Source organism: Shewanella sp. 125m-1, assembly GCF_052977065.1.
Genome location: NZ_JBRILT010000020.1, coordinates 1 through 57,671, shown reverse-complemented (window position 1 = coordinate 57,671; position 57,671 = coordinate 1). Strand labels below are relative to the sequence as shown.

The 57,671-nt window shown below is 44.4% G+C and carries 51 protein-coding genes, 1 other RNA gene and 1 pseudogene (1 of these 53 running past the window's edge); 26 read left to right on the top strand and 27 right to left on the bottom strand.

The window, feature by feature from the left end; genetic code table 11:
• The 5 genes from ACVBIK_RS10930 to ACVBIK_RS10910 all read left to right on the top strand — a co-directional run.
• Positions 1-1,424, top strand: the 3' portion of a protein-coding gene (locus tag ACVBIK_RS10930) for a type IV pilus secretin PilQ (RefSeq protein WP_447164051.1). 589 nt of this gene lie to the left of the window's left edge; only the last 1,424 of its 2,013 coding nucleotides appear in the window; its start codon lies beyond the left edge, outside the window; it ends in the stop codon at positions 1,422-1,424.
• Between the two features lie 214 nt (positions 1,425-1,638).
• Positions 1,639-2,154, top strand: a complete 516-nt coding sequence (gene aroK, locus ACVBIK_RS10925) for a shikimate kinase AroK (RefSeq protein WP_012279139.1) — start codon at positions 1,639-1,641, stop codon at positions 2,152-2,154.
• Between the two features lie 3 nt (positions 2,155-2,157).
• A complete protein-coding gene (aroB, locus tag ACVBIK_RS10920; protein WP_447161842.1) occupies positions 2,158-3,237 on the top strand; it encodes a 3-dehydroquinate synthase in 1,080 nt (359 codons plus the stop codon).
• A gap of 160 nt (positions 3,238-3,397) precedes the next feature.
• The gene (locus tag ACVBIK_RS10915) at positions 3,398-4,807 is read left to right on the top strand and encodes an AAA family ATPase (RefSeq protein WP_447161841.1); all 1,410 of its coding nucleotides are present in this window, start codon (positions 3,398-3,400) and stop codon (positions 4,805-4,807) included.
• 54 nt (positions 4,808-4,861) lie between these two features.
• Positions 4,862-5,701, top strand: coding sequence for a Dam family site-specific DNA-(adenine-N6)-methyltransferase (locus ACVBIK_RS10910; RefSeq protein ID WP_447161840.1), 840 nt, complete (start codon positions 4,862-4,864; stop codon positions 5,699-5,701).
• 25 nt (positions 5,702-5,726) lie between these two features.
• Here ACVBIK_RS10910 and ACVBIK_RS10905 read toward each other — a convergent pair whose 3' ends face one another.
• Positions 5,727-5,912 (bottom strand): DUF2970 domain-containing protein, encoded by a 186-nt coding sequence (locus tag ACVBIK_RS10905; RefSeq protein WP_447161839.1) that lies wholly within the window; start codon positions 5,910-5,912, stop codon positions 5,727-5,729.
• A gap of 8 nt (positions 5,913-5,920) precedes the next feature.
• Positions 5,921-6,259, bottom strand: coding sequence for a hypothetical protein (locus tag ACVBIK_RS10900; RefSeq protein ID WP_447161838.1), 339 nt, complete (start codon positions 6,257-6,259; stop codon positions 5,921-5,923).
• A 213-nt stretch (positions 6,260-6,472) separates the two neighbouring features.
• Here ACVBIK_RS10900 and rpe point away from each other — a divergent pair, with 213 nt between their 5' ends.
• The 3 genes from rpe to trpS are packed head-to-tail and all read left to right on the top strand — an operon-like array spanning position 6,473 to position 8,865.
• Positions 6,473-7,147, top strand: coding sequence for a ribulose-phosphate 3-epimerase (gene rpe, locus ACVBIK_RS10895; protein WP_220778473.1), 675 nt, complete (start codon positions 6,473-6,475; stop codon positions 7,145-7,147).
• 3 nt (positions 7,148-7,150) lie between these two features.
• Positions 7,151-7,849: a phosphoglycolate phosphatase gene (locus ACVBIK_RS10890; RefSeq protein ID WP_447161837.1), complete on the top strand. Its 699-nt coding sequence runs from the start codon at positions 7,151-7,153 to the stop codon at positions 7,847-7,849.
• 5 nt (positions 7,850-7,854) lie between these two features.
• Complete coding sequence (gene trpS / locus ACVBIK_RS10885) at positions 7,855-8,865, top strand: tryptophan--tRNA ligase (RefSeq protein WP_447161836.1); 1,011 nt, start codon at positions 7,855-7,857, stop codon at positions 8,863-8,865.
• Between the two features lie 119 nt (positions 8,866-8,984).
• Here the strand turns inward: trpS and ACVBIK_RS10880 are convergent, their stop codons facing one another.
• Positions 8,985-9,854: a LysR substrate-binding domain-containing protein gene (locus ACVBIK_RS10880; protein WP_447161835.1), complete on the bottom strand. Its 870-nt coding sequence runs from the start codon at positions 9,852-9,854 to the stop codon at positions 8,985-8,987.
• Positions 9,855-9,998: 144 nt separating this feature from the next.
• Between ACVBIK_RS10880 and ACVBIK_RS10875 the strand changes: the two genes are divergently transcribed.
• Positions 9,999-10,883 (top strand): DMT family transporter, encoded by an 885-nt coding sequence (locus ACVBIK_RS10875; RefSeq protein ID WP_447161834.1) that lies wholly within the window; start codon positions 9,999-10,001, stop codon positions 10,881-10,883.
• A 30-nt stretch (positions 10,884-10,913) separates the two neighbouring features.
• Here the strand turns inward: ACVBIK_RS10875 and ACVBIK_RS10870 are convergent, their stop codons facing one another.
• The 4 genes from ACVBIK_RS10870 to ACVBIK_RS10855 form a co-directional block, all read right to left on the bottom strand.
• Positions 10,914-11,483 (bottom strand): BON domain-containing protein, encoded by a 570-nt coding sequence (locus ACVBIK_RS10870; protein WP_447169675.1) that lies wholly within the window; start codon positions 11,481-11,483, stop codon positions 10,914-10,916.
• Positions 11,480-12,073, bottom strand: a complete 594-nt coding sequence (locus ACVBIK_RS10865) for a phosphoheptose isomerase (RefSeq protein WP_012279127.1) — start codon at positions 12,071-12,073, stop codon at positions 11,480-11,482. Before ACVBIK_RS10865 ends, ACVBIK_RS10870 begins: the two co-directional genes overlap by 4 nt.
• Before the next feature lie 63 nt (positions 12,074-12,136).
• Complete coding sequence (locus ACVBIK_RS10860) at positions 12,137-12,478, bottom strand: YraN family protein (RefSeq protein ID WP_447164039.1); 342 nt, start codon at positions 12,476-12,478, stop codon at positions 12,137-12,139.
• A 110-nt stretch (positions 12,479-12,588) separates the two neighbouring features.
• Positions 12,589-14,463 (bottom strand): penicillin-binding protein activator, encoded by a 1,875-nt coding sequence (locus tag ACVBIK_RS10855; protein ID WP_447169674.1) that lies wholly within the window; start codon positions 14,461-14,463, stop codon positions 12,589-12,591.
• A 102-nt stretch (positions 14,464-14,565) separates the two neighbouring features.
• On the opposite strand from ACVBIK_RS10855, the gene rsmI reads away from it, so the two are divergent.
• Both rsmI and rnpB read left to right on the top strand, forming a co-directional pair.
• A complete protein-coding gene (rsmI, locus tag ACVBIK_RS10850; RefSeq protein WP_447161830.1) occupies positions 14,566-15,408 on the top strand; it encodes a 16S rRNA (cytidine(1402)-2'-O)-methyltransferase in 843 nt (280 codons plus the stop codon).
• Between the two features lie 72 nt (positions 15,409-15,480).
• Positions 15,481-15,832, top strand: an RNA gene (gene rnpB / locus ACVBIK_RS10845) — RNase P RNA component class A.
• A 228-nt stretch (positions 15,833-16,060) separates the two neighbouring features.
• On the opposite strand, the gene ACVBIK_RS10840 is transcribed toward rnpB, so the two are convergent.
• The 6 genes from ACVBIK_RS10840 to ACVBIK_RS10815 all read right to left on the bottom strand — a co-directional run bounded on the left by ACVBIK_RS10840 (position 16,061) and on the right by ACVBIK_RS10815 (position 23,415).
• Positions 16,061-17,344, bottom strand: a complete 1,284-nt coding sequence (locus ACVBIK_RS10840; RefSeq protein ID WP_447169673.1) for a carbohydrate porin — start codon at positions 17,342-17,344, stop codon at positions 16,061-16,063.
• A complete protein-coding gene (locus tag ACVBIK_RS10835) occupies positions 17,344-18,606 on the bottom strand; it encodes a quaternary amine ABC transporter ATP-binding protein (RefSeq protein WP_447169672.1) in 1,263 nt (420 codons plus the stop codon). Before ACVBIK_RS10835 ends, ACVBIK_RS10840 begins: the two co-directional genes overlap by 1 nt.
• Positions 18,599-19,498: an ABC transporter permease gene (locus tag ACVBIK_RS10830; protein WP_447169671.1), complete on the bottom strand. Its 900-nt coding sequence runs from the start codon at positions 19,496-19,498 to the stop codon at positions 18,599-18,601. The genes ACVBIK_RS10835 and ACVBIK_RS10830 overlap by 8 nt, the downstream gene beginning before the upstream one ends.
• Before the next feature lie 84 nt (positions 19,499-19,582).
• Entirely contained in the window at positions 19,583-20,584 is a 1,002-nt protein-coding gene (locus ACVBIK_RS10825; RefSeq protein WP_447169670.1) for an ABC transporter substrate-binding protein, read from the bottom strand.
• A gap of 464 nt (positions 20,585-21,048) precedes the next feature.
• On the bottom strand, positions 21,049-22,257 hold the full coding sequence (locus ACVBIK_RS10820; protein WP_447169669.1) for an NAD(P)/FAD-dependent oxidoreductase: 1,209 nt from the start codon (positions 22,255-22,257) through the stop codon (positions 21,049-21,051).
• A gap of 282 nt (positions 22,258-22,539) precedes the next feature.
• Positions 22,540-23,415: a LysR substrate-binding domain-containing protein gene (locus ACVBIK_RS10815; protein ID WP_447169668.1), complete on the bottom strand. Its 876-nt coding sequence runs from the start codon at positions 23,413-23,415 to the stop codon at positions 22,540-22,542.
• 329 nt (positions 23,416-23,744) lie between these two features.
• Here ACVBIK_RS10815 and ACVBIK_RS10810 point away from each other — a divergent pair, with 329 nt between their 5' ends.
• The 5 genes from ACVBIK_RS10810 (at position 23,745) to ACVBIK_RS10790 (ending at position 27,891) form a co-directional block, all read left to right on the top strand.
• Positions 23,745-24,011, top strand: a complete 267-nt coding sequence (locus ACVBIK_RS10810) for a DksA/TraR family C4-type zinc finger protein (protein WP_447169667.1) — start codon at positions 23,745-23,747, stop codon at positions 24,009-24,011.
• A 236-nt stretch (positions 24,012-24,247) separates the two neighbouring features.
• Positions 24,248-25,378 carry an S-(hydroxymethyl)glutathione dehydrogenase/class III alcohol dehydrogenase gene (locus tag ACVBIK_RS10805; RefSeq protein ID WP_447161823.1) on the top strand — a complete coding sequence of 377 codons (1,131 nt, stop codon included), beginning with the start codon at positions 24,248-24,250 and terminating at the stop codon, positions 25,376-25,378.
• 95 nt (positions 25,379-25,473) lie between these two features.
• Entirely contained in the window at positions 25,474-26,313 is an 840-nt protein-coding gene (gene fghA / locus ACVBIK_RS10800) for an S-formylglutathione hydrolase (RefSeq protein ID WP_447169666.1), read from the top strand.
• A gap of 200 nt (positions 26,314-26,513) precedes the next feature.
• Positions 26,514-26,840 (top strand): DMT family transporter, encoded by a 327-nt coding sequence (locus ACVBIK_RS10795; RefSeq protein WP_447167106.1) that lies wholly within the window; start codon positions 26,514-26,516, stop codon positions 26,838-26,840.
• 508 nt (positions 26,841-27,348) lie between these two features.
• Positions 27,349-27,891, top strand: a complete 543-nt coding sequence (locus tag ACVBIK_RS10790) for an outer membrane protein (protein ID WP_447169665.1) — start codon at positions 27,349-27,351, stop codon at positions 27,889-27,891.
• A 74-nt stretch (positions 27,892-27,965) separates the two neighbouring features.
• On the opposite strand, the gene ACVBIK_RS10785 is transcribed toward ACVBIK_RS10790, so the two are convergent.
• Both ACVBIK_RS10785 and ACVBIK_RS10780 read right to left on the bottom strand, forming a co-directional pair.
• Positions 27,966-29,564, bottom strand: a complete 1,599-nt coding sequence (locus ACVBIK_RS10785; protein ID WP_447169681.1) for a ShlB/FhaC/HecB family hemolysin secretion/activation protein — start codon at positions 29,562-29,564, stop codon at positions 27,966-27,968.
• Between the two features lie 229 nt (positions 29,565-29,793).
• Complete coding sequence (locus tag ACVBIK_RS10780; RefSeq protein WP_447161820.1) at positions 29,794-31,014, bottom strand: threonine/serine ThrE exporter family protein; 1,221 nt, start codon at positions 31,012-31,014, stop codon at positions 29,794-29,796.
• 212 nt (positions 31,015-31,226) lie between these two features.
• Here ACVBIK_RS10780 and ACVBIK_RS10775 point away from each other — a divergent pair, with 212 nt between their 5' ends.
• The 3 genes from ACVBIK_RS10775 to ACVBIK_RS10765 all read left to right on the top strand — a co-directional run bounded on the left by ACVBIK_RS10775 (position 31,227) and on the right by ACVBIK_RS10765 (position 34,682).
• Positions 31,227-31,625 (top strand): MAPEG family protein, encoded by a 399-nt coding sequence (locus tag ACVBIK_RS10775; RefSeq protein ID WP_447161819.1) that lies wholly within the window; start codon positions 31,227-31,229, stop codon positions 31,623-31,625.
• Positions 31,626-31,874: 249 nt separating this feature from the next.
• A complete protein-coding gene (locus ACVBIK_RS10770) occupies positions 31,875-34,214 on the top strand; it encodes a YgiQ family radical SAM protein (RefSeq protein ID WP_447169664.1) in 2,340 nt (779 codons plus the stop codon).
• A 126-nt stretch (positions 34,215-34,340) separates the two neighbouring features.
• Positions 34,341-34,682, top strand: coding sequence for a YkvA family protein (locus tag ACVBIK_RS10765; protein WP_447164026.1), 342 nt, complete (start codon positions 34,341-34,343; stop codon positions 34,680-34,682).
• A gap of 30 nt (positions 34,683-34,712) precedes the next feature.
• Here ACVBIK_RS10765 and lpxL read toward each other — a convergent pair whose 3' ends face one another.
• Positions 34,713-35,642 carry an LpxL/LpxP family Kdo(2)-lipid IV(A) lauroyl/palmitoleoyl acyltransferase gene (lpxL, locus tag ACVBIK_RS10760; protein ID WP_447161816.1) on the bottom strand — a complete coding sequence of 310 codons (930 nt, stop codon included), beginning with the start codon at positions 35,640-35,642 and terminating at the stop codon, positions 34,713-34,715.
• A 189-nt stretch (positions 35,643-35,831) separates the two neighbouring features.
• Between lpxL and ACVBIK_RS10755 the strand changes: the two genes are divergently transcribed.
• Positions 35,832-36,416 (top strand): hypothetical protein, encoded by a 585-nt coding sequence (locus tag ACVBIK_RS10755; RefSeq protein ID WP_447161815.1) that lies wholly within the window; start codon positions 35,832-35,834, stop codon positions 36,414-36,416.
• Positions 36,417-36,538: 122 nt separating this feature from the next.
• Here ACVBIK_RS10755 and ACVBIK_RS10750 read toward each other — a convergent pair whose 3' ends face one another.
• The 4 genes from ACVBIK_RS10750 to ACVBIK_RS10735 form a co-directional block, all read right to left on the bottom strand.
• A complete protein-coding gene (locus tag ACVBIK_RS10750) occupies positions 36,539-37,105 on the bottom strand; it encodes a YSC84-related protein (RefSeq protein WP_447169663.1) in 567 nt (188 codons plus the stop codon).
• Positions 37,106-37,272: 167 nt separating this feature from the next.
• Positions 37,273-39,333: a prolyl oligopeptidase family serine peptidase gene (locus ACVBIK_RS10745; RefSeq protein ID WP_447169662.1), complete on the bottom strand. Its 2,061-nt coding sequence runs from the start codon at positions 39,331-39,333 to the stop codon at positions 37,273-37,275.
• 162 nt (positions 39,334-39,495) lie between these two features.
• Complete coding sequence (locus tag ACVBIK_RS10740) at positions 39,496-41,040, bottom strand: MFS transporter (RefSeq protein WP_447169661.1); 1,545 nt, start codon at positions 41,038-41,040, stop codon at positions 39,496-39,498.
• Between the two features lie 27 nt (positions 41,041-41,067).
• The gene (locus ACVBIK_RS10735) at positions 41,068-42,099 is read right to left on the bottom strand and encodes an HlyD family secretion protein (protein WP_447161811.1); all 1,032 of its coding nucleotides are present in this window, start codon (positions 42,097-42,099) and stop codon (positions 41,068-41,070) included.
• A gap of 204 nt (positions 42,100-42,303) precedes the next feature.
• Between ACVBIK_RS10735 and ACVBIK_RS10730 the strand changes: the two genes are divergently transcribed.
• On the top strand, positions 42,304-42,897 hold the full coding sequence (locus tag ACVBIK_RS10730) for a TetR/AcrR family transcriptional regulator (RefSeq protein ID WP_447164022.1): 594 nt from the start codon (positions 42,304-42,306) through the stop codon (positions 42,895-42,897).
• Positions 42,898-42,935: 38 nt separating this feature from the next.
• On the opposite strand, the gene ACVBIK_RS10725 is transcribed toward ACVBIK_RS10730, so the two are convergent.
• Together ACVBIK_RS10725 and ACVBIK_RS10720 are read right to left on the bottom strand one after the other, a co-directional pair.
• On the bottom strand, positions 42,936-43,841 hold the full coding sequence (locus ACVBIK_RS10725) for a hypothetical protein (protein ID WP_447164021.1): 906 nt from the start codon (positions 43,839-43,841) through the stop codon (positions 42,936-42,938).
• 159 nt (positions 43,842-44,000) lie between these two features.
• A complete protein-coding gene (locus ACVBIK_RS10720) occupies positions 44,001-46,658 on the bottom strand; it encodes an ATP-binding protein (RefSeq protein ID WP_447169660.1) in 2,658 nt (885 codons plus the stop codon).
• 103 nt (positions 46,659-46,761) lie between these two features.
• On the opposite strand from ACVBIK_RS10720, the gene ACVBIK_RS10715 reads away from it, so the two are divergent.
• Both ACVBIK_RS10715 and ACVBIK_RS10710 read left to right on the top strand, forming a co-directional pair.
• Positions 46,762-47,256 carry a hypothetical protein gene (locus tag ACVBIK_RS10715; protein ID WP_447161807.1) on the top strand — a complete coding sequence of 165 codons (495 nt, stop codon included), beginning with the start codon at positions 46,762-46,764 and terminating at the stop codon, positions 47,254-47,256.
• 2 nt (positions 47,257-47,258) lie between these two features.
• Complete coding sequence (locus tag ACVBIK_RS10710) at positions 47,259-48,299, top strand: hypothetical protein (protein ID WP_447169659.1); 1,041 nt, start codon at positions 47,259-47,261, stop codon at positions 48,297-48,299.
• Positions 48,300-48,407: 108 nt separating this feature from the next.
• On the opposite strand, the gene ACVBIK_RS10705 is transcribed toward ACVBIK_RS10710, so the two are convergent.
• The 5 genes from ACVBIK_RS10705 to ACVBIK_RS10685 form a co-directional block, all read right to left on the bottom strand.
• Positions 48,408-48,734: an Hpt domain-containing protein gene (locus ACVBIK_RS10705; RefSeq protein ID WP_447169658.1), complete on the bottom strand. Its 327-nt coding sequence runs from the start codon at positions 48,732-48,734 to the stop codon at positions 48,408-48,410.
• Positions 48,735-48,816: 82 nt separating this feature from the next.
• Complete coding sequence (locus tag ACVBIK_RS10700) at positions 48,817-49,260, bottom strand: ATP-binding protein (protein WP_447169657.1); 444 nt, start codon at positions 49,258-49,260, stop codon at positions 48,817-48,819.
• A gap of 109 nt (positions 49,261-49,369) precedes the next feature.
• The gene (locus tag ACVBIK_RS10695; protein ID WP_447161803.1) at positions 49,370-49,702 is read right to left on the bottom strand and encodes an STAS domain-containing protein; all 333 of its coding nucleotides are present in this window, start codon (positions 49,700-49,702) and stop codon (positions 49,370-49,372) included.
• A gap of 13 nt (positions 49,703-49,715) precedes the next feature.
• Positions 49,716-50,912, bottom strand: a complete 1,197-nt coding sequence (locus tag ACVBIK_RS10690) for a SpoIIE family protein phosphatase (protein ID WP_447169656.1) — start codon at positions 50,910-50,912, stop codon at positions 49,716-49,718.
• Positions 50,913-51,108: 196 nt separating this feature from the next.
• On the bottom strand, positions 51,109-51,504 hold the full coding sequence (locus ACVBIK_RS10685) for a nitrous oxide-stimulated promoter family protein (RefSeq protein WP_447161801.1): 396 nt from the start codon (positions 51,502-51,504) through the stop codon (positions 51,109-51,111).
• 629 nt (positions 51,505-52,133) lie between these two features.
• On the opposite strand from ACVBIK_RS10685, the gene ACVBIK_RS10680 reads away from it, so the two are divergent.
• From ACVBIK_RS10680 to ACVBIK_RS10670, 3 genes and pseudogenes are all read left to right on the top strand, one after another.
• A complete protein-coding gene (locus ACVBIK_RS10680) occupies positions 52,134-54,710 on the top strand; it encodes a TonB-dependent receptor (RefSeq protein ID WP_447169655.1) in 2,577 nt (858 codons plus the stop codon).
• Between the two features lie 189 nt (positions 54,711-54,899).
• Positions 54,900-56,918, top strand: a complete 2,019-nt coding sequence (locus ACVBIK_RS10675) for an EAL domain-containing protein (protein ID WP_447161799.1) — start codon at positions 54,900-54,902, stop codon at positions 56,916-56,918.
• Positions 56,919-57,104: 186 nt separating this feature from the next.
• Positions 57,105-57,671: pseudogene (locus tag ACVBIK_RS10670) on the top strand (hypothetical protein); the annotation flags it as partial.

The following is a 57,671-nucleotide window of genomic DNA, read 5'->3' as shown; positions in this document are numbered from 1 at the left end:
ATGATTTTGCTACCCCAGTTAAAAGCTTTGAAACCTTTAAAGAAGATCTAACTGCCCGTTTTCTTCTGGATATTGATGGTGACTATGAGTACAACTATCAGCAAGACGGTAGCTTATTTAAGTTAACGATGAAGAAAACAGAGCGCATGAATATTGTGAAGGAAGAGAAGAAATATGATGGACGCTCGCTGTCATTAAACTTCCAAAATATTTCAGTTAGAACCGTGCTACAGATTATTGCTGATTACAATAACTTCAATCTAGTGACCAGTGATACGGTTGAAGGGGATATCACCTTAAGATTGGATGATGTGCCTTGGGATCAGGCATTAGATCTTATCTTGCAAGCTAAAGGTTTGGATAAGCGAATCGAAGGCAATATCTTGATGATTGCCCCTAGTGAAGAGATCGCTATCCGTGAGAGCCAAGAGCTAAAAAATCGCCAGGAAGTAAAAGAGCTGGCTCCGCTATACTCCGAATACTTACAGATTAATTATGCGAAGGCTAAAGATATCGCGGCATTGTTAAAAGGTGATGATTCTAGTTTATTAACCTCTCGCGGCAGTGTTGCCGTTGATGAGCGTACTAACACCTTGTTAGTCAAAGATACTGAAGAGACATTGGAAAATATTCATCGCCTGATTGAGGTACTGGATATTCCAATTAAACAGGTATTGATTGAAGCTCGTATGGTAACGGTAAAAGACGATGTTTCTGAAGATCTCGGTGTTCGTTGGGGGGTCACAGATCAGCAAGGCGATAAAGGCACTTCAGGTAGTCTTGAAGGGGCGGGGGATATCGCAAACGGTGTGGTTCCAAGCTTAAGTGATCGCCTAAACGTTAACCTTCCTGCCGCTGTGGCTAATCCAACAAGTATTGCATTTCATGTGGCAAAGCTTGCAGATGGCACGGTATTGGATCTTGAGTTGAGCGCTTTAGAGCAAGAAAACAAGGGTGAAATTATCGCCAGTCCACGTATCACCACCTCGAACCAAAAAGCGGCATATATCGAGCAAGGTGTGGAGATCCCTTATGTTGAAGCAAGCTCTAGTGGTGCGACAACGGTAACCTTTAAAAAGGCTGTGCTATCATTACGTGTGACGCCGCAAATTACGCCTGATAATCGTGTTATTTTGGATCTTGAAATTACTCAAGATTCTCAAGGTAAAACGGTAGATACACCGACAGGACAAGCGGTTTCAATTGATACGCAACGCATTGGCACACAAGTGCTGGTGGACCACGGTGAGACGGTTGTATTAGGCGGGATTTACCAGCAACAGTTGATTAGCCGAGTGAGTAAAGTGCCGATATTGGGTGACATCCCTTATTTAGGCTTCATGTTCAGAAATAGCTCCGATAAAAATGAACGCCAAGAATTGCTAATTTTTGTTACGCCGAAGATCGTCTCAGAAGCGCTATAAATTATTTAGCCGTACAAAGCCAGTATAATTCGCTGGCTTTGCCGTTTTGGTCGATACATTTTCGATAGAAATGCATTCCCCGCTTGCCATAGATGGCACTTAGCTGAGATAATCAGCGGTCAAGTCTCAATAGAGCAAGGTAAGATTAAAGGTCAACTCCGTTTATTTGAGTTGACGTAGGCAAACTTAAATAAGATTCAGACGTATAAATCAAATGGCCGAAAAACGTAATATTTTCCTAGTAGGCCCTATGGGGGCTGGTAAAAGCACTATAGGCCGTCATCTGGCACAGATGCTGCACTTAGAGTTCCACGATTCAGATCAAGAAATTGAAAGCCGTACAGGTGCTGATATCGCTTGGGTTTTTGATGTTGAAGGTGAAGAGGGTTTCCGCAACCGTGAAACACAGGTTGTCGCTGATCTAACCGAAAAACAAGGTATTGTCTTAGCAACAGGCGGTGGTTCGATTCAAAGCAAAGAGATCCGTAATAATCTTTCTGCACGCGGCATCGTTGTCTACCTAGAAACAACTATTGATAAGCAAGTTGCTCGTACGCAAAGAGACAAGCGTCGTCCATTGCTTCAGGTTGATGACCCAAGAGAAGTGCTAGAGAACCTAGCCGAGGTGCGTAATCCTCTTTATGAAGAGATTGCTGACGTCATTGTTAAGACTGACGAGCAAAGCGCCAAAGTTGTTGCAAACCAAATTATTGAACAGTTAGGTTTTTAAGATATGACGAAACAAGTTCTGGTAGAGCTCGGAGAGCGCAGTTACCCAATTGAAATTGGCCAGAATTTGTTTAGTAGTTGCGAGCCTTTGGCTCGCTATCTTCAACATAAAAACATTCTAATCGTCACTAATGAAACGATAGCGCCTCTCTATCTTGAAAAGGTAGAAGCTATGCTGTCGGGTTTCGCGTGCGTGACTCCTGTCATTCTGCCCGATGGAGAGCAATATAAAACCCTCGAACAGATGAATTCGATATTCACTGCATTACTAGAGCAAAACTTAGGCCGTGATACGGTATTAGTTGCTTTAGGTGGTGGTGTAATTGGCGATATGACAGGCTTTGCCGCGGCGAGCTATCAACGTGGCGTGGATTTTATCCAAATTCCAACAACGCTGTTATCTCAAGTGGACTCGTCTGTTGGTGGTAAAACTGCAGTTAATCACCCATTAGGCAAAAATATGATAGGAGCCTTCTATCAGCCGAAATGTGTATTAATTGACACCAATTGTTTAAGCACGCTACCTAAACGTGAATTCGCAGCTGGCATGGCGGAAGTCATTAAGTATGGGGTGATTTGGGATGCTGAGTTTTTCCAATGGCTTGAAAACAACGTTGAAGCGTTGAAATCATTGGATACACAAGCGCTCGAGTATGCAATTAGCCGTTGCTGTGAAATTAAAGCCGAAGTCGTAGAAAAGGATGAAACCGAACAAGCTGTGCGTGCACTGCTGAATCTCGGGCACACCTTTGGTCACGCTATTGAAGCTGAAATGGGCTACGGTGTATGGTTGCATGGTGAGGCCGTTTCAGCTGGCACAGTCCTTGCTGCGATAACTTCAAATAAGCTTGGGTTGGTTGATGAGTCAATTGTTTGTCGAATAACGGCGTTATTAGCGGCATTTGATTTACCGATAACCGCACCCGAAACAATGGGTTTTGAACAATTCATTAAGCATATGCGCCGAGATAAGAAGGTGCTCAAAGGTCAGTTACGACTCATTTTACCTGAAGGCATAGGTCAAGCAGGGATCTACAGTGACGTTACCGATGAGCTACTGGAAGAGGTTATCAACTGCGCATAAATTATGTTGCAGGTGATCGGTGAACGCTAAACTCAATATAAAAAAACAAGTCTTCGATTATTCTTTGCTGGCTATGCCCTTTAGGAATAGTTGTGGATTTTTGTTGCCTAAAATTATTGCTAAGGCTTTATTGTCACAACTGAATTGGGGTCAACTTTAGATGTCGTTTTCAGGTGCTGCGCTACTACCAAGCCAAGATGCATTATTGCATCGTCTATTACATCTCAGTTTGTATGGCGAACAGTTGATGGTGTTAACCGGTGACGATGGTGCGGGTAAGACCACTTTGGCTACCGCACTGCTCAGTGAGTTAGAGCACCATAGCTCCGCATTAGTTATTTGTCCTAAACACTGCGATAGCGCTGAAATCAGGCGCAAAATATTGGTTCAGCTACTCAGCGATCCTGTATTTGATGATGAAACCCCTTTACCAGAATGCTTACTGAGTGTCATAGGCTCTCTGCCTACCAAGAGCTGTATCGTACTCGATGACGCCCATCTATTGCCGCTTGAGATCTGGGCAGAATGTATTGTACTTAGTCAACTATCCTTGTCTGGTAAGTCGATTAAAATTTTAATGACATCGCCTGCCGAGTTTTTTAATGATGTCACCAAACAGCTGCCAGCCCCCCTGTTGGAGCAAGTATTAGCCATACATATTGAGCCATTAGAGCAAGTTGAGCGCGAAGGCCTTTATTACACTTTATTAAGCCGTAGTGAACAGCAACCGTTTACTCCAAGGGATATAGTTAAAAACCGATTAGAGATGCAACTTGGCACACCTAAAGAAGTGGTTGGTTTACTTGAGCTTGCGCTTAATGGTGAGGAAGTTCAGTTACTGCAAAAGTCTAGATTAAAAACGATTATTATCGCTTCAACATTAGGCATTGTTGCCCTGCTAGCGAGTTGGTTGCTAATTGATAGTAATCAGAGCGCAGAAGATGTTGAGGCTAAAGAGGTTACGTTTGCGATTAATGCTGACGAACGGTTTGGCCCAGATAACACCTTTCTTATTGAATATGCCAAGCGCATCCTGCAGCATTACCGCCCAATACCTCATTTAGCCTTATCGGGTTTTGGCAATTTTGATGGTTCTAATGCAACTGAAGTCACTACATACGAAGCCAAGCAAATCTCGACGTTTGCAGCTGAGCAGCAAGAGCAAGTGAATGCAATACAGCCAGAGTTAAGTAACAAGCCAAATAAAGTACTGACCAAGGCTGTAAAGCATCGTGAAGAGGCGGCCCTAATAGCGGAAACTGTTGACTCGATTGCAAAGTTACCCAGTAGACCAATAGAGGGGTATACCCTGCAGCTGGCGAGTGTAAAAAAGATAGACTCTTTACGTAACACACTTTTAAGGCTTGAAGATATTCCTCAAGTTAAAGTGGCGCGCTATAAGAATCGGTGGGTAGTGCTACTCGGAGAGTTTTCTAGTCGAAAAAGTGCGCAAGAACAGTCGGCACTATTAATGGCTAAAACGGGAATTTCTGAGCCGTGGATCCGAGCTTGGCAAAATCTTAATGAATATGAGCTACAAGATGTACTTCCAACTCGTGAAATTCAATAATAAACAGAGTACAATCATCAGCTCTCTTTTTTTCACAGTGTTCAATCAATTTAAATGATTAAAAAACAAAGAGCCTTTTTAAAGTGGGCTGGCGGAAAATTTAAACTGATTGAAGCCTTATCAGAACATCTACCTGAAGGTGACCGCCTGGTCGAGCCTTTTGTCGGTGCTGGCTCAGTATTTCTCAATACCAATTATAGTCGTTACCTATTGTGCGATATTAATCATGATCTGATTAACTTGTACAAGATTGTGCAAAAAGAGCCTGAGAAATACATCAAAGCTGCTCAAGCGCTTTTTGTTCCTGAGATGAATGAAAAAGAGGCTTACTACAAAATACGTACAGCTTTTAATGCCACGCAAGATCCTTTTACGCGCTCAGTATATTTCCTCTATATGAACCGTCATGGTTTTAATGGTTTATGCCGTTATAACCGTAAGGGTGGCTTCAATGTGCCATTTGGTTCGTATAAGAAACCTTACTTCCCAGAAAAAGAGATCAGAGCTTTTTCTGAAAAGGCTCAAAAAGCCGAATTCCAGTGCATCGGTTATGAGCAAGCTATAGGTCTGACCCAAGCGGGTGATGTGGTGTATTGCGATCCGCCTTACGCACCTTTGTCATCGACAGCCAGCTTTACGACTTATGTTGGGAGCGGTTTTTCATTGGATGATCAGGCTTTGCTTGCGAGGCATGCACGCCATACAGCTATCGAGCGTGGTATTCCTGTACTGATTAGTAACCATGATATTCCGTTAACGCGTGAGTTATACCACGGTGCTCGTTTCGGTACGATTCAAGTTCAGCGTAATATTAGTCAGAAGGGCAGTGGCCGTAAAAAAGTCGATGAGCTGATGGCGCTGTATGATGATTCATACCATAACGAAAACGATTAAATTTCTAATCTCGTTAGGCTAGGGATTATGCTAATACCTGCCTAACGATAAACAGTAACGCAGCTACAAACATAATCGCTAATATTATGCCCATGATGATAAAGGGAACGGGTGAAGATGTCTGAAAGTCTCTTACGCGATTCTGCTCTGTTTGTACCCCAAAAAATGCCGCTAAAGTACTAGAGAATATGTGCCACAAGCGGCGCAGCATGTTGTTGATTACTTGCTGTTGAGTGGAGTGTTCTTACTGATAGGCGCGCTTTCATGGCCATATAACAGTTCAAACAGATCGATAAAGTGTAATTGATTGGTCTGGCTGTTACCGGTTAACCAGCTTTGCCAGCTTAAGTCGCTCATCTGTTCAGCGCAGCGATTACTCGGGTGGCTAGCAGGTAGACTAGGGTTGTACTGACTCGAGTCGCTATCGCATGCACAGGCTGTATTTGCTGCAATGTCGGTTCGATTTGAAGAGAGTGCGAAACTGGTTATCGCTGTAAAGCCAAGCGCAAGAATAGCAACAGATTTTAGCACTGCAGTATTCTGTATAAATCCTTTCATCACGCCTCCTTTTATTCACTTCCTTTGTAACTCGTCGAGATAGTATAACAAAGCAGGCTATATTTTAAACGTTTTTTACGTGTAAATCCTATTTCATTGTTTAGGTGAAATATTTTATCTCTGCAATTTAGCTGAAATGGGCGCTCAGGTGTGGAGGGCTATGGCTACAGCAGGTAGAATGGCGTACTTCTTAAACATTAAAGTGAGTTCGTTATGCGTCCATTTTTGATTGCTCCTTCTATTTTATCTGCCGATTTTGCTCGTCTAGGTGAAGATGTCGATGCCGTATTAAACGCGGGGGCTGATGTGGTTCATTTTGATGTCATGGATAATCATTATGTGCCAAATTTAACCATTGGTCCTATGGTGTGCCAGGCGCTACGTAACTATGGTGTGACTGCCGATATTGACGTGCACCTAATGGTGAAGCCTGTTGACCGTATCATCCCTGATTTTGCTGCTGCCGGAGCCTCAATTATAACTTTCCATCCAGAAGCCTCTGAGCATGTGGACCGTACCCTGCAGTTAATCAAAGAATCAGGCTGCAAAGCAGGTCTAGTATTTAACCCAGCTACACCACTGCACTACCTTGATCACGTAATGGATAAGTTAGATGTAATTTTGTTGATGTCTGTAAACCCGGGTTTTGGTGGCCAATCATTTATTCCGTCTACATTAGATAAGTTGCGTCAAGTGCGTAAGTTGATTGATGACAGTGGTTATGACATTCGTTTACAAGTCGATGGCGGCGTAAAGGTCGACAACATTGCTGAAATCGCAGCAGCGGGTGCAGACATGTTTGTTGCTGGTTCTGCCATTTTCAACAAGCCTGATTACAAAGCGGTAATTGATGAAATGCGCAGCGAATTAGCGACTGTTGAGGCGTAGCCAATGAGCACTTTTAGTCAAATTAAAGCCGTAGCATTTGACTTAGACGGAACGCTAATTGATAGCGTTCCAGATCTAGCCGCAGCGACTCGTGCGACGCTAGCTGAGCTGAATTTGCCACTGTGTAGCGATGATATGGTGCGCAGCTGGGTAGGTAATGGCGCCGAGATGTTGATGCGCAGAGCGCTCAGTTTTTCTCTTGATGCTCAAGTGAGTGAAGAAAAGCTGCAAAGCACTATGCCGCGCTTTATGCATTTTTATAAGTTAAACCTGCAGCAGCACAGTGTGCTTTACTCAAATGTTGAAACTGTTTTATTTCAGCTGCAACAAGCGGGCTATCAAATGGCAATTGTGACTAATAAGCCTTTTGAATTTACCATTCCATTATTGAAAGCATTCAATATTGATGGGTATTTTAGCATCGTGCTTGGTGGTGACTCACTGTCTAAGATGAAGCCGGATCCATTGCCATTAGAGCACATTTTGCATGAATGGCAGTTGCAAACAGAGCAATTATTGATGGTCGGCGACTCAAAGAACGATATATTAGCGGCAAAAGCGGCTAAGGTTGCCTCTGTGGGCTTGACCTACGGCTACAACTACGGTGAAGATATCGGGCTAAGCGGCCCCGACGCCGTATGTGAACAATTTAGTGAAATAACCGCGCTACTTAAACTGCGCGATAAAGCAACGGAGCAATAAACAAAATGACGAACCCTCTAACGAAACCCGTAGTTCTAAGCGGAGCGCAGCCATCAGGCGAGCTGACCATCGGCAACTATATGGGCGCGTTACGTCAGTGGGTTGCAATGCAAGATAGTCATGATTGCCTTTATTGCGTCGTTGACCTGCATGCGATTACTGTCAGACAAGATCCAGTTAAATTACGTGAAGCATGTCTTGATACGCTAGCACTGTATTTGGCTTGTGGTGTTGACCCTAAGAAGAGCACGGTATTTATTCAGTCTCAGGTTCCACAGCACACGCAGCTTGGCTGGGCACTAAATTGTTACACCCAGATGGGTGAGCTTAACCGCATGACGCAGTTTAAAGATAAATCACAAAAGCATGCTAATAACATTAACGTGGGCTTATTTGGTTACCCGGTGTTGATGGCGGCAGATATTTTGCTTTATCAAGCGAACGAAATTCCAGTAGGCCAAGATCAAAAGCAGCATTTAGAGTTAACGCGTGATATTGCCACACGCTTTAACAATGCTTATGGTGAAACATTTGTGATCCCAGAGCCATTCATCCCAGAGCATGGTGCTAAGGTGATGTCACTACAAGATCCGCTAAAGAAGATGTCTAAGTCTGATGATAACCGTAATAACGTTATTGGCTTACTTGAAGACCCAAAAGCTGTCATGAAGAAGATAAAGAAGGCGATGACAGATGGTCAAGAGCCACCAGTAGTCCGTTTTGATGTTGCTGAAAAGCCAGGTGTATCTAACTTAATCAGCTTAATGTCAGGCTGTACTGGTCAATCGATTGCGAGTATTGAAGCCGAGTTTGAAGGCAAAATGTATGGTCATTTAAAAGTGGCTACGGGTGAAGCCGTTGTCGGTATGCTTGAGCCGCTACAGCAGCGCTTTAAAGAATACCGCGCAGACCACGATTTCTTGGCTAAAGTGATGAAAGACGGTGCCGAAAAGGCACAGGCTCGCGCTGAAGTTACCATCAAGAATGTATACGAAAAGATTGGGCTTATCGTTTAATTTGGTATCTGGTCCTAAAATTGATTCAAAGCCAGCTATTATCGCTGGCTTTTTTATTGCTGCTTAAGTTTATTACTGAAGTTGTATTGCTTAAGCTTTCTTGCTTCAGTTTGATCGCGTTATTGGCGACTTAGCCAAGCAACAAATGCGGCAATAGCGGGCTCTTTGAGGCGGCGCTGTTTACAGCTGAAATAGAACTCAAATCCAGTCAAAATATCGGGTAAATCAAGCGCTACTAATACCCCTTTATCAATATCAGCTTGCACCATAAAGTCAGATGCCAGCGCAATTCCTTGGCCAGTTATAGCCGCTTCTATCGCTAACAACACATGACTAAAAATATGTTGCTGTTGTTCTGCGGGTGGCACTAAGTTGTTTACCACAAACCAGCGGTCCCAATCGAGCCCCAGTGCACCTTCATCAACCGTCAGCAATGGGTGCTTGGCTAATTCGTCCAGTGCTATGCTATCTAGCGCCAGTAAACTTGGGCTGATAACCGGAATTAAGCGCTCTTTATGCAGTAAGTGATGGTGGTAACCTAATTGACCGCTTTGGCCGGTGATAAACATATCTGCCACGCTGTCACTGAGTTCTGGGTCATCGGCTATCATGTCGAGACGGATTTTGATTTGAGGGTGTTGACGTCTAAAATCGCTGAGTCTTGGAATTAACCATTTGACCGCAAACGAACTGTACACAGCAAGGCGAAGTTGCTCGTTACTGTCACCGCTTATCTGCATACTTAAGTCACTTAACTCGTTGAAGATCCGTTCTAACTCTCGATATAGCAGTTCACCTTTGCTAGTGAGTTGCAGCTGCCGTCCCTCACGTTTAAATAAGCGTTCTCCGTAATGTTCTTCTAGCTGCTTTACCTGATGAGAGACTGCACTTTGCGTGATGCATAATTCGGCTGCAGCACGTGAGAAGTGAGACTGCCTAGCTGCGGCTTCAAAAACCTGCAAGGCTCTTAATGGCGGGAGTTTGCGCATAGTGACCTGCTCAATATATGAATTTAATAGGTGATCTTCATCATGATATTAATTTAATTCATGCATGGATAAAAAACATCATTTTAGTTTGGCTTTTGTGGGCGATATCATGCGCGCATATTCAGTTGTACTGTGGAAAAACAGATGAAATCTAACGTCATAATTGCTATGGCTATCCTCGTTTTCGGCAACCTATTTAGTGCGCTCTATGATGTCTCTATTAAATGGATGCCAGAGGGAAGTAACGCCGCGACTTTCTTGTTAATACGGCAAATACTATCGGTATTGATGTTACTGCCTTTATGGTTTTACGCTAAAAGACCGACGACTCAACATGTAAAAGTCCACTTTTTCCGCTCGAACACGGGGGCATTAGGGGCGGTGTGTTTGATTATGGGCTTGATGTCATTACCTATTGCGACGGTGAGCTCGTTATTCTTTTCTGCCCCTTTGATGATTGTGCTGATGGGCTCGATTTTTCTAAAAGAGAAGGTAACGCCAACTCAGTGGCTCGCCACCATTTTAGGTTTTATTGGTATTTTAATCTTACTGCGTCCAAGCGAAATCAACTGGTTTGGGATTGCGGTGCTGATCTCGGCTTTTACTTTTGCCCTGAATCAGCTCGCGCTACGTAAGCTGCCCGATAGCGAGGATCCAAGTGTGACCCTGATGTTGTATAACACGCTCAGTATCCCGCTGACATTAGTGATGGTACTGGTACAGGGCTTTGAGGGCGTAAGCTGGGGCTTAATCGGCATTGCGGCACTGAGTAACAGCTTCTTACTGGCGTATCACTGGTTGTGTGTATTGGCTTACCGTAAAGCGCAGGCGAGTCAGATAGCGATTGCTGAATACACCGGATTACTCTTTTGTGTGTTGTTTGGCTGGCTGCTATTCGATGAGTGGTTAGACGGTTTGAGCTGGGTTGGTGCAGGCTTTATTGTACTGCCATCGCTAGTTATTCCATGGATAGTTGCAAGAATGGCTAATTTAAAACCCAAAAAAATCATCGAGCAAAAGGCGGGATGATCTTTTAGGTGTTGGCGAAGGGCATTGTGATTAAGAATCTGTATATTCAAACACCTTAATCACTTTGCGCACGCCGGCGGTATTACGCGCCACTTCCACGGCTAACTCGGCTTGAGCGCGTTCGACATAACCAATTAAGAACACCTCACCATTTTCAGTGACGACCTTAATATTGGTTACATCTAAGTCTTTCTCATTGAGCATTCGACCCTTCACCTTAGTGGTGATCCAGGTATCGTTACTACGAGTCGTAAAAGAGGTTGGATTACCAATACGGATCTGGTTATGGATCTTGCCGCCAATCTTTAGCTCTTTAACAGTACGAACCGCTTTATCTCGCAGCATTGAGTTCGGCGCTTGGCCAATCATCAATACATTAGCGTTCATAACAATCCCGCTAATATTCGCCTGGTTTTTTAAGTCATCATGAGAAGCCAATGCGCTAGAGATATTAAAGTCGGCATTGGTGTCATCAATTTGAGTCTTAAAGCTGCGCTCGTCATTAACCATCATTGCACCGCCGACTGCACCGACCATAACGGCCCCAGCGCAGCCTTGCAGCATTAACACAATCGCGATTAATGGGAGCACTGCTCTCATGCTTGTTCGTCCTGCGGGAATAATGTGTGGTCGATGTTGTCACACAAGCAATGAATCGCTAGCAGGTGAACTTCTTGAATACGGGCGGTGACATTTGATGGCACACGGATCTCAACGTCGTTGACGCTAAGTAGGCCTGCCATCGCGCCGCCATCTTTACCGGTTAGCGATACAATTGTCATGTCACGGCTTAGGGCTGCTTCCATGGCTTTAATCACGTTACCTGAGTTACCGCTGGTTGAAATCGCTAACAAAATATCGCCAGGCTGGCCTAGTGCCATAATCTGTTTAGAGAAGATTTCATCGTAGCTGTAATCGTTAGCAATCGCTGTGATTGTTGACGTGTCGCAGCTAAGAGCAATAGCGGGTAGTGGTGGACGCTCAATTTCATAGCGGTTTAATAGCTCCGCAGAAAAATGCTGTGCATCACCGGCGCTACCGCCATTACCGCAAGCTAGGATTTTATTACCACTAAGCAGGCAGTGAACCATCATCTCAGCGGCTTTAGCAATTGATTCTGGTAGTGCTTCAGAAGCATCAATCTTAGTTTGAATTGACTCTGTAAAGCTGTCTTTAATGCGTTCTAACATGGATAAACCCTATGTTTATTTATGTCCACTTTTGGCTGGTGGTACATATGAAAATTAAACTATTTAAAATGCACCGCGGATCCATTGGATCCCTTGGGGATCGGCCGCAATGACATCGAAACGACAAATAGCATCGATTCGATTTAACTGTATGTAATGGTTTGCTGCTTTTCTAATTCGCCTTGCTTGTGCTGGGCTCAAAGCATTAACGGCACCACCGTATTGAGATGGAGAGCGGTATTTTACCTCAACGAACACCCAATCGCTGCCATCTTTCATCACTATGTCTATTTCACCAAAACGGTATCGCACGTTTTGTTCGACAAAGGTTAGCCCACGTTGCTGCAAATATTGCCGTGCTGCATATTCGGCAATTTGGCCTTGATTTGGGTTAGCTGGTGCCAAATTCGCTCATCCTTGTCGCGTTAATTTGAATATATCTTAAAGATTGTGCCGAGACTATTTGCTTCAGCGTATTTAACTGTAAAGTTTATCAAAAGCTTCCTGCATCGGCTTTATAGCGGACGCAAGTTACCTCTTTGATAGCGGCCCCAGCTGAGCTGGCGATTCAAGGTACCGTCAGGTTGCACCGATAACAAACCGCTACGCCCTGTAAACTGATAGCCAGGTAAGGCGCGCATTTGTGCCAGTTTACCGACTAAATCGAGCGCATCATAGCCCATAATAAATAGACGTTTACGGCTGTTACTCCAGTTAGGCCATAGCTCATTGACCATACGGGTTTCAGTGTTGGGCGTGATCAGCCATGGAATGTCGCTAATCGTTAAGTTATTCAGCTCATTAGCCGTTTCTCGGTCGTTACCTTCAACACGGCTACGGCTGGTGGTATACAGAGGCACAGGCTCAGCAAACACGCTAAAGTTAACGTCGATAAAAGGCTTAAGTAGCGCTAAATCTTGGCTGGCAGAAATCATATAGATAGCATCGACATCGCGACGGGAGCGAAAATCCGCTTCAATCTTAGGAGTCAAAATAGCCTTAATGCGAGAAATACGTTCTTTACTATCGATAACGCCTAAGGCTTTTTGTACTGTGACCTTCATTTTGTCGCCGCCGTCATAGTAATGGATTTCGGCCGGATTATTAGTCAGGGTTTGCCAAGCCTTATTGAAGCTTTCCGCCATGCGGTGGCCAACAGCATCATTGCTGACTAATAGTAACGGCTGTTCAACACTATCATTGTATAGGCGCTGAGCCGCATCAATGGCTTCATCGGTCGGCGATAAGGCAAAGAAATACTTATCAGGATCGGCGGTAAAAGTATCAATATGGTTCAAGTAAAGCTGTGGAATGGTCTTGCTCACCACAGGACTCACGGCGACAGCCTCTCCAACCGCGTTAACGGAAGCGCCTACAGCAGTCATATTCTGTAACTGCTCGACTTCAGTTTGCAGTAGTGGACCAATGATAAATTCAGCGCCCGATGCCACGGCTTGCTGGTAAGCGGCCTGTGCACCTGTTGCTGTATCGAAAAAGTTGAGTGCAACACTGTCGTCACCGGTTGCCATATAGTTAGCAATAATGCCTTGCTTGACGGTGCTAGCAACGCTTGCACGTGAGCCTGTTAATGGCAGTAAGACCGCGATATTTTTTGGCTGATAAGGCTGAGTGTTAAGTGCCTTTTCTAAGTCAGTGGGCAGTTTTGCCGCTGCAGGATGATACGGGTTGAGTTGTTGCCAGCTGCCTAAGTGGCGAACCAGATCGTTAGGGTCGACGGCATAGTGTTTAGCGATATAGGCCAGTTGTACCCAACCCGCAAAAATCGGGTTAGAGGTATCGTTGCTAAAGCTTAATAGGGTTTGTTCGTTAATCGGCTGTAGAGAGCGCCAAATAGTGTCGTTGACTTCTTGAGCCTGTGAGGCCGGTAAATACTGACTCAGTAAGCTCAATTGTCTCACTTGATCGATTGGTTGATTAACTAATTGATACAGGTGAGCCTTAAACTGGTAGTAACTGACCCATTGCCAGTTTGGCAGTGTCCAGTCGCTTGGATAATTAAGCACCTGCAGAGCATGATCATAGGTCGACGTCATCTCTAATACGCGAGCGGAAAGGTAAATATGCTCCGCCAGTAGCTCTGGTTTTTGGCTGATATCTTGCGCAATCGATTTCAGCGCTTTATCTGCAGCGCTGGCATTCCCTTCGTTGATAAAGGCATGCGCGGCGAGTAAAACATATTTATCGCGGGTTTGTTTATTTTTTTCTTTGGCAGCAAGGGCTAAATATTGCGATGACGTCTCGGTCACTGCGGATAAAGAAACTTGTGTCTTTTCAGTCTGTACCGGCGCAGAAGTCGTGCCGCAACCGAACAAAACCGCAGATAAAATTGCGATAGAAATAAATTTTGTTGTATTCAGTCTTTTTAACACGGGTCTTCACTCTGGTAAGATGCTGCTAATAGTTTAACCTGCTCTTCCGCTTGGCGAAAGTATTGTTAGAAACTCTTGCCAACACTCAATACAGAGGTAGTTATGGACCTGTCGGTCGCGCTTTACATTGTTCCCACACCAATTGGGAACCTAGGGGACATCAGTAGCCGTGCAATAGAGGTACTTAACCAAGTATCACTTATTGCCTGTGAAGATACCCGTCATAGTGGAAAATTACTGAGTCACTTCGGTATTGAAACTCGAAAAACTGCGCTACACGATCACAATGAACGTGATAGAGCGCAGTGGATCATTCAAAAGCTGGGTAATGGTGAAGCGGTAGCATTGATCTCCGATGCTGGCACACCGCTGATCTCAGATCCTGGCTACCACTTAGTTAAACAAGTGCGTGAAGCAGGATTTAATGTGATCCCACTGCCCGGACCATGTGCTGCGATTACGGCATTAAGTGCTTCCGGTTTACCTTCTGATCGGTTCTCGTTTGAAGGTTTCTTACCCTCAAAAGAGAAAGCGAGATTTGATAAACTTACCGCACTGAAAGATGATCCTCGCACGTTAATTTTTTATGAATCACCGCATCGTATCGTTCACAGCCTAGAGTCACTGGTTGAAGCGTTAGGTAGTGACCGTGAAATTGTGATGGCTCGAGAAGTGACTAAAACTTTTGAGACCTTCCTGTCTGGTCCCGCTGGTGAAGTACTGCAAACCGTTAAAGATGATCCTAATCAGCAGCGCGGTGAAATCGTGTTGATGTGTCACGGCCATCGCAGCGATGAAGAGTTAGAGTTCTCGCCAACAGTGATAAACACGCTTAAATTACTGTGCGAAGAGCTGCCTTTGAAAAAAGCCGCCGCCGTAGCGGGACAGATTTACGATATTAAAAAGAACGCACTTTATAAACATGGTTTATCCATCGGCCTTTAAATATTGTGCGTGCGAAGACGGTATTTGTGAAAGTCCTTGGTTTGTTAGTCTCGCTTAGGCTATAATCCGCGCCGAGTTGGCTAGACAGTTGCCGCGTTCGCAAGAACGGGGAGGAAAGTCCGGGCTTCAAAGAGCAGGGTACCAGGTAACGCCTGGGCGGTGTGAACCGACGACAAGTGCAACAGAGAGGAAACCGCCTGCTTGATTTATCAAGTCGGTAAGGGTGAAAGGGTGCGGTAAGAGCGCACCGTGCGGCTAGCAATAGTCCGTAGCAAGGTAAACTCTACCCGAAGCAAGACCAAATAGGGTCCCGTATGGCGCTGCTCGCGTTGGGACCGGGTAGGTCGCTTGAGCCTGTGAGCGATTGCAGGCCTAGATGAATAACTGTCCACGACAGGACCCGGCTTATCGGCCAACTCAACCTTTTGATGCAGAAGGCCTCACAGAAATGTGGGGCCTTTTGTTTTTAAAACGATTAATTCTTTAGAGTGGCAGTTCGAAAAGAAAGATAAAAAGTCATTTATTTCACTCTTGAACCAGAGTTAGGGTTTATCGGATATCAATGTCACCTCTTAATAAAAAGCCCGTTTACCGAAAAGTAAGCGGGCTTTTTATTACCTGTAAATCAGGTTTGTCGGTATAAATAGTATGACTAGAAATAGTAACCGAAATTAATATTAAAGCGGGTGTTAGTGCCGCCATCTCCCACCATAGTGCCGCCGATAAAGGGTTGGTTCTCTGCAACAACAAAGTCGACATAGGTATAGAGTCCACCTGCAGCAATAGCCATACCAGTGACATTCATAAAGGTATCAGCCAGTGCCGCAGATTTATCGGTAACCAGCGAATAATCGTTATAGAAGGTTAGGTTGGATATCGGGCCTATCTCTACAGGTAAGCTGTATGCCACGTTGGCGATATAAGTCGTGGCTTCTGCTGGAATAGAGTCGTAAAAATGATATGCGGCTACCACAATACGTTCTACATCCATGCCATCGACATCGTATTTGTAGTCGGTCAGCTGTAATTTAACGTTCCAGCGATCGTAGTTAACCACGCTGTGAATGGCTGCAGCGACATTATCGCCATCGGTGCCATTGGCAATATCAAGCTGTCCGGCTTGGATTGATGCGCCCAGTTCAACTTCGAGCTCATCGAATATTAAATTGTGAGCATAACGACCATTGAAGGTATTCACCTCAGCTGCAGCGTAACCGTCACTGGGGGCATCATAGACACCTTCTCCAGGTAAACGGATACCAACAACATCGTAGGCATAACGATCGGTTCGGTCTGAGACAAAGCCATCAAGGCCGCCTTGTTCGTCATTCTTATAGAAGGCGAGATCAATTTGGTTGTTATCGCCTTTATAGGTGTAGTTCAAGCCCATATCATGGTCATCTTCAAGTCCGAGATAGAAGTTAGAGCTGAAGAAGTAGTTGTTTGATGCGTAAGTTAACATACCAAAAGGCACTTGAGTGACACCAATTTTACCTTGTTGTTTGTCATCAAAGTTGTAACCAATCCAAGCGTGCTGAATCACATTCATGTACTCAAACCAGCGGTACTGGGCAGAAAAGATTAGGTCTTGATAATTGCCTGATACATCGATACGGAACAGGTCAAAATCAAAATCGCCACCACGGTCAGCATTGTCGTCATCATAGTCTTCATAGGTGTAATTGACACGCACGGCGCCGCCAAAATTGACGCTGCTCTCTGGTTCCTTTTGTTGCTCTTCGACGACGAGCAGTTCAGGTTCAAGCTGTTGAGGCTCAAGTTGTTCAGGTTCAAGCTGTTGAGACTGAAGCTGTTGAGCCTCAAGTTGCTCGATGCGGGCTTTTAACGCTTCTAGCTCTTCATCAATTGGGGTGGCGCTTGCATTCGCGGATAATGCAAGGGCGATACATGAAGCTGCAAGTGTGTAGCGGATCATCATTTATCCTTATGAGTTAAGTTTGATTTTTGTAGGTCTGTATTGGCTGTGCTGTCGGCGTCGCTATAGAAATCCGATAGCACGTCGGCTAAGTGAGTCCGCGAAAGTTCGCCTTGTAGGTCGCCATCGGCATCGACAACGGGGAGGGGGTAATCAGACTCCATTGTCGCGGGAATAATGCTTTCAAGCAGTGCATCTTGTGAAATAGGGGTTAGCTCTTCTACCTTGAAGTCTTCCATTAGCGCTGCTTCATCAGCTTTGGCGGCATCTTCTAGCGCTGCTTGGCACACCACCCCCTGAAAGCCTTCATCGGTAACGTAATAGGCATAGTTGGCAGGAATGCGCTTCATCTGTTTTAGGGCTTCGCCTATCGTGTCGGCGGTGAGGCGAAATGCGGGGGGCTTCATAACAGTTTCAACTGTTAGGGCTCTCGGACGGTTTACGTCTTTGACAAAAGCTTCAACATAATCATCAGCAGGGTTGAGTAAGATATCGACTGGCTCACCGACTTGAACCAGTTCGCCGTCTTTGAGAATGGCGATACGGTCGCCAATGCGGAGCGCTTCATCGAGATCATGAGTAATAAAGATAATGGTTTTATGTAGCTCTTTTTGCAGCTCTATCAACTGGTCCTGCATCTCACTGCGTATAAGTGGATCGAGTGCGGAGAAAGCTTCATCCATCAGCAGGATTTCGGCATCGGTACACAGGGCTCTTGCTAGACCGACGCGTTGTTGTTGGCCACCTGAAAGTTGAGAAGGATACTGCTCTTCATATCCGCTCAAACCGACAGTTTCCAGCCATTGTTTGGCTTTGGTATTTCTAGTGGTTTTGTCTACCCCTTGCACACTGAGACCGTAGGCCGTATTTTCCAGCACGCTTTTGTGGGGCATTAAGCCAAAGCGTTGGAACACCATGGCCATTTTACTACGCCGAAACTGTTCTAGCTGCTTGGTATTGAGCTTCATCACATCCAAGCCTTCAACCAGTATTTGGCCTTCGGTAGGATCGATTAATCGATTGAAGTGACGAATTAAGGTTGATTTACCGGAGCCCGATAGTCCCATAATCACAAAAATCTCGCCTTGGTGAATGTCGAGGTTAATGGCTTTAAGGCCCACGGTATGGCCGGTTTGTGCGAGAATGTCATCCTTAGATAAACCTTCTTTTACTAGCGGAATAACCTTGTTTGGTTTTTTGCCAAAGACCTTATAAAGATCTCTAATTTGAATGAGTGGCTCTTTAGATGAGTTGTTATTCATGATGGCCACTTCGCGTATGTTTTTGTGACCGTTTGGCGTAGGCCTGCGAGGTGCGATCAAAAATGATAGCGAGTGCGACAATAGCCAAACCGTTAAACAGCCCAAGAGTGAAATATTGGTTAGTGATCGACTTGAGTACTGGCTGGCCCAAGCCCTTAACGCCAATCATAGATGCGATAACCACCATTCCGAGTGCCATCATAATGGTCTGGTTAATACCAGCCATAATGGTGGGAGAAGCCAGTGGTAATTGAACTCCCAGCAAGCGCTGCATCGGATTCGCGCCGTAAGCCGTCGCCGCTTCTAGTACTTCTTTGTCTACTAGGCGGATCCCTAGGTTAGTTAGACGAATAACAGGTGGAATGGCGTATATGACCACGGCAATAACGCCGGGGACTTTGCCAATACCCAGTAGCATGACCACTGGGATCAAGTAGACAAAGGCAGGCATGGTTTGCATCACATCCAAAATGGGCGTCACCACCGCCTGAGTACGATTACTGCGAGACATTAAGATACCGATGGGCACACCCAATGTGATGGCCAATAGGGTGCAGACAGTAATGATGCTAAGGGTGCGCATGGTATCTTGCCACATGCCAAAATAACCAATCAGCATAAATGAAATAACAACGCCTAAAGATAGCTTCCATGAGCGGCTAGCAAGGTAAACCAAAGCGGTGATACACAGCAGTACAGCCCACCATGGCGACTGCACAAGCAGCTTTTCAAACCAGATGAGAAAGTCGAGCAGCGGATCGAATAAAGACTCGATAACATCGCCGTACTCGCGAGAAAAGTCCCGAAAAGCACCGTCTAAATATTTACGGATCCCCAGCAAAGTGGAGCGATCCATTTTCGGAAATTCGCTGAGCCAAGAAAAGTCAGCCATTACGACCTCTATTATTGTTATTAGGGATAATCTAGATGAGGATAAAAAAGCGAGGCTTAACAGGCCTCGCTTTGATAGTGACTTTTAGAGATCGGCGATGGCCAATTTCACTTTAGTGGCCACCTCTGCGGGAACCCATTCAAGCCAAATATCTTGATGATTGATTAAGAAGTACTCGGCAGCGATAGTGCCATCAGCCTGATTATCTTCCATCCAGGCCAATAAGCGGTTCATCTGTGCATTGGTTAAGGCGCGCTTGCCAAGATACTCAAATGCAGACGTTGATTTTTTAGCGAATGCTGCGGTAGTAATTGTTTGTACCAAGGCAGCAGGGTACATAGTGACTTTAGGATCGGCACACTCTGCTTGAGAGATACAGTCACTAAATTCTTTTGCATCGACACCACTACCAAAGTCCACTTTGACCATTTTGTACTTGCCTAGTACCGCAGTGGGCGCCCAATAGTAGCCAAACCAAGGTTGTTGACGCTCATAAGCTCGGGCAATCGAGCCCGCTAGACCGGCTCCTGAACCGGGATCGATAAGATCAAACCCAGCATCACCGAGCTTGAGTGCGCGAAAGAGGTTTTCTGCAGAGAGTTGGCAGCCCCAGCCTGCAGGGCAGCCATAAAAGGCACCGCGCTTTGGATCTTCTGGATGCTCAAAGGCTTTTACATTGGCGATCACTCCCTGAATGGTTTTCAGGCTGGGGTCTTTGTCGACCATGTACTGCGGCACCCAAAACCCCTCTTCACCGCCATCAGATAGCGACTTGCCGGCAATAACCAAACGCTTGTCAGTGACTGCTTGTTCGATAAGCTCTTTAACGCTGTTACTCCAGATTTCAGGCGCGATGTCTGGCTCGCCTTTTTCAACCATAGAGGTGCTGGTGGGCATGGTATCACCAGGGGTTAACTCGGCTTCGCAGCCATAGCCATGTTGTAAAATAAAGCGGTCAACGTTAGCGATTAATGAAGCAGAGCTCCAATTCATATCGGCGATAGTGACCTTGCCGCATTGTTCTTGGGCTAGGGCTTGATGTGTTATGCCGCTAAGAAGGCAGCCAATTAACAGTATACGTTTCATAAGAACTCCGTGCTTGAGGTTAGCGATCCTTTGCGCACGTGCCGTCTCTGTTAATCATTAGAGTTCAAACTAGAGGCAGTGCTTCACTTTTTCTGGTAGCAGCCTTGTTGCAGTCTAGTAAATTAGTTTGCAACAGATTTAAGGCTAGTATCGATCAAAATTAACACAGCTGCTTGGTGGTTAACAGTTAAGCAATCTTGCTTTGTGGTGTAGGGCAAAAAATACCTGCTAGATATGTTTAGAGTTCGAACTACTTTCTACAAATAGGGCTATTCACTTACAGGGTTACTCTATTGGCTTTCGTGCTCTCGCGTTATTGGCTCTACTATGATTGGCACCACGATTAAAGTTGGTCAGCGGTATGAGATTAGAAATTAATGGCTAATATTCAAAAAAACCGCTTATCGAAAGATAAGCGGGCTTTTTTTAGCTGTAATTTACGCAGGTAATTGCAATAGTTCTGCTTAAGCGGGTTTAAACAAACACTTTAGTCGTTTGAAAATAATCAAACGCGAAATGGTTAAGTAACCACTAACCGTTTTTTGATGTAAACGGAAAATCGTATCGTAGAGGCGGCGCACTAAGCGGCCTTTTAAGATTAACCTGTCATTCATCATGGTGCTAATTGCAAAGTTATGCCCGATAGCGACCACCATTCCGCCGTCGTTGTAGACAAAAGGTTTGAGTGGCTTCCCATCTAATAGGGCGACTAAGTTTTTAGCTAAATGCACTGCAGCGCGGTTAGCTGCCTGAGCTTTAGGTGGTACTTGGCTACCATCTGCTTGTGGAATTGCGGCGCAGTCACCGAGTGCAAAGATTGATGAATCAAAGGTTGTAACAAGCGTTTGCTCAACAACCAGTTGGTTAAGCGAGTTGCTCTGCAGGCCGCCTATCTCTTTTAGCCAGTCAGGGGCTTTAATACCTGCTGCCCAAAACTGCACATCGGCATTGAGCACTAGGCCGTCGCTGGTGAGCATACGATCGGCTTCAACGCTAGCGATGCGAGTATTAAGCATCACATTAATCTGATATTTCTCAAGTCTCAGTAGCGCTTGCTCAGACATTTTAACTGGGCCGTTTGGTAATACTCTATCGGCGGCTTCAATCAAGTTGATATTAAGCCATGCTGCATAAGGATTTTCGCTCAGTTCTGCACTTACTTTGGCAAGCTCTGCTGCGAGCTCTAGACCCGTCGCGCCAGCACCGACAATGTTGATGCTGCAATCTTTACCTGAACGCAGCAAACTGCTGATTTTGTGCCAGCTATCACGGGCTTGTTCTGGTGTGTCTAAGAACAAGCAGTGCTCTTTTGCACCTTGGGTCGCAAAATCATTACTGATCGCGCCAATGGCGATGATTAGGTAGTCGTAATCGAGTGTATCTGTTTCACCATTAGGCTTACGTACGGTGAGTTTCTTTGCTGCTCGATTAACGTCAGTCATCCAGGCTTGATAGTGCATGTAACCATTTTTAGCACCATGGCTAAAGTAACAAAGACTATCAAGATCGGTATCAAAGGTACCAGCGGTTATTTCATGAAACCGCGGCTTCCAATAATGGTGGGTTTCGCCTTCAACCAAAATCACTTCATCTTGGCTATTCACACTGCGACCTAGCATACTTGCGATTTCAAGGCCTGCTGCGCCGCCACCAACAATAACAATACGAGACATAGTAATTCCTCTAAGCATCAACAGATGCCGATGTAATTTGATAAGAGCCTTAGGACTAAAAGGGGATACGAAAGGTATGACCGAGTGCAGGGCTTTAGATGGCGCTCATTATAGTTACCGTTCTTTTTGGAACAATTAGCTCAAAAGGTAAATTACTTTTGCACACAGGTAACAATTGTTGGGTGAGGAATTATTGTTTATTGATTTTTAAGCATTTTACTTGAATTTTGTCATATGTATTTTGACCCACGCTCTGGGGTGTAGGTCAAAATAGTGGGAGTGCTAGGCTTGTTTAAGGCCGTGGCTTAAGTGATCAAGTAGCATACGTACCTTTGGTGAGAGGTGGCGATTTTGCGGATAAAGCGCCCAAATCCCCTCTTCTGGTTGACGGTTTTGCTCAAGCAAAGGCGTTAGCTCGCCTGACTCAATAAACGGCAATACGTAATAATCGGGCAATTGTACTATACCTATGCCTTTAATGGCTGCATCGACTAAGGCGTGGCCACTATTACAACTTAAACTGCCTCTAACGCGTACATTTCTGGTTTTGCCATTTTCTTGAAAGCGCCAATAATCCATGGTGCCGATTAGGCAGTTGTGCTGATCTAGCTCTGATAGCGAGTGCGGAATACCATAGGTTGAGATATAGCTAGGCGACGCGCACACATTTTGGGTACGACTGCTTAGCTTCTTGGCCATCATGCTTGAGTCTTCTAAGTGTCCAAGTCGAATCGCCAGATCGTAACCTTCATCAACTAAGTCTAACTTTTGGTTGGTTAGATTGAGTTTGACTTCCAGCTCTGGGTAGAGCGATGCAAAGTCATTAATTAATGGCGCCATGGTCATTTCGCCATAGGTGACCGGCGCGGTGATTTTGAGTAACCCGCGTGGGCTTGTCTGCAAATTAGTAATTGCACGCTCGGCTTCTTCTAAGCCATCTAATACTTGGCGACAATGTTGATAATAGATGCGACCAACTTCGGTTACCGATACCTTGCGGGTGGTGCGGTGAAACAGCTTAGAGGCCAGTCTGGTTTCAAGTGCACTAATTTGGCGGCTGACTTGTGCGGTTGATATCCCCAATCTTTGTGATGCCTTGGTAAAGCTTTCTGCTTCAGCAACGGCGACAAACTCACTCACACCTTCCCAATTAAACATGATGACTCCTTATGCGACAAGCTGACTCAGCCTTTATTACTGTATGGTAAAAGAGATTTGTATTAAGAGCTAATTATCATTCTATTTGAAATAAATATAATGAGCCTCATCAAAAGGTGAGTCATTGTCGCTAATCAGGTTAGCTAACCTGCAGCCCAGTGACATGGACTGCTTATATCTGGAGCGACTTCGCTCTCAGTTCGCGCTGGTCACTCAAGGGCGAAATACAGTGGATTGTTAGACGCAATCCCAGCCTTCGACTATAGATTAATAGGCTGCTAAATCGACTTATGCTCAGCAACCGCGAATTGTCATAGAGAGGTACTAACATGGCTGGTGGATGGTCAAGAGATGGTGCGGTGCAAGATCAAATCGACAGCAGTGTCGACGATGCCGTGGCAACCGCTAGAAGTAAACTGGTTGGCGGGATTAGCCTGCAACATTGTGAAGAGTGTGGCGAGCAGATCCCTGAGGCTCGACGTATGGCGGTGGCAGGTGTACGACTCTGTGTTCATTGTCAAAATGAACTCGATGGTGCTCAGGCAAAGCAACAGCTGTTTAATCGCCGAGGCAGTAAAGATAGCCAGCTACGTTAAATTTGCTGTGGCAAAAACCAGTAGAGATTAATTTATAACATGGCTTTGAACTAGCTCAAGCCCTAGAAAGCATTTCAGTAAATAATGAAGCCACGTTCCTAAAGATTATTACCATATGGTAAAGGTTAATTACCTATTGGTGGGATTATCAATATTGAACAGGTCGTTATAATCTTTGCCATACCCACAGCGGTGACACGCCGTATATAAAAGTTTATTAAGAGTAGGAATACAAGATGACAGCACAAACAATCAAATCAAAAGCCGCAGTAGCTTGGGCCGTTGGCCAGCCACTATCTATGGAAATCGTAGATGTAATGCCACCACAAAAAGGTGAAGTGCGCGTTAAGATGATCGCCACTGGCGTATGTCACACCGACGCATTTACATTATCGGGCGACGATCCAGAAGGCATCTTCCCTTGTATTCTTGGTCATGAAGGTGGCGGTATTGTTGAGTCTATCGGTGAAGGTGTCACTAGCGTTAAAGTAGGCGACCACGTTATCCCACTTTACACTCCTGAATGTGGCGAATGTAAATTCTGTAAGTCTGGTAAGACTAACCTTTGTCAGAAGATCCGTGAAACTCAAGGTAAAGGTTTGATGCCAGATGGTACTAGCCGTTTCTCTAAAGATGGCCAGATAATCTATCACTACATGGGCACTTCAACGTTCTCTGAGTACACCGTATTACCTGAAATTTCGTTAGCGAAAGTCAACCCTGAAGCGCCACTTGAAGAAGTTTGTCTTCTAGGCTGTGGTGTCACAACCGGTATGGGCGCGGTAATGAACACCGCTAAAGTTGAGGAAGGCGCAACCGTTGCTATCTTCGGTATGGGTGGCATTGGTCTGTCAGCGGTTATCGGCGCGGCAATGGCTAAAGCGTCACGCATCATTGCTATCGATATCAACGAAAGTAAGTTCGACCTAGCCCGTCAATTGGGTGCAACTGACTGCATTAACCCTAAAGACTATGACAAGCCAATCCAAGATGTGATTGTTGAGCTGACTGATGGCGGCGTTGATTACTCATTTGAGTGTATTGGTAACGTTAACGTCATGCGCAGCGCACTTGAGTGTTGCCATAAAGGTTGGGGCGAGTCAGTGATTATTGGTGTTGCAGGTGCAGGCCAAGAGATCTCAACGCGTCCATTCCAGTTAGTGACGGGTCGTGTTTGGAAAGGTAGTGCATTTGGTGGCGTTAAAGGCCGCTCTGAATTACCAGAGTACGTTGAGCGTTACCTTGCAGGTGAGTTCAAGTTAAGTGACTTTATTACTCATACAATGGCGCTTGAGCAAGTTAACGAAGCATTTGATCTTATGCACGAAGGTAAGAGTATTCGTACAGTAATCCACTTCGACAAGTAATTAGGTCATATAAAATAACAAGCGCTTTCGGGCGCTTGTTGTTTTTAAGAGGGTTGATTGCTCTCGATGTAAAAATTTATAGGAGTCGGCATTAAATGACCGTTGAAAATATCAGTGTCAACAAGAGCTTTGGCGGCTGGCATAAGCAATATAGCCACCAGTCTACAACCCTAAATTGCGCCATGCGATTTGCGGTTTATCTGCCGCCTCAAGCGTCAAATGGTAAAAAAGTTCCCGTGCTTTATTGGTTGTCAGGGCTAACCTGCACCGATGAAAACTTTATGCAAAAAGCCGGCGCACAGCGAATGGCTGCTGAGCTGGGTATTGCGATTGTTGCGCCAGATACCAGCCCACGAGGCGATGATGTTGCCGATGATGCGGGTTACGACTTAGGTAAAGGCGCGGGCTTTTATGTCAATGCTACCCAAGCACCTTGGAATCGCCATTACCGCATGTACGATTATGTGGTTAATGAATTGCCTGCGCTTATTGAATCTATGTTCCCGGTGAGTGATAAGCGCTCAATTGCGGGTCACTCTATGGGCGGCCACGGTGCGTTGGTGATTGCCATGCGTAACCCACAGGCTTATCAATCTGTGTCGGCATTTAGCCCGATTGCAAATCCAGTAAATTGCCCTTGGGGCAAAAAGGCACTAACAGCCTATCTAGGCCGTGATACCACAACTTGGGTTGATTACGATGCCAGCCTATTGATGCGTAAAGCGACTGAATTTGTGCCAGCTTTAGTTGATCAAGGTGAGGCTGATGACTTTCTTATCGAGCAGTTAAAGCCAGAAGTACTAGAGGCGGCAGCTAAAATGAGCGGCTACCCGCTAACGCTAAATATGCAAGAAGGTTATGATCATAGCTATTACTTCATCTCTAGCTTCATTGAAAACCACTTACGTTTTCATGCCGAGCATTTAGCGCAGTAAAACGCAATTTTCACCCGAAATACCGACGCTATAAGCCGCCAATAGGGCGGCTTTTCTATTACCTTTAAAAAGATTATTACCCAAGAGTAAAAGTGATTTGTATTGAAGGGGGATTATCATTATTTATCAGGAAAATATAATACGGATATTGATTTTAAACGCCTTTGCAAACAATTGCGGAGCACAATTAAGGTAATAAAATGAGCTGGATGTTTCTTTTTCTGGGTGTGGTGGCAGAAGCCTTGTCTCATGTGGCGTTAAAAGCCACCGATGGTTTTAGTAAGCCGTTACCTGCCGCTTTAGTGCTTCTAGGCCACCTAACGGCATTTATCTTTTTAGGCCAAGCGATGAAGGGCATGCCTGTTGGTGTAGTACACGCGCTTTGGGCGGGGTTGGCCATTGTTACTGTGACTTTATTGTCGGCGCTATTTTATCGCGAGCATTTAGATATGACGGCGTGGATTGGTATGGTGCTGGTGGCGGCTGGCGTGATGATGATTAATGTTTCACAAGGACACAGCCATTAACCGCGAATATTGCTGTTTAACTGAGACGACTATAAATTAAATCGAATGGTTGATTTTACATGTTGGTTTGATTGATTTTGCTCAAGGGGATTTGTGATATCGAGTTTGGGCAAGGTTACTGCAGGTGTTGATTCAGTTTTAACGGTGTAAGCTCCTAATGATGAAGTCACAGATAAAGGGCATTTTGTTTTAGTGCCTTTAAAGGTGCGTTTATGGTTGCGCTTTTCATTACAATAACATCGCTTATTAACTGGTGACGCCACACATACACAGATTACCACCTTGCTGTCCGCATATGATTAATAAGAGTATATTTTTGTTATTGAATACTTATCTCGCTATCTACTTGGCGTTGAGTCAATGATTCAGAATTGAGTTGTTGATTGTCATAATTTTCGATACAAACTGATTGCCAATAACCTGTTTTTCCTCCTCCAATAAGTCGCTAATCTAACCTCAATGTCGCTTACACAGGGTAAGAGATAAAATTCAATTGAGAGTGAGGTTGATGATGAAAGCAAACACTATTTTAGCAAGCGTATTATGTTCAGGCTTAATGATTAGCAGCGTTCAGGCCGTTGAAGTCGATTTTTTTGCGGGTGCGGCTGCTGGCTACCAAATGGATAAAGTTGATGGTGCGGTAAGCCATGACACTGAAGATATGTCTTGGCAGGGGCGTATTGGCGTGCTGATTGAACAGCAGCATCGAATCACTGGTACCTTTGCTTATATGGAGGATGAGTTCTCCAATTCATCAGCTGACTATAAACAAGAGCAGTATAGCTGGTTGTTGTCTTATGATTACTTAATCCCTGTACATAAAGATGTAAACCTATTTTTGGGTGTTAGCGCGGGTGTGAATGACAATAAAATTGCCGGCCGCTCATCCACAGACTTTGTATATGGCGTACAAGCTGGGATGCAATATAAATGGACAGAAAACTTATCATCTGATTTAGGTTATCGATACTTAGCGCAGGATTATAGTGAAAACGGTATCGATATTGATAATAGCCAGCAGATCTATTTATCGTTAGATTATAAGTTCTAGGCAACTCACTAACGCTTAATGAACTAGGAATGGCTAAGTGGAATGGACTCCGCTTGCTAGTATTTTTAATACGCTTAAAAGCGATTTTTCACCTGAAAGCGCCATTCCCAACTATTCACTTCAACCCCGGAGGTGAATGGCATACTTATATCAATATGAGCGACATTACCGTAGCTTGATTTTGATGAGTAAATCCTTGCACCAATACCAACGCTGCCGATGGGGGAAGATACTGCGTTATTTTCATCGTCACCACCAAATGCATGACCTACATCGGTAAATACGGCCCAACCGAGTTCCGCTAATTGGTATAAATTGATATTAGGATAGTTTCTTATCTCTGCGGTAAAGGCCCATTGATTGTCACCATATTGGTAATCATTGGGGTAGCCACGAACCCCAGTGTCATCGCCAAGAGCAAAAGGTTCATCCAAGTAGTTATTTTGTGAGGTGCTTAATCTGAGCTTTGAATAGGCAGTCCACTTGGGACTAATATGATAAAAATACTCGGCGGCGACATTGAGTTTATAGAAATCTTTTTGGCTGGTGGCAAATACGCCCTCACCATCCATCTCCAATAAAATCAGTTGATCCTCACCTTGGTAGCCGCGACTCGATTGCCAGTTTATGTGGTAACCAATCGGTGAGCTGTCGTTTAGGTCTCGGGTTTCGATACCTAGCTTAAAGTAATGCTGCCAACCAAAGTTAAAGTCCTCGTTGTAATTAATTAAATGCACATTCTTGAGGACTTTGAAATCATCTTGTAGATACTGATAAGCAAGCCATGGATAAAGAAAGTCTCTATCTTTTGGCAGCTCTGAGTTTGGGTAGCTATCGATATGGTTAAACTCGTGCTGGTCTTGAGTTATCCCGGTAATAAACCTAGAAACTTCCTCGCTATTGTGGTTTATCAGCCAGCCAAAGCGGGCATTATTGTAGAAAACGGAGTGCTGAAATTCATTAATATCCATACCGTTTTGCTTGAGAGTATCAACGCGCAGGTCATCCAAGTATTCGGCAGAGTACATATGGCTGCCGTCTAAGGTGTAAAAAGGTTTATTAAAATAAACATGTTTAGCCTGCCCATCGCTATTATCGTAAAAGTCAGCAGCAATAGTGGCGTGTTGGATATAATAAAATGGTGCCTCGACGCCAAACTTATAGCCCGTTCTGTCTGCATTTGACTGATATTTGATACGAGTTCGAATACCGTAACCGAGTAGATTATCTTCTTTGATACCGATGGAAAACTTATTTTCCCCGCCGCTTCTTCCTGCGCTAAAAGTGGGCAGTAGTGACCAGTTATCCCAGGTTTCGACTAAGATATTTTCGCCTTCATCAGAAAGGTCTGCATCGGGAGCGGGTGCTGAGTAGCTAATTTTAGCGTCACGAATATAGGCCTGTGAGCGCAATATACGTTGTGCTTCGTCTAGGTCCTTTTGGCTGACTTCATTTCCTTCTGAAAAGCTAAGTTTGTCGCGGATCACTGAGTCTCGGGTGTTAATATGTAGGTAGTTAGCCCAGCGATGAATGAAAAAAGTATCGGGGTCGGAGAGATCAAAAATATCGTTACTCTTGATCACAATATTCTTGGTCGGTTTTTTTTGCTCGTAATCTTCAGCGTGGTGGTTATCAGGAACTGCAGTTTTATTTTCAGCCGAAGCAACATCCATCTGGATGCTAAAAAAGAACACTAAGGTGATGCTGAAAACCCGCTTCATTATGTCACTCTACTCCTTGGCGAGAATTAATAGCGGCTAAAGTGTAACAAAACTATAACACAGCGTAAGTGTAGATTAGTCAAGTCATAACAGGCAGTTTTACTTAATCAGAAAATGATTTAGCGCAATAAAAAAGAGCGCCTTTAAGCGCTCTTTCTTTGGTGATTATTGCTGCTAGCGCTTACAAGGTACGCCTTGGCGGAACGGCAACGTTGGCAAAAATTAAGCCTGCAATAATGGACATAAAAATTAAAAAAATCTGTATCCCCAAATGAGATTGGTTAAAGATGGTCTCACCGAGAATTAAGGTATTAAGGCCGATATAGGTTTTACTACCAGGTACTAAGATCACTATGCCTTGCAATAATGCGATAGAAGCGGGTGCCTTCATCCAACGAGAAAACAAGTTAGAGTATACGCCGACGGCTAATGCGCCAAAGAAAATACCAATCGATTCGCCAAAGTAAATCCCGCCCAATATCGCCGAGAAAAAAGCGACAATGCCAGCTAATATGCCCCAGGGAGAGTCTTTTATTCTGGCTTTAAAGATAATAACCAGTGCCGTAGATAAGATTGGCACTGAGATAAATGTCGCCCATTGAGGTAGTGCTTCAGGAGGAATATAGCTTGTCTCGCCAAATAACGCCTTGCCAATGGCCATGCCGAGGATCACCCCGAAATAGAGCTTAAATAGCAGCATGAAGGCATCCATCACCCTTGCCGTACCTGAGATAAGGTCACGCGCTGCGAGTTCAGCTAGCCCCAAAGTGAGGGCAAGGCCGGGAATAAAGATAATAATGCCGGACAAGATCACCACAGGGATATTAACCGAAGGGTCGACGCGTGCGATAGCGAAGGCTGCAATAGCACAGAGGATCGCGGCAAGGGGCTCAAGCATTTCTGCCATACGTTTAGAACGTTCGGCGCGATAAACTAAACCGTAAACCATCAGGCCTAACATGCTAGACCAAAAAGCATCGTTCCAACTCGTGCCCATTAGCATGGCAAAGGCACCTGCCGATACACCAAAGGCGAGTAGGGTTAGTTTGGTACCGTATGGGTTAGGTTTATTGGAGATCTCTTCTAGGCGTTCAAGCGCTTCACTGAGTGTGCGCTGACCTGACATGAGTTCTTCAACCAGTTCGTCGGTTCTGGCTAATGAGCCCAGATCTAGCTCACCGGGCTTCACTCTGGCGACGTGGTTATACTCTTGGTCTTCGTCGTGTTGTAACACAAAGGTCATCGCGGTTGGCGAGATCAAGAAGTAACCTTCAATGCCAAGCACGTTAGAAACACCTTGTAGGTGAGTCTCTAGGCGATAGGCTGGCGTACCAAATTTATGCAGTGCTTTACCGAGCCGTATGATGAAACGGCGCTTTTCTAAAAATTCTCGATTATCCACAATCTTGCTTCGCTGTAGGTGACTTCAGGATTATTTATTTTATTAAACAAATGCTTACATTGTTTTTATCGTTTGTTCTATACAGATGTTTATTTGCCCTGTTTTGACGAGCGCATCTTAACCTATTTGAGCTAAAAAGGTTGCCATTTATTTTACATAATGTTCGATAATTGTAATGCTGTGGTTTTACTTGCTACTGAATAGGTCAACGTATGCCACTTGCTATATCCGCTTTGTTTATCAGCCTTACTGCACTGTTAACGATTGCGCTCTCTTTTAGGGTAATAAAACTGAGGCGCAGACATAAAATTGGTCTCGGTAGTGCGGGTAATGAGTCACTTGAATTGGCGCAAAGAGTGCACGCTAATTTATTGGAAAACGCGCCTATTACTTTGTTGCTGTTCGTGGTTGCAGAGATGAATGGCACCGGTGCGCTATTACTTTACGTATTTGGCACTGTATGGATTGTTGCTCGTTTGCTGCATGCAATTGGGTTAACTCAGGGGCGAGGCGGTTATCATTTCGGTCGTTTTTGGGGCGTCTTGTTAACTTGGGCTGTGATGTTAGCTCTAGTGCTGGCAAATTTACTGACTTTTATCTCCAGTTTATAGCGCTTAGCCAATGTCAGCCAAAAGCTAATAAGCCTTATTGTATCGACTTCAGTACACTGTAAAGTCAGGCTGAATAATACCCACAGCCAAATTATGGGATAAGGGGCTATACTAAAAAAAGCATCAACTTGATGCTTTTTTAGTCACACCTTGCAGGCGGAGCCTGTTATACTCCGCGTCCCCAACGTGAGAGTAACGTGGGGCGCGAAATCTGCGTAATTTTTGTATTTCAGTTAGGCTGCCTAATCCATGCAAGTAGAATCCACGTTATTTACCTTTCCAAAGTATCGCCCTGAGCTTACTCGCCCAGCGCCCTTCTTGCCTATGTCTCGCAAAGAGATGGCTAAGCTAGGCTGGGATAGTTGCGACATCATTATCGTCACCGGCGATGCGTACGTGGATCATCCAAGCTTTGGTATGGCAGTAATTGGCCGCATGCTCGAAGCGCAAGGCTTTAGAGTCGGGATTATTGCCCAACCTGATTGGTCAAACAAAGAAGACTTTATGAAGTTAGGTAAGCCTAACCTCTATTTTGGTGTGACCGCCGGTAACATGGACTCGATGATCAACCGCTATACGGCCGAGCGGCGTATGCGTCATGATGATGCCTATACCGCAGGAAATATTGGCGGTAAACGCCCCGATCGTGCCGTAACGGTTTACACCCAGCGCTGTAAGGAAGCCTTTAAGAATGTGCCTGTGGTGATTGGCGGTATCGAAGCGAGCTTGCGCCGTATCGCTCACTACGATTATTGGTCCGATAAAGTGCGTCGTAGCGTTATTTTAGACGCCAAAGCAGATATCTTGGTTTACGGTAATGCTGAGCGACCTTTGGTGGAGTTGTCACACCGTTTAGCCACTGGCGAGCCTATCTCTGAGCTGCATGATATTCGCGGCACGACAGTTATTCGTAAAGAGCCTTTGCCTGAGTGGAAGGGCATGGATTCACGAAAAATCGATCAACTACATAAAATCGATCCAATTCCTAACCCGTATGGTGCCGATGATGTCGGTTGTAAAAACCTGTCGGGCCCAACGGATGAGAAAATATTCGATAATGATGCGCCAAAGGCGATCAGTATCCAACCTGCCAGACCTAAGCCTTGGGAGAAGACTTATGTCTTACTGCCTAGCTATGAAAAAGTATCTGAAGATAAGTTTTTGTATGCCCATGCCTCGCGTATTTTGCATCAGGAGCAAAATCCCGGTTGTGCGCGCGCGTTATTTCAAAAGCATGCCGAGCGTGCCATTTGGGTTAACCCACCGGCATGGCCGCTGAATACTGATGAGATGGATGGCGTATTTGATTTAGCTTATCAGCGCGTGCCGCATCCATCTTATGGCAAAGAAAAAATTCCTGCCTACGACATGATTAAGACCTCAATCAATATTATGCGTGGCTGCTTTGGTGGCTGTTCTTTCTGTTCGATCACCGAGCATGAAGGGCGAATTATTCAAAGTCGTTCTCAGGATTCGATCGTTAAAGAAATTAAAGACATTCAAGATAAAGTGCCTGGATTTACCGGGGTGATCTCCGATCTGGGTGGCCCAACGGCCAACATGTATCGCTTAGGCTGTTCTAGTGTTAAAGCTGAAAGCACTTGTCGTCGTTTATCTTGCGTATTCCCGTCAATTTGTGGTCATTTAGATACCGATCATCAAGCGACTATCGACTTGTATCGCGCCGCTCGAGATGTACCAGGGATTAAAAAGGTATTGATTGCCTCTGGGGTGCGCTATGACTTAGCCACTGAAGATCCGCGCTACGTTAAAGAGCTGGCAACCCATCACGTGGGTGGCTACCTGAAGATTGCTCCAGAGCATACCGAAGAGGGACCGCTCAATAAGATGATGAAGCCGGGAATGGGCACTTACGATAAGTTTAAAGAACTTTTCGATAAGTACTCAAAAGAGGCGGGGAAAAAGCAGTATTTGATCCCTTACTTTATCTCGGCGCATCCAGGCACCACCAATGAAGATATGGTGAATTTGGCGCTATGGCTGAAAGGCGAAAAGTTCAAGCTGGATCAAGTGCAGAACTTCTATCCATCACCCATGGCAAACGCAACGACGATTTACCATACCGAGCTGAACTCACTTAAAAATGTGAAGCACAACAGCGAACAGGTTTCGGTACCGAAAAAAGGCCGCCAGCGTAAGTTACATAAAGCTTTGTTGCGTTATCATGACCCAGCAGGCTGGCCGCTTATTCGTGAAGCGCTTATCGATATGGGTAAAGAAAAGTTAATTGGTAATGGCCCATCTTGCTTAGTGCCAGTTGAGACGCGCCAGGAGCGTGAAGCGAACCGCAACAATAAGAAGCTCAATACTAAAGATGACGGTAAAGGTAAAAAAGCCTTTACCCGTTTCTCTGCTGATCAGTTTGATGACCGCAAGTCTGGGCAGGGTAAATCTGCTCAGAGTAAGCCGAGTCAGAATAAGCCAGGCCAGAGCAAAGCGGCGAACGCTAGCACGGCTAAGCAAGGCGCTAAAACAGGTGGTCAGGGAAATCCAAATTCAAATAAAGCCGCTGCCAAGCGACCGCCTAAAAAGAATGCTTGGGGAACCACGCCGAAACACCAAAGGTAACGCACCCAGAGTAAAACAACGCTTGGGACACTCAACTGTCCAAAGCATCAGCGATAAGCTTGCTGTAGCTAATTAAACTAAAATAAGGGAATATCAAGGATATTCCCTTATTTTTTGGGCTGGATCATGACTCAAGAAACGAATGACACAAACGATTATAGCGATGAGAGCTTTTGGCTGAAGGTGAAAATGTTTGCCAAAAAAGCCGGACGTGAAGTGATAGATAATGCGCTGTGTTTATATTATGCCGCCAAGCGACCAGATACGCCTAAATGGGCGAAGACGGTGATTTTTGGTGCCTTGGCTTACTTTATCTCGCCGATTGATGCAATTCCAGACTTAACCCCTATACTGGGATTTTCCGATGATCTCGGGGCATTAGCTGCTGCGCTGGCTATGGTATCTATGTATATCGATGATGATGTCAAAAACCAAGCCGCCGAAAAGTCGTCAGCCTGGTTTGATTAGTGAAGCATTGATACAGAGAGGCTTCACCGGTTAATACAAAGAGCTTTCGCCATCAGGGCGGTTCTTAAAGCGCCTATGTAGCCACATATATTGGCTTGGCTTAGCCATAATTGACTCTTCAACAATCTTATTAATAAAGCACGCGCCCGCGTGTTCATCTCCCTTAGGAAACTTATCTATCATTGGTTCTTTTATAGTGAGAGTGTAGTGGCCACTGTCGTTGTTACGTACAAAAACAACAGGCACTATGGCGCAGTTGGTGTTATCCGCTAACAAACTGGTGCCAGTGGTAGTACAAGCATTTTCAACTGCAAATAACGGCGCAAAAGTCGAGCGACGGCGACCATAGTCATGATCCGGTGCATACCACATGAAGGCACCATCATTGAGCGCTTCCAGCATAAACTTGACGTTCTTGCGATGAATCAACGTATGCCCACCTTGCGAACGTCCTTTTAGCTGGAAGTAATCAAAACATGGATTGTTGTTAGGGCGGTATACCGCCATGCCCTTTGCATATTGGCCAAATGCGCGGCCACTAAGCTCAAGGTTGAGTGAGTGCACGGCAATTAGCAGTGCACCACGACCTTCAGCCTTTAGTTTGTCGATATGCTCCATGCCAACTACAGTGGTGTGTTTAGCAATACGTTCATTCGACCAAAACCAAGCCATACCGGTTTCTAATAGGGCTAAGCCGGTGTTTTCAATATTCAGTTTGATTAAGTTATCGCGCTCAGCGTCACCCATATCTGGAAAGCACAGTTCAAGATTGCGCTTAATGGTGTGCTGGCGCTTCTTCATAAAGCCGATGACAATACGGCCAACAAGCTTACCTAAGCGTATTTGAATCGCATAAGGCAACAGACTGCAAAGAAAGCTAAGGCTAACGATGAGTAATACACCCCAATATTTGGGATGTAACATTGCGAGCGAGAAGGTTGGAACTGTGTACTTACTCATGAGGGGTTGAGCTTTTAGTGATACTGAAAAATGTCGCGCGAGTATACGCCATGTTTAGAGGTTGAGCGCTGTCTTATATTCGTTAATTGCGCTAAAACCAAGGCACAGCTTGATTTATAAAGACTTTAAGCTTTCAGCTAAAATTTATCTCTTTGTGATAGTGTTAGTCACAAATCATCGGAGATAATAATGAAAACAATAAAATACTCACAAATGGCCCTGTTAGCGGCGAGTGGCTTTGCATTGCCTGCAATGGCAGTGACCTCAGAACAGGCTGCTTTTTTCGATAATCTCGCTGCTCATTGTGGCAAAGCGTTTGAAGGAACTGTTACTGCGGGCAATAGCGCAGACTCGGCATTTAGTGGCAAGAAGCTTGTTATGCATGTGCGTGAATGCAGCGATACAGTACTTAAGGTGCCATTTCATGTGGGTGATGACCACTCTCGTACTTGGGTGATAACGAAAACGCCTTATGGCCTGCATTTAGCTCATGATCACCGTCATAAAGATGGATCTGAAGACAAGGTGACTATGTATGGTGGTATGACAGCCAATATGGGCATCGCTACTGAGCAGTCATTCCCCGTCGATGCTTACTCGATTAACAACTTTAGAGAAAATGCTTTAGATGTGTCGGTGACTAACGTGTGGCACATGTACGTTAAGCCGCAAGAATTTACTTACCGTTTAACTCGTGAAAATCGTGATTTTAGAGTCGATTTTGATCTGAGCAAGCCAGTGGCATTGCCACCAGTGCCATGGGGGCATAAATAACGAATTCTTATCCTGTAAAGGGGTGTGAAGAATGTGATTTACCTCGGTTCTAACTTTGAAGGACCTAGGACCTAGGATCTAGGTCCTATCCGTATCTGCATTTCCTAGAAGCTTCTTTTTCTCTACTTTTCTTCAAAAGTAAAAGATTGCCCTGCTAGAGCAGCTTCAAACATTAAGCCGCCTTTGGCTACGGTAAATACCGCCATACCATTAATATAGGCGGCAGTAGCAGCACTTTTACCGGCGCCCGCTGAGTTACCTGTGGTACCAGCCAGAGCATTGGCACCTATGTTGATGGCAACGGCCGAAGCTTGAGCGCTAAATTCAAAACTGCCACTGGTAAAGTCTTTATAGGCGGCCTCATTTTTAAAAAAGATGATCTCGCTGTAGGCCTGACCACCGAGCTGAAAACCAAAAGAAATTTGAGTTAGGCTGGTATTACCGGCATAGCTGCCAGCACGATACACTTGTCCTTTACCATAGGCGGCACCAATACCTATACCGCCTTTTCCTACCGTAGGAAATAGTGCGTAACCATAAGCGCTGTCAAAGAATTTTTGGGTTTCATTGGCTTGCTGAAAAGTGCTCTTAGCTTGCGCATAGCTGTCTTCTGCGAGCGCCTGCGGCGCTATCAATACGCTAGCAAGTAGACATAAGCTAGCGGTGACTCTTTTAATAAAACCTATCATTGGATTCTCCTCATTCCATTTTCGCTATGTCATAAACTGCTTAAACCTTAGCATAGCCTTACTGAACGGAAAGTGAATACACTTTTACAAAGCGATTGTTATCTAAAAAATTAAAGCGCCAACAGGGCGCTTTAATAGAGTTAGCTAAACGATGATAAACAGCGCGTTTACTCTACAGGCTGGCCCAATACATAATGATTAAACCATTTCTGATCCCACTCCATTTTAGCCTTACGGTGCTGGTATTTACTTAAGCCATGGCCTTCATCGGGGTAAACGACTAACTCTACAGGTACATTGAGGTAGTGGTGCAGCGTACGATAGAGACCTTGAGCATGACCCAGTGGTACACGCTGATCGCCTTCACCGATGTGAATTAACGTTGGGGTTTTGATGTTATTAGCATGGGTCAATGACGAGCCATGATCATAGGCTGCAGGCTTTTCCCATGGCAGGCCTTCCATAAAGTTAATCACATGCCCCGGAGTATCTTCAAGCATCCACTGCAGGCGCTGATCGAATACGCCAGCGCCAGAGCTTGCGGCTTTAAAACGATTATTGGAACTGATAATCGCATTGGTTAGATAACCGCCGTTACTCCAGCCCATCACGGCCATCTTGTTGCCATCGACAATACCATCAGCGATCAATTGATCGACACCGGCCATGATATCTTTGACTTCGATATCATGCTCACGACCAACAAGATCGGTTAAGAACTTATCGCCATAGCCAGTGGAGCCACGGTAATTAGGTGAAAGTAGAGCCCATCCATTAGCGGTGAAGGTCGAACGTCCGTAAGATCTATGCTGCAGGGCATAAGGCGTCGCTGATGTTGGCCCCCCATGAATTTGCACGATTAATGGCAAGGGGCCATCTTCTTTTTTGTATCCAGCCGGTAGATCGAGTATGCCTTCAACCACACTACCGTCTGGCGCCGTCCATTTAACAATAGAGACCTGCGGCAGTTTCCAGCTATCAACTTGTGGATTGATATTGGTTATACGTTTAGCCTTGGCACGGCTACTGTTGGCATCTGCAATAAACATGTCAGAGAAATGATCTAAGCCGTTATGGCTAAAAGCGACGGACTTACCATTTTGACTAAAGCTATAACTACCGATCACCATGTCACCGGGAATTACGCTGCGAGTATCGCCTTGTTCGCCATCATCGATTTCAGTACAGAACAGTTTGACGCGGCCATGATCGGCGCCGCGATAGCAGATCTCATCACTGTTTGGCCGCCAAGTAAGATCGCTTGAGTTCAGTGTCACATCGTCTGGGCGAGAGATCTCAAGCGATGGTTTATCTGTGGCTTTGGCATCGGCAATAAATAGCTGGCCTGGATGACCGTCGAAATCGATTCTAAACGCTAATTCGGTATTGTTGTCTTGCCAAGCAAGGCCGAGCAGCCAGCCATATGGCGAAGGGGCATTGTCACGCCATTGGGGGTCTGCCAGCACGCTGTTCTGCTGGGTGGTCGTATCGAAAATTTCAACATCAGACCAACCTTCTAAGAACACCAGTTCGTTATCTGTGGTGGTGATACGGGCTATCTTGCTGCCATCTTGGCTAACCTTAAACTCCCAAACAACCTTATCGTCATCTAGGAGTAATGTCTGCTTAAAATGCTCAAGGTCGAGCTGATATAGTGGATTGGTTTTTTGTTCGCCGTGGCCATACTTTGGAGCGCTGTGATCGGCGCGCATTGCTGCCCACTGATCTTTATCGGTTGTGGTTTTAGTGGTTAGAAAATACAGGCTTTTACCGTCATGACTGAGCTCAAAGCCTGTGACGCCTTCGGCTTCTTTAGTCATAGGTTGGCTATCGCCACTTGAGATGGATAAACGGAAGACTTGAGTTTTACCGTTGAATGGTGCCTTTGCACCTTCTTGCTTTATTTTTCCTAGGTAGTAAACGTATTCACCGTCTGGGCTCCACTGTGGGCTAGACTCGCTCTCGTTAGTAAAGGTCAGACGCTTTGGTTGGCGAGACTGAGTATCAACTAACCATAAGTCGCGCTGGCTTTTATCAAGCTCCTTGTCCCAGCGGGACTCTAACCACACCGCTTGCTTACCATTAGGGCTAAGGGTTACTGCGCCCATATTACCGATATCAAAGAAGTCATCAATGCTGATGTCGTGCGTTCTCTCTACCGCCATGGCGGAGAAACTGCTGCCGAACAGTGCGGCAGCAAGCAACGATAGCTTGTGTGATTGTTTCATGTATTAATTCCTACCCTTCAATAAGTTAACTTGCATTTATTATTTTTTTTTTGATATTTTCTTGAAATAAGGGCTAATACACTAGCGTAACTTTTACGCGGTTGGCTATGAAAAAAATTCATTCAATGGTGTTTATTTGTGATAAATCAAAAACAGACTTAGTTAATCTTCCGGCTGCTGATTAGCAGACTTTGCCACTAACTTTTTACCTATGATCAAGATAGGGGCAAGCACAAACAGCGAGATAATAAACCACTGGAAATTATTGCCTCCTGCAACGGCTGCCGTTTGTAGTTGCAGTTGGCTGGAAAGCAAGCTCGCGACTCGCTCTGGCGTGGCTTCCAACATCCCTTGGTTCAAGACTTGAGTCATGGCCGTTTGATACTGGATGAAATTGCTGTTCATTTGATTGAAATTTTCGCCTAGCACACCCATGGTGCTGGTGGACTCAATACTCATCATTCTAGAGAACAACGCCATGCCCATCAGACCCCCTAAGGTTCTAAAGAGGTAGAAGTAACTTACGCCCTGTGAAATATGATCTTTTTTAAAACTCGATAAAATAGAGATAGACACGGTGACATTGAGCAAGCCGACGCCAAGCCCGCGTAAGATCAATGCAGGCAGCATATCACTTGCGCCACTACTGGCGCTGCTACCTGATAGCGAGACGCTCGAGAGCAAGATCATTAGCACACCAATGGGCACCACGGCGTCGGGTTTGAGTCTTGGGTGATTACAGATCCAGATACTAATTAGTAAGCCGACAAACATGCTGGCAAAAGCGGGCACTTGCAGCCAGCCTTGCTCGCTATGGCTGTAGCGCAATACACTGCCAAGGTAAACGCTGATCAGCATAGAAGTGCCAAGCACGGCAAAGCCTGCAAGGGCAGCGTTGTACATCGACACTTTATTCTTTAACGGGCTTAATACATCGCTACGAATGAACTCGCCACGACCAAGCTGCTTCGCGATAACGAATACACATAAGAGAATCAATGCCGCGGTGACCAGAGTCATCTGAGTAAACTCTGGACTATCGAACCAGTTATAGTACTGGCCACGCATCAAGACTAGCGTGATCCCGGTGATGGCAGCGCTCATGGTAATCGCTTGTAGCGCGTTAAATTTCAGGACCTGTATCGCGTCGATATAATCGAGTGGCCGTAACCATAACCAGGCCAAAATGAGCAGGTAAAGGCTCGATTGTGCCGCAAAGGTGAGTTGCCATAAGGCGTTCTCGGCTAGCTCGGCGATAAGCCAAGGGTAGACGCCCATAGGTAGCAGAGTTGTCATTAGCATCATGCAACCTTCAGCAATAGCTATGTCCTTAAGTGACAGGTTACGCAGCACCAACACCTGCACTGCCACTAACATACAGCTTGCTGCAATCCCGATAACGCCCCAGCCAATAAAGTGCCCCACGACATTGCTGCTAAAACCTAATAGTAAACTGCTTAACAAGCCAAGAGCGGTGCCCATGGTTAGCAGGCGCTTTGCGCCTATGCGGTAACTTAGCCATGAGGCCAAAGGCAGGGTCAGTAATTGCGCTAAGATATAAGCAATATTGAACCAAGAAGCATTGTCAGCCGATAGGCTTAATGTTCCGGCAATGTTACTGGCACTGGCATTGTAGATAGCCGAGGTGATGCCAAATGGGATCATTGCCAGGGTCACAATTAGCATAAGTTCGAGGCGGCGGTTCATGGAATTAACTCTGAATAAGTGAAAGACTTAGCTATTGGTGCTATTGGTGTTAATCGTGACTTCTGCCGATAGCCCTGGAACGACTCGGCCTTTTAATGCCGACGGGATCATCAGTTTGATCTTTACTGGTACTCGCTGCACCACCTTGACGAAATTACCGGTGGCATTGTCAGGAGGCAAGAGGCTGAACTGCGCACCTGTTGATGGCGAAGTGCTGCTCACCGTGCCAGTGAGTGTTGAGTCAGGGAACATATCCAGTATCACCTCTACGGCCTGTCCGGGTTGAATATGGGTTAGCTGAGTTTCTTTAAAGTTGGCTTCTATCCATAATTCACCGGTTGGCACAATGGCCAATACGCCAGAACCTGCTTGGACAAACTTACCGAGTTGTAGGGCGCGATTACCGATCCGGCCAGAGATCGGCGCTAGAATTTGGGTATCTTGCAGTTCTAGTTCGGCTAGCGCTAAGCTTGCTTGTGCTTGTTGCTGCTGTGCAAGAATGTGAGTGCGATCTGTCTCTAGGTTAATAAGCTGCTGCTTGGCTGCTGATAACTTAAACTTAGCCGCCTCAAGGTTGGCATTGGCTATGCGAGTCTTGTTCGCTTGCGCATCGTGCTGTGTTTTGCTGACAGCATCGGTCTTAACCAATTTTGCATACCTAATGAGCTCCTTTTGCTCGAAGTCATGGTTCGCCTCTGCGACCTCCAAATGAGCCGCAGTTTCATCGATATTGACGTGTTGTAGCGCGGTGCGACTCTGGTTGCTATCGAGTGATGCACTCGCCATGGCTAACGCCGCTTTAGCCTGGTCTCGTCGGGCGACGTAATCTCTCGGATCTATGATTGCCAGTACGTCTCCGGCTTTTACCATTTGGTTATCTGTTACAAATATTTTTGTGACTCGACCAGAAGCCTCAGCGCTTATCTGGGTGATCTCACCATGAACATAGGCGTTATCGGTTTTTTCGGTATCAGCATTACTGACAAAAGTGTTAGCCGTCATTGCAAGAGTCGTGACTAAGGCGAGGGCGATAACGATGGCTTTAATTTTGGCGTTCATATTTTCTCATTAACTTATCGTACTGTACTGGACGGTACGATAAGTTATTTGGTATAACTAGATCAAGTTAAATTTTAACCAAGGTTCATAAAAGATCGTTTGAGATCGCAAATTAGCCTTGAGCAAGCTTATGGGTTACTTGGCTTAAATTGCATGAATAACACAGACCTGTTCTAATTAGGCTCATACAGGAGAGGTACTTGAATGCGTCCATCTACGCTAAAGAAACAAGAAAAAATTATCGACGTAGCGACTCAGCTTTTTTTTGAGCAGGGTTACGCCGACACGAGTCTAGATCAAATTATTGAGGTGTGCGGTGGCTCTAAGCAGACCCTTTATAGCTATTTTGGTTGTAAGCGCGGAATTTTGATTCAGGTGGTCACTCGCTGTACCGAACAGGTGGGCAGTGCTTTTCAATTTGATGCTCAAGCGGATCTAGCTGAACAGCTTAATCAGTTTGGCTACGAATACCTTAAGGCTTTGTGTTCTCAGCCTATTATCGATATATATCGGATTATTGTGACTGAGTCTCGTCGAGATAAAGAGCTGGTGGATTTTTTCTTATCTCGTGGGCCCCATCGTTTTTATCAAATGTTGAGTGATTTTTTACAACTGCAGGCTATTCAAGGACAGCTGAATATTGACGATCCTGCCCAGACAAGCAGTCAGTTGATCGGGCTTTTGCGAGGTGATTATTACCAAGATGTGGTCTTGGGGTTAGGTGTCCCTTCGGAAGAGGAAATTAAGCAGTATTCGGCGCAAGCGATTAAAATTTTCCTACATGGCTGTAAAGCCTAACGAATATGGACCTATCACGCCGTGGACTTCAGCAAAGCCTATGGCGGGTTATTTTTCTGATCCTCTTCTTTCTCCTCCAGCATTAACTGCTGCAAATAAGCGAGCTCTTCAGAGCTAAGTAGCTGTTGGCTGGCCCGCATCGGTTGTTTCGAATGTTGTTGAGTGAGTTTGCCGCGCAAAAAGGCGGCTCGGGTGATCTGCTTGAGGCCGTAAATAGCCAATATATAGACAGTCAATAACAGGGCTAACTTGGTCGCGGCTTGGTTGATAGCAATAAACCTATCGCCAAAGTAAAAAGGCAAGATCACCAATACCGTCCTGATAAGCCAATTGCCCATTAACGCGAGAGTTAGCACCAACAACCAGCGAAACTTAATATCTTTGAGGCTATCTTGATGCACTCTTGATACTCGGCCGGGATAGCGGCTAAGCATTTTAATGATGTAATAAAAATAGAGCCCAGTCTGAACAAATAGCATGGCAGGAAGTACCATGCCTAAAAGGCTTAAATCAGTCAGAGTCGGCGGCTGACTCAGTTTAATTTCAGGCCAATTATGCTCAAAGGTGATTCGGTAACTGGTGGCTAATACCACAATAATAGCGATGATAACGGCGGGGTAGAAGTGACGTGAAAAACCGATTGGCCGTTTTATTTCATTAAGGCTGCGGTCGCAATAGAGGTAGAGCAGGGGCATCATTAAAAAGTAGACGGGAATAATTAAGATGAAAAGTAAGTGGATGGGGGCAGGGGCGTTATTTATGTTGAGTAACCCAGTAAAAAAATACAGCGCCATTAAACTGAAAATGCCACCCAGAATTTTATGGTTACCACTTTGCTCGGTGTAAATGTAGCGGATATACAAGCCTAGCCCGAGGCAGTGTAGACCGCCAAGCAATGAGAGCCACCAATAACCTTGAGAGAAAAACTCACTAAATTCATTCATGCCGATATCATTTCAACGTATTACTATCCCAGATGCAAGTGTTGAATTTTTAGTCATAGCTAGCCTACATCTATAGTATGTGCTTGCTAGGAAATGTAACGCCGCTATTAACGTCATGGGATGCTATGAGTATAGCGTGGCTGTTAGTCAGTGGACGATTTAACTCGCCTGCTTAGATATCGATTTAAGCTTATGTAGTAACGCCTCTTTTTTAAAGGGTTTTGCGAGGTAATCATCCATACCTGATTGATAACACTTCTGAATATCTTGATCGAGTACGCTCGCAGTTAGTGCGATGATAGGTAACCTTGGCTGAGAATGTAGACTTTCCCACTCTCTGATCTTTTCGGTTGCCGTAAAGCCATCCATAACCGGCATCATGCAGTCCATTAAAATGGCGTGGAAGGCTCTACCAGCGCTGATGAATTCAAAGGCTTCCTGGCCATTACTCGCAATAATAAAATCAAAACCCGCCTGTTTGAGCTGTAAAGAGGCCACTTTCTGATTCACTAGGTTATCTTCTACAATCAGAATAACCACTTTCGATTTCTCTGTTTCAGCGGGCTTGTTTATCGGGTTGAGCTGATTCTGTGGTTGCTGTTGCTGCCTTAGTTTTCGGTTTTCTATGCCGTTATGTATGGCGTTCCTAAAACGGTTGCCTAATAAGGGAAGGGTTACGATTGCATCTATATTATCTAACTGTCGCTTCTCGCCCAGAGCGTTAATGGCAATGGTAAAGATGTCTTTTTGCTTAAGCAATTCAGGTAGGCTCGCAAGTGTACCTCTTGTCGATGACTGGATATCGAGGAACAAAAGATCAAATGTTTGCCTATCTTGAAGCAGGTCAAAGCAAGACTGATAATGGTAGTTAAGGCTAAATCCTTGGCGCTGACATTCTTTGCTAATCATGTCATTGCGTTGCGAGTTATTTGAAATGATCGCAGCGGTTAATGGTTTAAATTGGTTGGAGATTGGTTTTGTGTAGCTGACTATTTTAGCTTTCAGCGAGATAGTGAAGCAGCATCCCTCTCCTTTCACTGAGCTAAGGGTGATCTCGCCCCCCATTAATTCTATAAGTTGTTTGCAAATAGAGAGTCCAAGCCCTGTGCCACCAAATTGACGGGTAATGGTGTCGTCCTCTTGAATAAAAGGAGAAAATATTTGTTGTTGCTTGCTAGGGGCTATTCCTGTTCCAGTATCATGCACGCTAATTAGCATCTTGCTATAGCTGGCACTATTGCGACACGAAACAACGACCTTAATGCCTCCCTCTAGGGTAAATTTTATCGCATTAGAGAGCAGATTCATCAGCACTTGGCGCATGCGATGTTCATCTAAGGAGGTCAGGTAAGGAGTATCTTTATCGATATCGACTTCAAGGGTGAGTTGTTTTTCGGCGACTTTGGGTAAGATCATCGAAAGCGTGTCATATACCACTTCGACAATATTGGTATTTGTATGGGTTATTGAGAGGTTACCAGATTCAATTTTAGAGAGATCGAGTATGTCATTGATAAGCAGTAACAGTGTCTGCGATGAAGTCTCAATAGTTTGTAAATGTTCACTTTGAGTGGCCGTTAGCTTAGTGCCAGCCATGATATCGGACATGCCGATAATTCCGTTGAGCGGAGTCCTGATTTCATGAGACATATTTGCCAGAAAAGAACTCTTTGCCTGATTGGCTTTTTCAGCCTCACGCTTGGCTTGTAATATTTTTAGTTCATTTTGGTGGCGCTCATTAATCAGCTTATTGAGTGTATGGGAAAATAGGCTGAATTCATCGTTACCCGCTTCGTTTATTTTCTGTGAATAGTCATGAGTTTCTTCAATTTGAGACATGGTTTTAATCACGTGGCTGAGATAGTTAGTGATGCGTCGATATAGGTTTGCGCCTATGATGGCAATAATGATCAAAGAGAAAAATAATGCTGCACAGAATAATAAGATCAAACGCTTAGATTGGCTGATTTCTCTCTGGATATTGTTAGTTAGCTGGCTGGAGAAAGTGCTCACAACATATTGAATTAAATCAAGACGCTGCTGTAATGCTTGCAAACTTGTATCTGGGGTTTGGGTTAGTGGCTGCTGATTTAAAATGTGGCTTCTTAATTGGTAGCTTTGCTCGAATGCTTTATCTGAAAAGGTACTCAGCAGCAGAGATACCTGCTCCGGCTTAGCGTTGATCTCAATAAAGCGTTCAATATAAAGTTGTTGGTGTTCAGTGATGGAGTTCAGCTGGCTAAGCAGTTCGCTTTCTCCGCGATTTAATAGCAACTGTTTGATTAACCAACGCTCTTCAGTAGACCATAGAGACAGCCACTGCAGTTGATAGAGTATCACCAGCTGTTGATTTATTTCATCGTTAACGCCTGAGTGATCTTTTTCCATGGTGCTTAGCGCTTGAACTTGCAGCTCATTGAACCAAAATGACCAGTCTCCTAATCCTTCACTATCAACTTCATTCATCTCTTTTAGCGCATTACTGGTATTACTTAACCAGGACTCCATCTCTAAAGCGTTTTCGGCACTAAAGGCTTGTGGTAGTAACAGCGCTATGTAGTTGAGGCGGGTGTTGAAAGAGTCGATGGACAGCTTAATATTGTGTTTGAATAACTGCTCTCTTGCGTGATTGATCTGTTTGTTTAACTGAGAGAAAGATTCAAGAAAGTTAATTTTGCTATTGAGGGTATTTAGCGATTCAACATTGTCGCTTTGATTTTTAATCTCTAATGCAGACAAGAATGAGGCAAAAATCAGTGGCAATAGCACCAAGGCTAACATCCGTATTTTTATTGAAATATGATTCAATAAGTTCATTTCTACTCCATGAATTGAACAAGTTAGTGGTGAGCTTGTGGTTTAACTAAGCCTTGACTATATTCAGCTTAGTACAAAAAACTATCAAGGAATGAGGGTTTTAATGTTTAAGGGATTAAACGAACGGGTTCAGCTTGTCTGTTGTCAGCAATTTCTTTTGCTGGTGCTTGTGTGTAGCTCCCCCGCCTCTCAAGCTTTAGCCGGCGTCGATGAAAGCGAAGACGTTGAGTTTGCAATTTTTACCTTGAATGACGACTTGCCGCCATTAAGTAAAAGCAAGGCTAGAATGCTTTATCGAGGCAAAAGTAAGAAAATATCCGGTAGCTTAAAAATTATCCTGGTAGACCTCCCTGAAACTTCCATCCACAGAGAAGACTTTTACAAAATGCTACTCGGTAAATCCGTATCGCAGATGAACGGCTATTGGGCTGGGCTTGCATTTTCTGGAAGAGGTACTCCCCCCGAAGAATTAAACAGTGATGATATTAAGCAGATTTTAAAATGGCTTAACGATAACCCCAACGGAATAGCCTATGCCCCCATCGATTCCGTCCCCAAAGAAGTCAATATCTTGATAACCGTGCCTCAGGGAGAATAGCCATGTTATTTCGCAAAACATTATTTATAGCGTTATTTTACCTGTTATTTTGCCCTGCTGCCCAGGCAAGTATTGAGTTAACCGACAACATTTTATTAAGTGGATTTGGCTCAACCACTATCAGCAAAAGTGATAATCGAACCCCACTATTTATTAGTCGAGAAATTACCGACGATACCTGCTACGACTGTGACACCATATTTGGCTTACAGTTAGATATCGATGTGCTCGATGGCTTGAGTGCGTCTGGGCAGGTGGTGAAACGTACCCAGGATAACTGGAGTGACCCTGAACTTGAATGGGCATATCTATCATATGGCTTTGATGATTTTGAGTTGAGAGCAGGGCGTTTGCGCTTACCGGTATTTCTGGTTTCGGAGTACTACTATGTCAGCCAAGCCTACCCGTGGATAAGGCCACCTCAAGAGGTATATGACAGCATTTTAGGGTTTACCTTTTATGATGGTCTCTCTTTAGCCTGGAATTATGATATTTCTGATGAACTGCTGTTAACGGTTTCTCCCTATTACGGTTTTGATAGAGTCAATAAGGTCGAGTTAGGTGACATTTTATTGCAGTTTGATACCGAATGGATAGCAGGGATCTATATTGATTTAGTGGGCTTTAATTACCGTATTCATAGTGGCTTTATGCAAGCCAAATATACCCAGCTTCCCTCGGTAGAGGAGGAAAAACTCGATATTTACACGTTAGGGGCGGAATACAGCTATGGCTCTTGGTTGTGGATAGCAGAGGTTGAGTCCGATCGATTACAAGCAAACTGGTATGCCTCGGCTATTTATGCATTTGACGAATTGTCACCCTATTTAACTTACGGTGAGAGCCATCAACTGCGAAAGTCAAAAGCGGTAACGGCAGGGGTTAAATATGACTTAACATCAAGTGTTTCAATCAATATTGAATACCAGATTATCTTCTCTCAAAAGGAAGGTAATCGCGCCCAGTTTGTCACTTCACCACTGGTCTACGGCGAAAGCTCAGACGCTGATTTATTATGCTTGGCGGTTAGTTTTGTATTTTGATGAAGACTAAGACTAAGACTAAGACTAAGACTAAGACTAAGACTAAGACTAAGCTCAATCATTTTGGGCTAGTCGTTCCAGCTTGGCTTTGACTGTGAATCGCGTCGGTTATTGTAAAATAGCGGTTATTTGGCTATTGATGGTTTGGATTTCGCTACACAAGTTGATTATTGCTATGCGCTCGGGGAGTGAGCCGCCTTTAGAGCTCGACTCAACGACTTGTGCCAAGCTTACAGCGTCTTGCGCGCACAGGTTACTGAACATGCCTTTGAGCTCATGGGTGAGACGAAATAATTCAGTGATATTTTCTGTTTGATAGCTCTGAAAAATGAGGTGATCACTTTGGCCATACTCTTCGATATAGATCGTCAGTAGCATGTTCAGCATAGAATCATCGCCGTCACAGAGTGCTTTTAATTCATCAATCTTAATCATAGCTTCCCCCCTTGCTTGTGTTGATATTAACAGCCATTAAATCGCCAGCTAAAGCTGGCATTTTGTTATGACTAGAGTGTCTTTAGCTGGTCTTTTTCAATAGTCTGAAAGTATTGCGGTTATCGTGTGAATGGTATTCTATTTTGTCTGAAAGCTGCTGAATGATTTTGAGTCCCCTACGGCTTTGTAACCAGGTGCTTGGGTCGTATTCGAGAGGTTCAATAAAGTCCATTTTAGGTAGGTCATCAAGCAGATTTTTGGGTATCGAGTCGCCATAATCTGCGACTTCAATAATTAACTGTTTTGTGTCATTTACGTAAGAGCTTATTTCAAACTTTGCCCCATCAAGGTTAGCGTAGGCATGCTCAAATACGTTATTCACAAGTTCTACAAGGCACAGCTCCATCTGCCCGATAAGGGCTGTATCCAAGCCGAGTGAGTACCAAAAGGGCAGGATATCGGAGGCAACAGTGCGGGATGCCTCCAGGCTGCTTGAGTATTGTTGGTAAAACGTCCTTGTGTTCACATTAACCTCCCTTATTGCCGCTGCGATAAAAGGGAAACGTATTGAAGATAGGCTGTGCTTCTGTGCCTTTTCCTGCGGCGAGTGTCATTCCCTTCATCAAGCTATCCTTTTAAGCGTTTGCTGTTAGCGCATCTTCTATGGTTGCATGGCTCACTATCAGCTTGTCTATTCGAGTTAACTTGAGTAAATCTAAGATCGGTTTCTGCGGGTTAATGATACTGATTTTAGTGTTGCGCAACATCTTATAGGTGCCCATGATGGCTCCTAGTCCGCTACTGTCCATAAAGCGCACATCACTCATATCAAGGAGTAAATGCTCGCGTAGGTTATCTTTTAGTTTTCCGAGTTCAACATGGAAACTGGCAGTCAGCTTGGCGTCAAACCTAGCCTCTTTAATTCGGATCACCGTGTATTGGTTTTTCGCAATTATATCGAAGTGCATGCTGTTTCCTTGATTAGCTTCCATTCCATTCAAATGCCAACAAGCTGATGTCATCATCGAACTGTGTTGTGCCTGACCAGTTGTTTAATTCCTCTACTATGGTGTTACTTTGCTTGCTAATTGTCAGCTTGGACAGCTGTTGAATTTGCAACGCTAACCTTTGCTCTGAGTATTGTTCTTTATCTGTAGATTCCGCTTCGGTAATACCATCAGAGTAGAGAAATATGCGATCGCCTACGCTCAATTGGATCTGTTCGGTTTGGTAGCTAGCAAAATCGAACATACCGGCGACAAAGCTCTCTTGTTGTATAAAGCGGCATATTTGTTGCGATGTTTGCTGCCAGATTATTGGAGGGTGACCAGCAAAGGCGTAGTTTAATTGTCCGGTTTTGGTATTCAGCACGGCGTAAATCATAGTGAAGTAGAGGTTATTATCGCCTTGATTAATATAACTCTGATTAAGCCTAGCGAGCACTTCACTGGGCTCTCTTAAGCGATAAAAAGGGTCGCTATCTTGTTGGTGTTTTACATGCGAGTTGCTGCTAGAGTCGATACTTTGCTGGATTGCAAAAGACATCAATGCTGATTTTACTCCGTGGCCAGCGACATCAAAGAGGTAAACGGCGATATGGTCTTCATCTAGCGGCATACATCCGAGCATATCGCCACCAATTTGAGCACTCGGTATATGAGTGTAGTGCAGCTCAACGCCAGGGAATTTTTTTTGGCTAGGTAACATCCGCTGGATCAATAAGCTGGCCGAATCGAGATCTTGGCGTATGGTGGCATAAGCTTGGTCTAGTTCAATATTTTTGGCAACTAACTGGTTGTGTAGTTCTAGACTCCTAAATCCCGCTTTAAGGCGAGCATCTAGCTCATTGATATTAGTATCTTTAGCGACAAAATCATCGGCGCCAGCGTTAATGCCTTCGACAATTGATTCTTGATCATCACGTCCTGAGAGCAAAACAAAAAAAATATAACGGTTATAGTCGGGGGATTTTAAGTGATAACACAGTTCTATGCCGTTTAAATCAGGCATCATCCAGTCACTTAAGACAAGCTGAATAGAAGGGTGCTTTTCGAGTTGAGTGAGTGCATCAAGGCCATTGATAGCGTTAATGACATGGTAACCTCGCGAGGAGAGCATTTTTGTCATCAGTAGCAGCATGACCTTATTATCCTCTACGAGTAGGATCTCTTTGCTCAAATCATCAGCCTCCTTGCTGCATTCGTTACTGAGTCCATTTTATATTCAGTTTTCGACAAGTATTCTTACTTTTCAAAAGTCTAGTCGTGAATGTTAAATACGACAAGTGGGCGGCACTGAAGGCGTGGAAAATAACGTTATGACAATAGGTTAGCTTTATATTTTGCTTAAATGATATCGCGCTTAGTAAAATTGACTAATCTTTTGTGGTAACTTTTATGCGTTGGTGGCGGTTAGAGCAAGCTTCGGGGGGCTTACCTGGCGCAGGATGACGTTCGCAGAGTAAATGACGAATAGCCATAATAGGGTGAGGTAGTAGCATTCTAGGGCCTGCGAAAATCATGATCTCGCGCGCCTTGGCTTTCATATGAGGCTTATAGCAGTGTACTGGGCACTTGTTACAGGTTGGCTTATCTTGACCATAGGGGCATCTATCAAGGCGAGTATGGGCGTATTCGATAAAGTCTTCACACTCTTCGCAAGGGTGAGATCCCGCTTCCTTATGGTGCGCCTTACAGTAGATTTTCACCATAGCTGAAATCGTCTCAAACTCTCTGAGAAGTTTGCCACTGAGTAGTTGTGCAAATGCCATGGGATACCTTAGTAAGTTACTTGGTTATTATCATCATAAAAGGGTTCGCTTTTGCTGACAAAATATTAGCTTCAAACTTTGAAGGTGTGCACAAAATAGTGCTTTAAGCTAATCAAGAAAAACGGTTTATCACTTCAAGCTAATGTTTTTTTAGTTTATCCCCAAAGCGATATATTAAAATATGCTTGTCAGAATCATTTGCGCTGGATTAAAATCCGCCGCGGTGTTTGATGGTGTAATTTTCCTCATAAAACATTATTGATGAAGGAGGCAATCTACCTCGTGATATAGTGAGATTGTCTAGCGTTGAGATTGATTACAATGGGGCCTTAAATTCAGGGCTTTATCATTTCTCGGTGGCTTAAAGTCACTGACCTCTCCGACTCAAGCAAAGGTAAAATTAACTTCCAATATCGCCTTAAATAAGTCGATATTAAGTTTGCAGTAAACACTAAAACCACTTTATTCAAGGGGATATTACTTATTATTCCCTTAGGTTGGCTGTGCGCCGAACTAGGCTTTCAGCTCATATTGATGTGGCATTACTTGTAGAATGATAATTGACTTTAAGATCCCCCCCTTTGATGACGCGTGTAAAAATAAGACGAACAAGTTTTAAGGTAAGCTTAATGGCGACCTCTGCACTACTGCTAGTGAGCACTCTGCTACCTGCTATTGTTACAGCGAACCCAATAGAGGATGGCAGCGTCATTGGGTCATCAATGGAAATTATTGAGGTGCGTGGCATTCAGGCCTCCATGAAGGCCTCTATTAATACTAAAAGGTTCTCCAATGCTGTTGTCGATGCGGTAACCGCAGAAGATATAGGTAAATTCCCTGACAGTGATGTGGGTGAGTCTTTGGCGCGAATGCCCGGTGTTTCGGTTAATCGTCAATTTGGCCAGGGTCAGCAAGTGTCTATTCGTGGCGCATCTAATCAGTTAACCAGTACTTTGTTAAATGGTCACTCTGTTGCATCGACAGGTTGGTTTGACCAACAAACAACTGATCGTAGTTTTAATTACTCTTTGTTACCGCCTGAAATAATAGGTGAAATAGAGGTTTATAAATCTTCTCAAGCCGATATTACCGAAGGTGGGATCGGTGGTACCGTTATCATTAATACCCGCAAGCCGTTGGATTTAGATACTAACTCAATTTTCTTTAGCAGTAAGCAAGACTATGGCACCGTTTCTGAGCAAGTAGACCCTGAATTTTCTGGTTTGTATAGCTGGAAAAATAGCACCGATAGCTTAGGTGTGCTGCTCGCGGTAGCAGATGCCAACACTCATTATCAGCGTAATGGGATCGAATCAAGCATCGGCTGGGGAGAGATAGTGCCGACGACGTTCGAGCAGCAGCGTGAGCGCTCTGCTATTAATGCGGTGTTGCAGTACCGGCCAACAGACGAATTGGAGCTTGGCTTCAATTTCATGAGTCTTGATATGCAAGCCAACAATGCCAATACGTCGTTATTTTTGATGTTTCCTGATGATAAAGAGGCTGCTTGCGAGCAAAGAAATGAGGCCGGAACCTGTATCTTTTATCGTCGTAATGCCGATGATGCTAACCCGGCCTGGGCGCAAACATGGGTGCGCGAATCGAGCATGGATTCCAATACTTATGACTTTGATTTTAAGTATGAAACGGATGACTATACGGTAGATGGTGTACTGGGTAATACTCGCTCAGAAGGGGGAACCAACACGACAGCTAATTACGGTTTTTGGTTGGGGCAGGCCAGCGATTTTGCAGGCACTTATGATGCCCGCAGTGATGTGATAAATATCGACATAGCGAACAATTCATTTACGGCAGAGGACTTTAATGGCCCCTTGGCTCCAGAAAGTTGGTCGCTGCGTAAACAACCCAACTCAGATGAAGAGACTTACCTTAAGTTAAACCTTACATTTCCTGTAGAGCTTGGCTTTATCAACACAATTAAAACCGGAGTAAGCTGGGCTGAACATGACGTTAAACAGGAGTCTTTTGAAGGCATAGTTAACCCCGAGATTATCGCAAAAAAGGCATCTGCGTACTACTCTGGTACGGTTTCATCAGGAGGCGGCTTTACTCTGCCGAAACCTATTTTTGATACCATGCTCAACGATGCCAAGGCTGCAATCACTGGCTTTGATAGTAATGGTCAGGTATATAAGTCGGGTTACGGTACCATTAACGAAACCAACCTAGCCTTATATTTGATGGCTAACTTCGCATCTGAGCGTGTTAGAGGCAATATCGGGCTTCGCTATATCTCGACCAATGTCGCTTCGGATTATTACCAGCTTACCTCAGAGGGTACTTACGCTGATGATTTGAGTACATTAGGGGCAAACTATCGTGATTTACTACCAAGTATCAATGTTGCATTTGAGGCCACTGATGATGTCATTATCCGAGCGGCGGCATCTAAAGTCATTTCTCGACCCAATTATGACGATATGTTCGCCTCTTCTGCACTATCGGGCTATGGCGATGGCATTCCGAATAACGAAGTAATCGATCAAGGTAATATCGCTCTAGAGCCGTTTAAAGCGATACAGGCCGAGCTGGGCGTGGAGTGGTACTTCAGCCCTGAAGGAATCATATCAGCGACTTATTTTGTTAAAGATATCAACTCGTTTATCACCTCAGAGCAATTATTAGATCAAAGTGTGGGCATTGTTGATCCTGACTCTGGTGAAGATAGTTGGACTGTTTCTAACAAGAAAAATGGCTCAGGTGGGCTTATACAAGGTGTTGAACTACAGCTTCAAAATGGGTTCGAAAACGGATTGGGCTATGCAGCAAATTACACTTTTGCTGATTCACATGCACCTGCTGAATATTATCCTGATCAAGTTGATGTGTTTTCAGATTCATCAAGGCATGCGTTTAACTTAGTGGGTTATTATGAGCGAGATAGCTTCTCTGCCCGCTTAGCTTATAACTGGCGTAGCGTCTATATGATCCGTGAGTTACCAGGTTATTACGGTAATCGTGAGCATCAAGCTTATGGCACGGTCGATTTTAGTAGCACTTTTGATATAACCGAATATTTTTCGCTAACTTTTGAAGTGGTTAACTTGTTTGAAGAAGATAGCATTCAGCTTGGGGTGGCATCTGATTTAGCTGAAGTTAAGCCCGAATTTAAAAACAATTATCCTGTATTTAGTGCCGAAGGAGAGGCGCGTTATAAATTAGGTGTAGCGGTTCGATTCTAGATCTCGAGTATCCATCCTTTCGTGAGCCACTGCAGGCTAATTGAGTATTATTTTTGATTTTGAGCTAACACAAAGTGGCTCGGAACAGACCAGAAACAAGAGAAATAGAATGAACGTCGCTTTCTTCGCACTTTATTGTTGGGCTAATAATGTAGGGCTTAATGCTAGCACTACAATCGGTGCTAACTCATGATGTTTAGTCAAATGTTGGCAAGAGTGTGTAATTGGAGTAAAGGGTCGAAACTCTATTTGACCGATCTTGCTGCGATTGCGCTGTTGCTGTTACCGATAACACTAGCCAACTCGTTAGCTATGCTATTAGGCCATGCCTTTAGAGTGATGGAGATTAATTACGTTTCAGAGCTACTCTTTTATATTTCAAATATCTTAATTAATCTTTACCCAACAACATTTTGTATTGTTGCGAGTTATTACCTTTCGCAAAAAGCTAACGCATCCAGTGCAATATTTATCATCTATGCCTTGCTTCTGTTTTATATTTTGTCCATAGAGCATCTAGATTTTTCAACCAGTTATTCATTGCCAAACAATCCACTATTGGCGTTATTAAGCGCTATAGTGACGTATTTATACTATTTATATTTTCCGATCCGGCTGTTAGATCCTAACTCGTTTGATTTTGCTTCTCGATTAATAAAATATATTGTGCATATTTTTTGTTTTTGCTTGATTGCATTGCTGCTGTCGCAATTAGCGACCTATACAGGGTTTTCTGTTAAATCAGTTATTTTGTCATTAGGACTGGATCCTATGACGTTTACTGGTGGTTTGTTATATCAAGCGTTTCTTGGCATCTTGGGTGCAGTTGGTATCAACGGGCACAATATGTTGTTTACTATCAAGCAGCAAATCTATGCCGATACCCTAGCGAATATTGAAGCTTGGCGTGCCGGAGAAGCTTCAATCAATATCATTAGCCAAGGCTTCTATGACGCATTTTTGTCAATGGGAGGCTCAGGTAACTGCATAAGCTTATTACTCTGCGTGCTTATCTTTAGCCAAAAATACAACCACAAGATGCTGGCAATCGTTGCCATACCTATGGTCATGTTTAATATTAATGAAGTGTTATTATTTGGCCTGCCAATCCTGTTTAATCCGATCATGATCATTCCATTTATTCTTGTCCCTTTGGTCAGCTTTGTGATCGTGTATGCTTGTATTGCATTAGGTATCGTCTCTCCCGTTGTTAGTATTGTTAATTGGCTAACACCGCCTATTTTTAGTGGTTACTTCGCTATGGGAGAGCAGTTAGATGGTGCTGTTTTGCAATTAGTCGTTATTATTATCGGCATTTTTATCTACCGACCATTTTACCTGGCCTACGTTGGCAAACACTTGATTTCGGTTGATCCCAATACTCGTTACGCTGCAGCTGAGGGCTCTATTTTTAATCATGTATTGCGCAGTGTAAGGGACTCAACCAACGACAATATTACTCAATCTTCAGTGCAGAATCGGGTAGCGAAGATTTTAAGAGAAGGTACTCTGGTGATGTTTTACCAGAAAATACAATCTGTTCATGATAAATCACACTATAACTACGAGGCATTAATTCGTTATATAGATGATAAAGGGATGCTTTGTCCGCCAGTATTCATTGCTGACTTTCAATTACTCAAAGCGATGCCAATGTTAGATAAAATGGTTATTGAGTTGGTATTACAAGATATGCAGAAAATAGAGTTACCTGTAGGGGGGCGTATATCCATTAACGTATCTGTCGCCTCCATCGAGGAGCCTGATTTTGTGTCGCATTTACTGTCTAGATTAGAGTACTACGCTATTTCACCGTCTAAGGTAGAAATCGAAATTACAGAGGAAGCGATGTTAAGTGACAAGGTTTACTTAACTCGAGTAATGACCGAGCTTCAGGCGCAAGACATCGCTATCTCAATGGATGACTTTGGTTCAGGCTACGCTTCATTTCCTCACCTACTCAAGTACCCATTCAATAAAGTTAAAATTGACAGGTCGTTATTATTGGATGCGACATCGAGTAAAGGAAAAGAGATCTATAAGTTAGTTGCAAAGCTTGGCCAAATTGCTAACTGTAAAGTCGTTGCCGAAGGAGTAGAAACACAGCAGGAATATCAATTTATCCAAAGTTGTGGTGTTGATTTAGTCCAAGGTTTTTATTTTGCTAAGCCTTTACCTCTTGAAAAGTTGTGCTATCAGGATAGTTAGTGCTTTGTTTATTTATGTTTTGTAACACCTAAAAAAGCGATTATTTTTGATACCCGATAAAAAAATGATATAAATAGTTGATTTTATAAAAGACAATGCATTAATAATAACGTTTAAATTTTGCACATTTTAGCTACACAAACGCGTGTATTAAATGTGTTCGTGGCTAACCCATGGTGGAAAACAATGAAAGAAATAATCATTATACTGCTGATTGTAGTAGGTTTTTATCTTTACAATCGCACTCAAAAAGCGGCTAAAGCTGAAAAAGAGCAGGCAGCTAAGCGCTCTGAAGAGGCTCAAGATGCAGCCGAGAGTGAGATGAAAGATATCACTCCAGAGACAACAGAAGAGGTATCGACGCCCACCGTAGATGGGGTGAGCTTTGAGTCTAAGGTTGATCATGAAGCTGAAGTGAAACAAGCTGCAGTTGAGCCAGAGCCAGAGCCAAAATTAGAATCGGTTGTTGAAGCCCAAGCAGAGCCAGTGTCTGAGCCATTCTCTGAGGTTGAAGAAAAAGTTCAGCCTGTGGCGGCACTAGAGCCAGAATCAGTATCTGAACCTGAGATACTAGCTAAGGCAGAAGTTGAAGTTAAAGCTGAGCCGGAAGTAAAAGCTAAGCCAAGCGTTGAACTTGAGCGAGAAGTTAAATCAGAAGTTCACGCAGAAGCTAAACCAGAAGCTAAACCAGAAGCTAAACCAGAAGCTAAACCAGAAGCTAAACCAGAAGCTAAACCAGAAGCTAAACCAGAA

Excerpts from the sequence above, each read along its gene's own strand:
- ACVBIK_RS10795 (WP_447167106.1), top strand. The coding sequence starts at position 26,514 with ATGAGCTGGATGTTTCTTTTTCTGGGTGTGGTGGCAGAAGCCTTGTCT.
- ACVBIK_RS10880 (WP_447161835.1), bottom strand. The coding sequence starts at position 9,854 with ATGCGCAAACTCCCGCCATTAAGAGCCTTGCAGGTTTTTGAAGCCGCA.
- ACVBIK_RS10720 (WP_447169660.1), bottom strand. The coding sequence starts at position 46,658 with ATGAACTTATTGAATCATATTTCAATAAAAATACGGATGTTAGCCTTG.
- ACVBIK_RS10835 (WP_447169672.1), bottom strand. The coding sequence starts at position 18,606 with ATGAATAACAACTCATCTAAAGAGCCACTCATTCAAATTAGAGATCTT.
- ACVBIK_RS10755 (WP_447161815.1), top strand. The coding sequence starts at position 35,832 with ATGAAAACAATAAAATACTCACAAATGGCCCTGTTAGCGGCGAGTGGC.
- ACVBIK_RS10910 (WP_447161840.1), top strand. The coding sequence starts at position 4,862 with ATGATTAAAAAACAAAGAGCCTTTTTAAAGTGGGCTGGCGGAAAATTT.
- ACVBIK_RS10875 (WP_447161834.1), top strand. The coding sequence starts at position 9,999 with ATGAAATCTAACGTCATAATTGCTATGGCTATCCTCGTTTTCGGCAAC.
- ACVBIK_RS10675 (WP_447161799.1), top strand. The coding sequence starts at position 54,900 with ATGATGTTTAGTCAAATGTTGGCAAGAGTGTGTAATTGGAGTAAAGGG.
- lpxL (WP_447161816.1), bottom strand. The coding sequence starts at position 35,642 with ATGAGTAAGTACACAGTTCCAACCTTCTCGCTCGCAATGTTACATCCC.
- trpS (WP_447161836.1), top strand. The coding sequence starts at position 7,855 with ATGACGAACCCTCTAACGAAACCCGTAGTTCTAAGCGGAGCGCAGCCA.
- ACVBIK_RS10905 (WP_447161839.1), bottom strand. The coding sequence starts at position 5,912 with ATGCTGCGCCGCTTGTGGCACATATTCTCTAGTACTTTAGCGGCATTT.
- ACVBIK_RS10900 (WP_447161838.1), bottom strand. The coding sequence starts at position 6,259 with ATGAAAGGATTTATACAGAATACTGCAGTGCTAAAATCTGTTGCTATT.
- aroK (WP_012279139.1), top strand. The coding sequence starts at position 1,639 with ATGGCCGAAAAACGTAATATTTTCCTAGTAGGCCCTATGGGGGCTGGT.
- ACVBIK_RS10740 (WP_447169661.1), bottom strand. The coding sequence starts at position 41,040 with ATGAACCGCCGCCTCGAACTTATGCTAATTGTGACCCTGGCAATGATC.
- ACVBIK_RS10805 (WP_447161823.1), top strand. The coding sequence starts at position 24,248 with ATGACAGCACAAACAATCAAATCAAAAGCCGCAGTAGCTTGGGCCGTT.
- ACVBIK_RS10680 (WP_447169655.1), top strand. The coding sequence starts at position 52,134 with ATGGCGACCTCTGCACTACTGCTAGTGAGCACTCTGCTACCTGCTATT.
- ACVBIK_RS10870 (WP_447169675.1), bottom strand. The coding sequence starts at position 11,483 with ATGAGAGCAGTGCTCCCATTAATCGCGATTGTGTTAATGCTGCAAGGC.
- ACVBIK_RS10765 (WP_447164026.1), top strand. The coding sequence starts at position 34,341 with ATGACTCAAGAAACGAATGACACAAACGATTATAGCGATGAGAGCTTT.
- ACVBIK_RS10840 (WP_447169673.1), bottom strand. The coding sequence starts at position 17,344 with ATGATCCGCTACACACTTGCAGCTTCATGTATCGCCCTTGCATTATCC.
- ACVBIK_RS10810 (WP_447169667.1), top strand. The coding sequence starts at position 23,745 with ATGGCTGGTGGATGGTCAAGAGATGGTGCGGTGCAAGATCAAATCGAC.
- aroB (WP_447161842.1), top strand. The coding sequence starts at position 2,158 with ATGACGAAACAAGTTCTGGTAGAGCTCGGAGAGCGCAGTTACCCAATT.
- ACVBIK_RS10815 (WP_447169668.1), bottom strand. The coding sequence starts at position 23,415 with ATGTTTAATTGGGAAGGTGTGAGTGAGTTTGTCGCCGTTGCTGAAGCA.
- fghA (WP_447169666.1), top strand. The coding sequence starts at position 25,474 with ATGACCGTTGAAAATATCAGTGTCAACAAGAGCTTTGGCGGCTGGCAT.
- ACVBIK_RS10890 (WP_447161837.1), top strand. The coding sequence starts at position 7,151 with ATGAGCACTTTTAGTCAAATTAAAGCCGTAGCATTTGACTTAGACGGA.
- ACVBIK_RS10785 (WP_447169681.1), bottom strand. The coding sequence starts at position 29,564 with ATGGATGTTGCTTCGGCTGAAAATAAAACTGCAGTTCCTGATAACCAC.
- ACVBIK_RS10735 (WP_447161811.1), bottom strand. The coding sequence starts at position 42,099 with ATGAACGCCAAAATTAAAGCCATCGTTATCGCCCTCGCCTTAGTCACG.
- ACVBIK_RS10820 (WP_447169669.1), bottom strand. The coding sequence starts at position 22,257 with ATGTCTCGTATTGTTATTGTTGGTGGCGGCGCAGCAGGCCTTGAAATC.
- ACVBIK_RS10725 (WP_447164021.1), bottom strand. The coding sequence starts at position 43,841 with ATGAATGAATTTAGTGAGTTTTTCTCTCAAGGTTATTGGTGGCTCTCA.
- ACVBIK_RS10710 (WP_447169659.1), top strand. The coding sequence starts at position 47,259 with ATGTTATTTCGCAAAACATTATTTATAGCGTTATTTTACCTGTTATTT.
- ACVBIK_RS10695 (WP_447161803.1), bottom strand. The coding sequence starts at position 49,702 with ATGCACTTCGATATAATTGCGAAAAACCAATACACGGTGATCCGAATT.
- ACVBIK_RS10775 (WP_447161819.1), top strand. The coding sequence starts at position 31,227 with ATGCCACTTGCTATATCCGCTTTGTTTATCAGCCTTACTGCACTGTTA.
- ACVBIK_RS10830 (WP_447169671.1), bottom strand. The coding sequence starts at position 19,498 with ATGGCTGACTTTTCTTGGCTCAGCGAATTTCCGAAAATGGATCGCTCC.
- ACVBIK_RS10715 (WP_447161807.1), top strand. The coding sequence starts at position 46,762 with ATGTTTAAGGGATTAAACGAACGGGTTCAGCTTGTCTGTTGTCAGCAA.
- ACVBIK_RS10825 (WP_447169670.1), bottom strand. The coding sequence starts at position 20,584 with ATGAAACGTATACTGTTAATTGGCTGCCTTCTTAGCGGCATAACACAT.
- ACVBIK_RS10685 (WP_447161801.1), bottom strand. The coding sequence starts at position 51,504 with ATGGCATTTGCACAACTACTCAGTGGCAAACTTCTCAGAGAGTTTGAG.
- ACVBIK_RS10750 (WP_447169663.1), bottom strand. The coding sequence starts at position 37,105 with ATGATAGGTTTTATTAAAAGAGTCACCGCTAGCTTATGTCTACTTGCT.
- rsmI (WP_447161830.1), top strand. The coding sequence starts at position 14,566 with ATGGACCTGTCGGTCGCGCTTTACATTGTTCCCACACCAATTGGGAAC.
- ACVBIK_RS10705 (WP_447169658.1), bottom strand. The coding sequence starts at position 48,734 with ATGATTAAGATTGATGAATTAAAAGCACTCTGTGACGGCGATGATTCT.
- ACVBIK_RS10745 (WP_447169662.1), bottom strand. The coding sequence starts at position 39,333 with ATGAAACAATCACACAAGCTATCGTTGCTTGCTGCCGCACTGTTCGGC.
- rpe (WP_220778473.1), top strand. The coding sequence starts at position 6,473 with ATGCGTCCATTTTTGATTGCTCCTTCTATTTTATCTGCCGATTTTGCT.
- ACVBIK_RS10730 (WP_447164022.1), top strand. The coding sequence starts at position 42,304 with ATGCGTCCATCTACGCTAAAGAAACAAGAAAAAATTATCGACGTAGCG.
- ACVBIK_RS10770 (WP_447169664.1), top strand. The coding sequence starts at position 31,875 with ATGCAAGTAGAATCCACGTTATTTACCTTTCCAAAGTATCGCCCTGAG.
- ACVBIK_RS10915 (WP_447161841.1), top strand. The coding sequence starts at position 3,398 with ATGTCGTTTTCAGGTGCTGCGCTACTACCAAGCCAAGATGCATTATTG.
- ACVBIK_RS10865 (WP_012279127.1), bottom strand. The coding sequence starts at position 12,073 with ATGTTAGAACGCATTAAAGACAGCTTTACAGAGTCAATTCAAACTAAG.
- ACVBIK_RS10790 (WP_447169665.1), top strand. The coding sequence starts at position 27,349 with ATGATGAAAGCAAACACTATTTTAGCAAGCGTATTATGTTCAGGCTTA.